The sequence below is a fragment of the Paraburkholderia sp. DHOC27 genome (assembly GCF_003429005.1).
GTDB lineage: Bacteria > Pseudomonadota > Gammaproteobacteria > Burkholderiales > Burkholderiaceae > Paraburkholderia.
In genome coordinates, this window is sequence record NZ_QVQV01000003.1 from 400,424 (window position 1) to 458,094 (window position 57,671).

At 63.2% G+C, this 57,671-nt stretch carries 51 protein-coding genes and 1 pseudogene (2 of these 52 running past the window's edge); 29 read left to right on the forward strand and 23 right to left on the reverse strand.

Annotated elements, in window-relative coordinates:
• Together D0B32_RS13795 and D0B32_RS13800 are read right to left on the reverse strand one after the other, a co-directional pair.
• Positions 1-322, reverse strand: the 5' end (the start) of a protein-coding gene (locus D0B32_RS13795; RefSeq protein ID WP_117334535.1) for a copper homeostasis protein CutC. Its footprint begins 383 nt before the window's first position; the window shows 322 of its 705 coding nt (coding positions 1-322); its start codon is at positions 320-322; the stop codon falls past the left edge of the window.
• A gap of 82 nt (positions 323-404) precedes the next feature.
• Positions 405-1,685, reverse strand: a complete 1,281-nt coding sequence (locus D0B32_RS13800) for an EAL domain-containing protein (RefSeq protein WP_117334536.1) — start codon at positions 1,683-1,685, stop codon at positions 405-407.
• 413 nt (positions 1,686-2,098) lie between these two features.
• Between D0B32_RS13800 and D0B32_RS13805 the strand changes: the two genes are divergently transcribed.
• Positions 2,099-3,763 carry a Na+/H+ antiporter gene (locus tag D0B32_RS13805; protein ID WP_117334537.1) on the forward strand — a complete coding sequence of 555 codons (1,665 nt, stop codon included), beginning with the start codon at positions 2,099-2,101 and terminating at the stop codon, positions 3,761-3,763.
• 58 nt (positions 3,764-3,821) lie between these two features.
• On the opposite strand, the gene D0B32_RS13810 is transcribed toward D0B32_RS13805, so the two are convergent.
• From D0B32_RS13810 to D0B32_RS32910, 5 genes are all read right to left on the reverse strand, one after another.
• Positions 3,822-5,129 carry a solute carrier family 23 protein gene (locus D0B32_RS13810; RefSeq protein ID WP_117334538.1) on the reverse strand — a complete coding sequence of 436 codons (1,308 nt, stop codon included), beginning with the start codon at positions 5,127-5,129 and terminating at the stop codon, positions 3,822-3,824.
• A gap of 470 nt (positions 5,130-5,599) precedes the next feature.
• On the reverse strand, positions 5,600-6,208 hold the full coding sequence (locus D0B32_RS13815) for a DUF2239 family protein (RefSeq protein ID WP_117334539.1): 609 nt from the start codon (positions 6,206-6,208) through the stop codon (positions 5,600-5,602).
• Positions 6,209-6,448: 240 nt separating this feature from the next.
• Positions 6,449-7,960 carry a sensor domain-containing diguanylate cyclase gene (locus D0B32_RS13820; RefSeq protein ID WP_117334540.1) on the reverse strand — a complete coding sequence of 504 codons (1,512 nt, stop codon included), beginning with the start codon at positions 7,958-7,960 and terminating at the stop codon, positions 6,449-6,451.
• A gap of 260 nt (positions 7,961-8,220) precedes the next feature.
• Positions 8,221-9,171 (reverse strand): SDR family oxidoreductase, encoded by a 951-nt coding sequence (locus D0B32_RS13825; protein ID WP_117334541.1) that lies wholly within the window; start codon positions 9,169-9,171, stop codon positions 8,221-8,223.
• A gap of 681 nt (positions 9,172-9,852) precedes the next feature.
• Positions 9,853-10,269 (reverse strand): hypothetical protein, encoded by a 417-nt coding sequence (locus D0B32_RS32910; RefSeq protein ID WP_147329524.1) that lies wholly within the window; start codon positions 10,267-10,269, stop codon positions 9,853-9,855.
• Here D0B32_RS32910 and D0B32_RS13835 point away from each other — a divergent pair.
• The gene (locus tag D0B32_RS13835; RefSeq protein ID WP_117334543.1) at positions 10,229-11,896 is read left to right on the forward strand and encodes a hypothetical protein; all 1,668 of its coding nucleotides are present in this window, start codon (positions 10,229-10,231) and stop codon (positions 11,894-11,896) included. The genes D0B32_RS32910 and D0B32_RS13835 overlap by 41 nt on opposite strands.
• 80 nt (positions 11,897-11,976) lie before the next feature.
• Here the strand turns inward: D0B32_RS13835 and D0B32_RS13840 are convergent, their stop codons facing one another.
• Positions 11,977-12,381, reverse strand: coding sequence for a hypothetical protein (locus D0B32_RS13840; RefSeq protein WP_259294994.1), 405 nt, complete (start codon positions 12,379-12,381; stop codon positions 11,977-11,979).
• A gap of 403 nt (positions 12,382-12,784) precedes the next feature.
• Here D0B32_RS13840 and D0B32_RS13845 point away from each other — a divergent pair, with 403 nt between their 5' ends.
• A complete protein-coding gene (locus D0B32_RS13845) occupies positions 12,785-13,627 on the forward strand; it encodes a mechanosensitive ion channel family protein (RefSeq protein WP_117334544.1) in 843 nt (280 codons plus the stop codon).
• A 73-nt stretch (positions 13,628-13,700) separates the two neighbouring features.
• Here the strand turns inward: D0B32_RS13845 and D0B32_RS13850 are convergent, their stop codons facing one another.
• The 4 genes from D0B32_RS13850 to D0B32_RS13865 all read right to left on the reverse strand — a co-directional run bounded on the left by D0B32_RS13850 (position 13,701) and on the right by D0B32_RS13865 (position 16,247).
• The gene (locus tag D0B32_RS13850; RefSeq protein WP_117334852.1) at positions 13,701-14,003 is read right to left on the reverse strand and encodes a c-type cytochrome; all 303 of its coding nucleotides are present in this window, start codon (positions 14,001-14,003) and stop codon (positions 13,701-13,703) included.
• Between the two features lie 68 nt (positions 14,004-14,071).
• Positions 14,072-14,869, reverse strand: a complete 798-nt coding sequence (locus D0B32_RS13855; protein ID WP_117334545.1) for a BON domain-containing protein — start codon at positions 14,867-14,869, stop codon at positions 14,072-14,074.
• A gap of 21 nt (positions 14,870-14,890) precedes the next feature.
• Entirely contained in the window at positions 14,891-15,490 is a 600-nt protein-coding gene (locus tag D0B32_RS13860; protein WP_117334546.1) for a phosphoheptose isomerase, read from the reverse strand.
• A 271-nt stretch (positions 15,491-15,761) separates the two neighbouring features.
• Entirely contained in the window at positions 15,762-16,247 is a 486-nt protein-coding gene (locus D0B32_RS13865; RefSeq protein ID WP_404935554.1) for a YraN family protein, read from the reverse strand.
• A 37-nt stretch (positions 16,248-16,284) separates the two neighbouring features.
• Between D0B32_RS13865 and rsmI the strand changes: the two genes are divergently transcribed.
• A complete protein-coding gene (gene rsmI, locus D0B32_RS13870) occupies positions 16,285-17,157 on the forward strand; it encodes a 16S rRNA (cytidine(1402)-2'-O)-methyltransferase (protein WP_117334548.1) in 873 nt (290 codons plus the stop codon).
• A 137-nt stretch (positions 17,158-17,294) separates the two neighbouring features.
• Here the strand turns inward: rsmI and D0B32_RS13875 are convergent, their stop codons facing one another.
• A complete protein-coding gene (locus D0B32_RS13875; RefSeq protein WP_117334549.1) occupies positions 17,295-17,909 on the reverse strand; it encodes a septal ring lytic transglycosylase RlpA family protein in 615 nt (204 codons plus the stop codon).
• Positions 17,910-18,538: 629 nt separating this feature from the next.
• On the opposite strand from D0B32_RS13875, the gene D0B32_RS13880 reads away from it, so the two are divergent.
• The 3 genes from D0B32_RS13880 (at position 18,539) to D0B32_RS13890 (ending at position 20,357) form a co-directional block, all read left to right on the forward strand.
• Positions 18,539-19,183 carry an MBL fold metallo-hydrolase gene (locus tag D0B32_RS13880; protein ID WP_117334550.1) on the forward strand — a complete coding sequence of 215 codons (645 nt, stop codon included), beginning with the start codon at positions 18,539-18,541 and terminating at the stop codon, positions 19,181-19,183.
• Positions 19,180-19,809: an exonuclease gene (locus tag D0B32_RS13885; RefSeq protein ID WP_117334551.1), complete on the forward strand. Its 630-nt coding sequence runs from the start codon at positions 19,180-19,182 to the stop codon at positions 19,807-19,809. Before D0B32_RS13880 ends, D0B32_RS13885 begins: the two co-directional genes overlap by 4 nt.
• An 89-nt stretch (positions 19,810-19,898) precedes the next feature.
• A complete protein-coding gene (locus D0B32_RS13890; protein WP_117334853.1) occupies positions 19,899-20,357 on the forward strand; it encodes an Lrp/AsnC family transcriptional regulator in 459 nt (152 codons plus the stop codon).
• 71 nt (positions 20,358-20,428) lie between these two features.
• On the opposite strand, the gene D0B32_RS13895 is transcribed toward D0B32_RS13890, so the two are convergent.
• From D0B32_RS13895 to D0B32_RS13905, 3 genes are all read right to left on the reverse strand, one after another.
• On the reverse strand, positions 20,429-21,640 hold the full coding sequence (locus tag D0B32_RS13895) for a cation diffusion facilitator family transporter (RefSeq protein WP_117334552.1): 1,212 nt from the start codon (positions 21,638-21,640) through the stop codon (positions 20,429-20,431).
• Positions 21,641-21,910: 270 nt separating this feature from the next.
• Positions 21,911-22,210, reverse strand: a complete 300-nt coding sequence (locus tag D0B32_RS13900; protein WP_117334553.1) for an H-NS family nucleoid-associated regulatory protein — start codon at positions 22,208-22,210, stop codon at positions 21,911-21,913.
• A gap of 382 nt (positions 22,211-22,592) precedes the next feature.
• On the reverse strand, positions 22,593-23,267 hold the full coding sequence (locus tag D0B32_RS13905) for a HugZ family protein (protein WP_117334554.1): 675 nt from the start codon (positions 23,265-23,267) through the stop codon (positions 22,593-22,595).
• 239 nt (positions 23,268-23,506) lie between these two features.
• Between D0B32_RS13905 and D0B32_RS13910 the strand changes: the two genes are divergently transcribed.
• Positions 23,507-24,718: an MFS transporter gene (locus tag D0B32_RS13910; protein WP_117334555.1), complete on the forward strand. Its 1,212-nt coding sequence runs from the start codon at positions 23,507-23,509 to the stop codon at positions 24,716-24,718.
• Between the two features lie 896 nt (positions 24,719-25,614).
• Positions 25,615-26,943 (forward strand): annotated as a pseudogene (locus D0B32_RS32915) (collagen-like triple helix repeat-containing protein); the annotation flags it as partial.
• Between the two features lie 178 nt (positions 26,944-27,121).
• Here D0B32_RS32915 and D0B32_RS13930 read toward each other — a convergent pair.
• Positions 27,122-28,126, reverse strand: coding sequence for a cupin-like domain-containing protein (locus D0B32_RS13930; protein WP_259294996.1), 1,005 nt, complete (start codon positions 28,124-28,126; stop codon positions 27,122-27,124).
• Positions 28,127-28,268: 142 nt separating this feature from the next.
• Entirely contained in the window at positions 28,269-29,414 is a 1,146-nt protein-coding gene (locus D0B32_RS13935; RefSeq protein ID WP_117334557.1) for a branched-chain amino acid ABC transporter substrate-binding protein, read from the reverse strand.
• Positions 29,415-30,019: 605 nt separating this feature from the next.
• Between D0B32_RS13935 and D0B32_RS13940 the strand changes: the two genes are divergently transcribed.
• Together D0B32_RS13940 and D0B32_RS13945 are read left to right on the forward strand one after the other, a co-directional pair.
• Positions 30,020-30,718, forward strand: a complete 699-nt coding sequence (locus D0B32_RS13940; protein WP_117334558.1) for a dienelactone hydrolase family protein — start codon at positions 30,020-30,022, stop codon at positions 30,716-30,718.
• A gap of 127 nt (positions 30,719-30,845) precedes the next feature.
• Positions 30,846-32,336, forward strand: coding sequence for an amidase (locus D0B32_RS13945; protein WP_181969803.1), 1,491 nt, complete (start codon positions 30,846-30,848; stop codon positions 32,334-32,336).
• Between the two features lie 327 nt (positions 32,337-32,663).
• Here D0B32_RS13945 and D0B32_RS13950 read toward each other — a convergent pair whose 3' ends face one another.
• The 3 genes from D0B32_RS13950 to D0B32_RS13960 form a co-directional block, all read right to left on the reverse strand.
• Positions 32,664-32,972 carry a high-potential iron-sulfur protein gene (locus D0B32_RS13950; protein ID WP_117334559.1) on the reverse strand — a complete coding sequence of 103 codons (309 nt, stop codon included), beginning with the start codon at positions 32,970-32,972 and terminating at the stop codon, positions 32,664-32,666.
• Between the two features lie 134 nt (positions 32,973-33,106).
• Complete coding sequence (locus D0B32_RS13955) at positions 33,107-34,213, reverse strand: NAD(P)/FAD-dependent oxidoreductase (protein ID WP_117334560.1); 1,107 nt, start codon at positions 34,211-34,213, stop codon at positions 33,107-33,109.
• A 286-nt stretch (positions 34,214-34,499) separates the two neighbouring features.
• Complete coding sequence (locus D0B32_RS13960) at positions 34,500-35,477, reverse strand: AAA family ATPase (RefSeq protein ID WP_117334561.1); 978 nt, start codon at positions 35,475-35,477, stop codon at positions 34,500-34,502.
• Positions 35,478-35,862: 385 nt separating this feature from the next.
• Here D0B32_RS13960 and D0B32_RS13965 point away from each other — a divergent pair, with 385 nt between their 5' ends.
• Both D0B32_RS13965 and D0B32_RS13970 read left to right on the forward strand, forming a co-directional pair.
• On the forward strand, positions 35,863-36,354 hold the full coding sequence (locus D0B32_RS13965) for a hypothetical protein (RefSeq protein WP_117334562.1): 492 nt from the start codon (positions 35,863-35,865) through the stop codon (positions 36,352-36,354).
• A 28-nt stretch (positions 36,355-36,382) separates the two neighbouring features.
• Positions 36,383-37,180 (forward strand): endonuclease/exonuclease/phosphatase family protein, encoded by a 798-nt coding sequence (locus D0B32_RS13970; protein WP_117334563.1) that lies wholly within the window; start codon positions 36,383-36,385, stop codon positions 37,178-37,180.
• A 17-nt stretch (positions 37,181-37,197) separates the two neighbouring features.
• Here D0B32_RS13970 and D0B32_RS13975 read toward each other — a convergent pair whose 3' ends face one another.
• The gene (locus D0B32_RS13975; protein ID WP_117334856.1) at positions 37,198-38,181 is read right to left on the reverse strand and encodes an aldose 1-epimerase; all 984 of its coding nucleotides are present in this window, start codon (positions 38,179-38,181) and stop codon (positions 37,198-37,200) included.
• Between the two features lie 381 nt (positions 38,182-38,562).
• Here D0B32_RS13975 and D0B32_RS13980 point away from each other — a divergent pair, with 381 nt between their 5' ends.
• The 5 genes from D0B32_RS13980 to D0B32_RS14000 all read left to right on the forward strand — a co-directional run bounded on the left by D0B32_RS13980 (position 38,563) and on the right by D0B32_RS14000 (position 44,715).
• Positions 38,563-39,615: a LacI family DNA-binding transcriptional regulator gene (locus D0B32_RS13980; protein ID WP_117334564.1), complete on the forward strand. Its 1,053-nt coding sequence runs from the start codon at positions 38,563-38,565 to the stop codon at positions 39,613-39,615.
• A 116-nt stretch (positions 39,616-39,731) separates the two neighbouring features.
• Entirely contained in the window at positions 39,732-40,757 is a 1,026-nt protein-coding gene (locus D0B32_RS13985) for an ABC transporter substrate-binding protein (protein WP_117334565.1), read from the forward strand.
• A 337-nt stretch (positions 40,758-41,094) separates the two neighbouring features.
• Entirely contained in the window at positions 41,095-42,660 is a 1,566-nt protein-coding gene (locus D0B32_RS13990; RefSeq protein ID WP_117334857.1) for a sugar ABC transporter ATP-binding protein, read from the forward strand.
• Positions 42,650-43,684 carry an ABC transporter permease gene (locus tag D0B32_RS13995; RefSeq protein ID WP_117334566.1) on the forward strand — a complete coding sequence of 345 codons (1,035 nt, stop codon included), beginning with the start codon at positions 42,650-42,652 and terminating at the stop codon, positions 43,682-43,684. Before D0B32_RS13990 ends, D0B32_RS13995 begins: the two co-directional genes overlap by 11 nt.
• A gap of 71 nt (positions 43,685-43,755) precedes the next feature.
• Positions 43,756-44,715, forward strand: a complete 960-nt coding sequence (locus D0B32_RS14000) for an ABC transporter permease (RefSeq protein WP_117334567.1) — start codon at positions 43,756-43,758, stop codon at positions 44,713-44,715.
• Here the strand turns inward: D0B32_RS14000 and D0B32_RS14005 are convergent, their stop codons facing one another.
• Complete coding sequence (locus tag D0B32_RS14005) at positions 44,716-45,180, reverse strand: hypothetical protein (RefSeq protein WP_117334568.1); 465 nt, start codon at positions 45,178-45,180, stop codon at positions 44,716-44,718. It lies immediately after the preceding gene.
• Positions 45,181-45,244: 64 nt separating this feature from the next.
• Here D0B32_RS14005 and D0B32_RS14010 point away from each other — a divergent pair, with 64 nt between their 5' ends.
• The 11 genes from D0B32_RS14010 to D0B32_RS14060 form a co-directional block, all read left to right on the forward strand.
• On the forward strand, positions 45,245-46,015 hold the full coding sequence (locus D0B32_RS14010) for a ferredoxin--NADP reductase (protein WP_117334858.1): 771 nt from the start codon (positions 45,245-45,247) through the stop codon (positions 46,013-46,015).
• Between the two features lie 533 nt (positions 46,016-46,548).
• Positions 46,549-47,514: a sensor histidine kinase gene (locus D0B32_RS14015; RefSeq protein WP_117334569.1), complete on the forward strand. Its 966-nt coding sequence runs from the start codon at positions 46,549-46,551 to the stop codon at positions 47,512-47,514.
• 10 nt (positions 47,515-47,524) lie between these two features.
• The gene (rqpR, locus tag D0B32_RS14020) at positions 47,525-48,181 is read left to right on the forward strand and encodes a response regulator transcription factor RqpR (RefSeq protein ID WP_117334570.1); all 657 of its coding nucleotides are present in this window, start codon (positions 47,525-47,527) and stop codon (positions 48,179-48,181) included.
• Between the two features lie 336 nt (positions 48,182-48,517).
• Positions 48,518-49,918, forward strand: coding sequence for an amino acid permease (locus D0B32_RS14025; RefSeq protein ID WP_117334571.1), 1,401 nt, complete (start codon positions 48,518-48,520; stop codon positions 49,916-49,918).
• Between the two features lie 308 nt (positions 49,919-50,226).
• On the forward strand, positions 50,227-50,733 hold the full coding sequence (locus tag D0B32_RS14030; RefSeq protein ID WP_117334572.1) for a (2Fe-2S)-binding protein: 507 nt from the start codon (positions 50,227-50,229) through the stop codon (positions 50,731-50,733).
• Positions 50,734-50,743: 10 nt separating this feature from the next.
• The gene (locus D0B32_RS14035) at positions 50,744-53,125 is read left to right on the forward strand and encodes a xanthine dehydrogenase family protein molybdopterin-binding subunit (protein WP_117334573.1); all 2,382 of its coding nucleotides are present in this window, start codon (positions 50,744-50,746) and stop codon (positions 53,123-53,125) included.
• 14 nt (positions 53,126-53,139) lie between these two features.
• Entirely contained in the window at positions 53,140-53,937 is a 798-nt protein-coding gene (locus D0B32_RS14040) for a xanthine dehydrogenase family protein subunit M (protein ID WP_117334574.1), read from the forward strand.
• 100 nt (positions 53,938-54,037) lie between these two features.
• Entirely contained in the window at positions 54,038-54,925 is an 888-nt protein-coding gene (locus D0B32_RS14045; RefSeq protein ID WP_117334859.1) for a MoxR family ATPase, read from the forward strand.
• Positions 54,926-54,927: 2 nt separating this feature from the next.
• The gene (locus tag D0B32_RS14050; RefSeq protein ID WP_259294997.1) at positions 54,928-56,208 is read left to right on the forward strand and encodes a VWA domain-containing protein; all 1,281 of its coding nucleotides are present in this window, start codon (positions 54,928-54,930) and stop codon (positions 56,206-56,208) included.
• On the forward strand, positions 56,199-56,804 hold the full coding sequence (locus tag D0B32_RS14055) for a CoxG family protein (RefSeq protein ID WP_117334576.1): 606 nt from the start codon (positions 56,199-56,201) through the stop codon (positions 56,802-56,804). The genes D0B32_RS14050 and D0B32_RS14055 overlap by 10 nt, the downstream gene beginning before the upstream one ends.
• On the forward strand, positions 56,777-57,671 hold the 5' portion of the coding sequence (locus D0B32_RS14060; protein WP_117334577.1) for an XdhC family protein. It continues 143 nt past the right edge of the window; the window shows 895 of its 1,038 coding nt (coding positions 1-895); its start codon is at positions 56,777-56,779; its stop codon lies off the right edge, out of view. The genes D0B32_RS14055 and D0B32_RS14060 overlap by 28 nt, the downstream gene beginning before the upstream one ends.

Genomic DNA, 57,671 nt, shown 5'->3' on the forward strand with positions numbered 1-57,671 from the left:
CAGTGTCAATTTGCGCGTCGGGCGTCAGCATGCCGATCACCACGCCCTGCGCGCCCGCTGCTTTGGCTGTGCGCACGTCACGCAGCATGACGGTGTAGTCGTCGGCGTCGTAGATGAAAGAGCGGCTATGCGGACGCACGATCACGTTGACGGGGCGCTCAACGGCTGCGACCACCGCTTCGATCATCCCAACGCTCGGCGTCAGGCCGCCCTCGCCCATCGCCGTGATCAACTCCAGGCGGTCCGCTCCCGCCTGCACGGCGAGCCGCGCATCGGCGACGGTGGTGGCGATGACTTCCAGCAACACAGATGATCGGGACATGGCGCTCGAACGAAGATGTCGTAACGACCGACATCATCGCTCAAGAAGGCAAGGTAGCGACGGGTGATCGCTCAACGAAAACTCAAACGCGCTCTTCCTCCACCCAGTCGATATCGCCGCACAGCACGCACGTTTGCCCTCCCACCTGCGTCACCACGGAAAGCGTCACGCACGGCAACGCCTCGTTGATCGACAGATACGGCCGCGTCACGTGCACCCGTTCCGGCGCGTTGATCGCCGCGCGGAAATACGGACGACGCAGCCAGTTCGCGCCTTGCGCATCCGCGAGCGGCAAGAAGCGTGTTTCGTGCGACGCGCGATCGGCGCGCAACACGACATTGCGGCCCGCCTGACGACCTTTCGCATCCAGCAGGAAGCAGCGCGCGGCGTGATCGAGCGCGAGGAAATTCCAGCACACTTCGTCGAGCGCTTCGCCGGCGGCGAGCCGTTCCGCGGCGCGTTCGAAGGCGCGGATATACGGCGCGAGGCGGGTGGCGTTGCGGCGCTCGCGCGCCTCGGCCTGATTGCGGTAACGCTCAGTGACTTCGCTGATGCAGGTCACGGCCTGCGCGCTATCCGCCGAGGCGGGACTGGGCCGGCCGAAGAAAAAGCCCTGCACGAAATCGGCGTCGCAGGCGAGCGCCATCTGCGCTTCATGTTCGGTCTCGACACCTTCGATCAACACCAGTTTGCCCGCTTCGTGCAGCAACGAAACGAGACCCGGCAGGATGGTCGCCATATCCGCACGATGCGCGGCATGCGAGAGCATGATGCGATCGAGCTTCACGATGTCAGGATTGAGTTGCCAGATGCGTTCGACGTTGGAATGCCCCGCACCGAAATCATCCAGCGCGATCAGGAAACCGAGTTCGCGGAAGCGGCGCACGGCGTCGGCGAGCCGCTCCAGGTCTTCGGCACGCTGCTCCAGCACTTCGAGCACGATGCGGCGCGGCGACATGTTCAGCCGCCGCAGATTCGCGAGCAACGCGGCGGCGTGATACGGGTCTGTCAATGCACCCGGATGGACGTTCAGAAACAGCCACTCCTTCTCCGCGCCGAGCACCTTGAAGTTCTCAAGATGTAGCGCCTGGGCGAGACGATCCACCTGCAGGACGTCGCCGCCGCGCGCGGCCTGGCCGAACACGTCGAGCGGCGATACCGGCCGGTCGAGCGCATCATGGGCGCGCAGCAATCCCTCGTAGCCGACCGCCCGCATATGTGACAGGCTGAAGATGGGCTGGAACACGCTCGTGAGTTCCAGTTCGCCGTGGCGCACGGAGTAGCGCTCCAGCCCCGAAGTCACGCTGACTTCGAAGCCGTGCGGCGGTGCGGCGGCCGTTCTTTCGTGTTGCGCAATCGTCATGCATCCCTCTCACGCGAGAGCTGGGCCGGTCCAATCGCGAAGGCGAACGATCACGGCGCCATTCTCAAAATGTGCGTCTTACTTACCGGTTAAGCAAGCTCCGTGCGCACGCTGGCGCACGTTCAAACGAAATTTGCATCTCCCATTGCACCGACAAAAGCGTCTTGCGTCGCCTCAGGGCGCACGACGCACCGTGACGGTGCGCGCGCCGATCTCAGCGCGCTGAGGTGGCGAGGCGCGCGCGCCCACTATGTAAGGCTCACGACAGCCTGCCATCCCTCAGGCTAAACTTCCTGGCTGCTGCCCTAAACAGCCCTAAATGGCCTCAAACTTCCCAGGACATGCCGGGACGTCGGCAATCGGGCTAACCATCCCGCACTGCCCCGGCATGCCGCTTTTCAAAGACGAGCCAGATGGAAATAGTCTTCACCGTCCTGATTCTCCTGCTGGCCGTGGCGCTCTCCGGCATCGGCACGCGCGTGCTGCCGTTTGCACTGCCGCTGCCGCTCGTGCAAATCGCTTTGGGCGCCCTGCTCGCGTGGCCAAGGCTCGGTCTGCATGTCACGTTCAATCCGGAAATCTTCATGATGCTCTTTATTCCGCCGCTGCTGTTCGCGGACGGATGGCGCATCCCGAAGCGCGAATTCTTCATGGCGCGCCGCGCGATTCTGCTGCTGGCGCTTGGGCTCGTTTTCATGACGGTGGTGGCGGTGGGCTACTTCATCCACCTGCTGGCGCCCGCCACCTCGTTGCCAGTCGCCTTCGCGCTCGCGGCGGTGCTGTCGCCCACTGACGCGGTCGCGCTGACGGGCATCGCCGGCAAGGGCAAGATTCCACCCAACCTCATGCATATCCTCGAAGGCGAGGCGCTGATGAACGATGCGTCGGGCCTCGTAGCGCTGAAGTTCGCCATCGCCGCCGCGTTGACGGGTGTGTTTTCGCTGCGTGATGCGTCGATCAGCTTCGTGATCATCGCCATTGGCGGACTGGTGACGGGCGCGGCCGTGAGCTGGTTCTTCAGCGTGGTGTCGGCGCGCTTTCTGAACGTCAACGACGAGGGCGATCCGGCGCCCGGCGTCGTGATGACGCTACTGATTCCCTTCGCGGCGTATCTGTTCGCCGAGCACTTCGGCTGGTCCGGCATTCTCGCCGCCGTCTCCGCCGGCATGATGATGAACTACACCAGTATCGCGAGCATGGGCCCGGTGGCCTCGCGCGTGCGGGCGAACAGCACGTGGACGATGATCGAATTCGTCTTCAACGGCATGGTGTTCATCCTGCTCGGGTTGCAGTTTCCGCATATTCTCGGCCGCGCGCTGATCGACGCGCACGAGACGAGCAACGAGCAGATGGCGCGGCTGATCGGCTATATCGCCGCCGTGGCGCTGGCGCTGTATGCGCTGCGTTTCGTGTGGGTCTGGCTGCTGCGCTGGTACGCGAGCCGTGGCGCGGCGAAGCAGGGGCTCACGAGCGCGGTGCCCGGGCTGCGTACCGTGTCGGTCACGACCATCGCGGGCGTGCGCGGCGCGGTGACCATGGCCGGCATTCTGTCGCTGCCGGAAACATTGCCCAACGGTGAACCGTTGCCGGGACGCGACCTCGCGATCTTCATCGCGTCGGGCGTGATTTTGCTGTCGCTAGTGATCGCGGTAGTGGGATTGCCGCTGTTGCTGCGCGGCTGGCGCCGTGGTCGCGATCCGCACGCAGCCGAGGAACGGCTCGCGCGCATGCTCGCCGCTCAGGCAGCGATTCGCGCCATCGACCAGATGCACGAAACGGCCACCGCCGATCTCGACGAATCCGCCTCCGCCTATGCAACGGATGTAACAGCGCGCGTGATGGATATCTATCGACGCCGCCTCGCCATCCTCGACGAGGTGAACGAGCCGCGCGAGCAGGCGCGCCGCGCGGAGGCGCTCGAATTCCAGATGAAGCTGGCGGCGATGCGGGCCGAGCGCGCGGTACTGGTGTCGCTGCGCAATACGCAGAAAATCAACGACGAAACGCTCAGCAAGTTGATGCGGGAAGTGGATCTGTCGGAGACGGCGCTGGTCACGCGCGGCAACGCGCGCGTGTGAGAGTGTGTGATGAAGGCCGCTCCGTTCAGCGCATCTGTCGACACGCTGAACGATGCAATCAGACCGCCGGTTGTTGAGCCGGCTTGCGACGCAGCAACGCGTACAGGATGATCGCGCCGAACGTGGCGGTGCCGATGCCGCCGAGTCCAAAGCCGCCCAGTTTCAGCGAGAAGTCTCCCGCGCCGAGCACCAGTGTGACGGCCGCGACGATCAGATTGCGATTGTCCGAGAAGTCCACTTTGTTGACGACCCAGATGCGCGCGCCCGTCACTGCGATCAAACCGAATACGACGATCGACACACCGCCCAATACCGGACCAGGAATGGTCTGGATGACCGCGCCGAACTTCGGCGAGAAGCCCAGCACCAGCGCGATCAGCGCGGCGATCACGAACACCAGCGTCGAGTAGATCTTGGTCACGGCCATCACGCCGATGTTTTCCGCGTACGTCGTGACACCCGTGCCGCCCGCGAAGCCGGACAGGATCGTGGCGAGGCCGTCACCGAGGAACGCGCGGCCCACGTAGCCGTCCAGATTCTGGCCGGTCATCGCGCTCACGGCCTTGATGTGGCCAAGATTCTCAGCGACGAGAATCACCGCGATTGGCGCGAGCAGAGCCATAGCCTGCGGATTGAAGACCGGCGCCATGAAATGCGGCAACCCAAACCATGCGGCGTTGGCGACGATCGAAAAGTCGATCGGCTTGCCCATGCCCATGCCGTTGGTGACGACGGCGTAGATCACGTACGCGATCAGCAGACCCACCAGAATCAGCAGACGTTGCAGCATGCCGCGCGCAAACACCGCGACGGCGGCGACGCACAGCACGGTGACGAGCGCCATCCACGAATCGAAGTTGCTGCCGCTCACGCCGCGCACTGCGATCGGCGCGAGGTTCAGACCGATCACGCAGACGATCGCGCCGGTGACGACCGGCGGCATCAACGTTTCGATCCACTTCGTGCCAACCGCCGAAACGATCAGCCCGATGACGGCGTAGACCACGCCGCACGCGACGATCCCGCCGAGCGCCACCGGGATATTCAGATTGGGACCGTGGCCGGCATAGCCCGTCACGGCGATCACGAGGCCAATGAACGAGAAGCTCGAGCCGAGGTAGCTCGGCACGCGGCCGCCCACCACCAGGAAGAACAGCAAGGTGCCGATGCCCGACATGAAGATGCACAGGTTCGGATCGAAGCCCATCAGCAGCGGCGCGAGCACGGTCGAGCCGAACATGGCCACCACGTGCTGGATGCCCATTGCGAACATCTGCGGCCATGCAAGCCGTTCATCGGTGTTGACGACGCGGCCCTCGGCAGCGCTCGGCTGGCTGCGCCAGCGGGGGAAGTAGGAATCGGCCATGACGGGGGTTCTCCTCTATCGGCGTGTTTTATCGCGTGCGGAGAGCGCTGTGAGTACCTCGCGGTACGCATTGGCGGCGGTCCCCACGCATCTTGTCGAACGCCTGGTTTAAATTAGGCGCGAGTGTACGGAGAGCGCCTGGCGCTGACAAGCATCGTCGTGGAAGCGCTGCGGCAAATCTGATGCACGCAACGGATGATCAGGATGTTCGATACACCCGGCTCACGGCGACGGGCAAGACAGGTCAGGAGAGACCGCTGATGCGCACAACTCGCTCAGCCGCACGGGGATTGGGACTTGTCCGATTCAAGGGACATAAGGCGCTCGTTACACTTCAAAGGCTGCGTGACCCCATGTATTGCGCATGCGATGTTGTAACTCTCCGACTTTCCGCTCACGCTCCCCGCGTGAGCGGTTTTTTTTTGCCCGCGCGTCTGGGTGCGTGACCACGTTCGGGCTGGTTGCGGCTGTTAGACCGGCGCGTCAAATGCGTTGGCCGCCAGCGTCGCTGCGTGCGCCTCGACGTCTGCGGGCCACTGCGCAATCGACGCTTCGAAGCGCGCCCGATCACCCGCATACAGCGCGCGCGTCGCCTCTTCATAAGCGGGCAGATTGCCGGCGAGCGCGGTCATGAAACGATACGCCGCTTCCTGCGCCTGACGCACGCGGTCCTTGCCGTCGCCCGCGAGGCGAGCTGCCTCCACCAGCTTGCGCAAAGCAACCGATGCACCGCCTGATTGTCCATTCAACCAGTCCCAATGACGCGGAAGCAAGGTCACTTCGCGCGCCACCACGCCGAGTTTCGGACGGCCACGTCCGCGTGGGCTGGCTTCGTCAGCGCCGGCGTATTCTTCCGCTCGGGGCGCGGCTTCATTGTCTAGCCGCGCGGCGACATCCTCTGCCGTGCCGCGCAAGTCGAATTCGATGGGCTGGCTCGTGAGTGCATCGAAGATCAGCACCGGCGCCTGCTCGCCGCGCTCGATGACTTGCTTGACGGCCAATGCCACCTCCTTCGCGTGACCCTGCGCAATGCGGCGGGTACCTTCGAAGGCAATACATGAGTTCGTTTGATGGTGCATTCGCGCCACTCCGTTGGTCTGGTTTGATCGAATTATATCCGGGTAAAATTAGAATGCAATACTATCCGGGTAAAATTTGATTGCACCTCGGCACGCGGCAAGCGCGAACGCGCACAAACGGGCCCGGCCAAAGGCGGCCAGACAAGCGCCGTCCGGCCAGGCCGTCGCGGCGGACGTGGCTCTCAAGCAAGGGGGAAACAAGTGGTGATACGCAGCGGCTCGACCCCGCTGCAATGAGCGCTACCGTGTGGGTTGCGCGACGAGCCCCGGCGTGTCGGCGCGCGCCGGAACCGGGTAGCAGAGAATGCGATTGCGGCCCGCGTCCTTGGCCTCGTAGAGCGCGGTATCCGCGGCGTTGACGAACGCACGGTAGTTGGTGAACCGGTGAATTGCGGTACTCGCAATGCCCACGCTGATGGTCAGCACGTGATGCGCGCTGGCGACATGGCGCATCTGCATGGCCTCCACCGCGGCGCGCATGCGTTCGGCGATCAACGCCGCGCCAATTTCATTGGTGTCGGGCAGCAGCACCGCGAATTCCTCGCCGCCGTAGCGCGCGGAAACGTCACCCGGACGCCGGACGTTGCCTTCGATGCAGCGCGCCACGGCCATCAGCGCGTCATCGCCGGCGGAGTGTCCGTACAGGTCGTTAAAGCCCTTGAAGTTGTCCACGTCGATCAGCAGCATGGACAGCGGCCGTCCCGTGCGCTTCGTGACCAGCCACTCACGCTCGGCGTATTCCTCGAAGGTGCGGCGGTTATTCAGGCCCGTCAGCCCGTCGGTACGGGCGAGCACGCGCAGCGCCTCCTCCACTTCCAGTCGCCGCTTCAGCTGTTCCGAGAACAGCAGCGCGAGCGCGATGATGGCCACATCGAGCGCGGCGATCAGCGAACCAATGATCCACGCGCGATGCCGCCAGTTGGCGTAAATGTCGCGCGTCGAGACGGCAACGTCGACCAGCAGCGGGAAGCCTTCGATGTGCTGGAACGCGTACCAGCGCTCGACGCCGTCAATGGCCGCGGTGCCGAAGAAGTCACCGCTATCCGCCTGGGTAAAGCGCTCGAAGTTGGGCGTACCCGTCAGGTTGATGCCGATAACCTTCGGATCGTACGGGCGCCGCATCAACATGGTGCCGTCGCTCAGCATCAGGGCCATTGAGCCACTGTTGCCGAGATTCATGCCGGCAAACAGACGGCTGAAGTACGTCAGCCGCAATGTGCCCACCACCACGCCGACAAAGCTGCCGTCCGGATTCGAGAGGCGGCGGCTCAAGGCGATGCTCACCCCGCCGCCGCTCGAACGCGGCATGAAAGGACGGCTGATGTACAAACCCACGTTGGGCGAGTTGCGCTGCGCAATGAAGTAATCGCGGTCAGCGCCGTTGATCTTGCGCGGTATCTGCGATTGCGAATCGTAGATGGCGTTGCCCGCAGCATCGAGCACGAGCATCGAGCCCATGTCTTTGGCGCTGGCGGAGCCGTCGAACAAAACCATCTGCCGGATGGCCGGCGGCAACGCCATGACGCCAGGCTGTTGCAGCCCCTGGATCACTGCGCGCAAGGAGAGATCGTAGAGTTCGAGATTGCGCGAGACATCTCGTTCGACCAGCAGCGTGACGTTGAAAACAGAATCCTGCGCGCGTCGCAGGGCATCGTCGCGCATTTGCGCCAGCACCCACACTGCTATCGCCGCGATCGCGCAGGCGAGCATGAAGCTGATCACAATTACGACGTTAGGGCGGCGCGTCACCATCGGCTGGCGGGTTCTAAATGCGCGTTGGCCAACGCGCGTTGTGAAAGAAGCGGAAGTGGCCGAAGCCAGGAAGCGCACCGCGCTGGATCAGCGATCCGGCAAAACCTACGCTTCGAGAAGCGCTAGGGTACCAGACCACGGCGCGAATGGGCCGCCCATACACGTGTGCAGGTGCAATTGCGCGGGTAAATGCTGCGTTGGTTGCTCACTATATGCACTGCCTCAACGGCTGGCGTGAGTACCGCGTGCTTGTGTGCCCCTCACGACAGATGCTCAGGTTCGGTGTGTGGCCAGTTCACGCGCGTCAACGCTTCCGATACGTCCCACAGTCGCTTTGCCACTGCCGCGTCCCGCGCACGCGGCGCGATGGCCGCTTCGCCGACGGCACCTTTCGTTTCGAATAGACCTTTTGGACCGTAATAGCCGCCGGGTTGCGTGTTCGGCGCGGTAGCGGCAAACAACGTAGGTAGCGCACCAGCCGCCGCCGACTGGCTCAACAACGGCTGCACCGTCCAGCGGCCCACGACATTGGCCAACGAATGCTCGCCTGGGCCATTGGCGATCAGATCGGTGCGCGCGAACCCCGGGTGCGCGGCACTGCTGAGGAGTCCCCATCCATCGGCGTCGCTGCGGCGCTGCAGTTCAAGCGCGAACATCAGCATGGCCAGCTTCGATTGTGCGTAGGCGGTCCACGGGTCATAACGGCGCGTCCATTGCAGATCGTCGAAGTGAATCGCGGCCCGCACCTTGTGCGCGATGCTGCTCAAACTGACGACACGCGGAGCGCTGGCGTTGCGAAGCAAAGGCAGCAACCGCGCAGTGAGCGCAAAGTGCCCGAGGTAGTTGGTGCCGAACTGCAATTCGAAACCGTCCACGGTTTCCTTGCGCTGCGGCGGCATCATCACACCGGCGTTGTTGATGAGCAGGTCGAGCGCGCCATGCTCACGCGTAAAGCGCTCAGAGAATTCCTGCACTGAAGCAAGGCTCGACAGATCGAGATGCTGATAACTGAGCAACGCTTGCGGATATCTGGCGCGAATCGCCGCTAGCGCCGCATTGCCTTTGATTTCGTTGCGGCCAGTCAGCACGACGTTGGCGCCCGCGGCAGCCAGCACCAACGCGGTTTCATAGCCGAGGCCACCCGTCGCGCCAGTAATGACGACCAGCCGTCCGTTTTGGGGCGGGATGTCGTTGGTGGTCCAGTTAGCCATAAGTGCGCGTCCTTTGCGTTGATTGGAGGCTGCGGCGCTCGCGCCCCTTAAAAACCATCGCGCCCCATGAAAGCCGGCTGAAATATGATGAATCCCGACCTGAATTATTTAGGCATGCATTTTAATTTTTGCAGGGCCTACGAGCCACGGGCGTGGAACCCAATCTAGCGCGAAAGAAGCCCTTTTCATACGACAAAACGTATGCTCGCAAACCCTTAGTTTTGTTTGTTCATACGTTACACGTGGTTACGTCTTTTCTGCAGACCTAATAAATCAGATTCGGTAGGATTCACCCGGCCTTAGCGAAACGACCGTTCGAAGATCGGAAAAAGTGATCTCCTGCGAGCCGCGCGCAATCACCGCGTGATTGCCACACGAAGGTCAATTCTGCGCTCATCGCACTCCGCGCCATGCGGGTGCACTCGCGCTGCCGCCGCAACGCGCCGCAAACGTTTCACCGTCACATGGACGGGTGCGCAAGCAGGCTGATTGCCCGGCAACCTTCGTCCCGCTGACGGCCACGCTCTGGATACGCACCGCGCGAAGTTCCAAGCCGCGCACCGCTATCTGAAAGTCAAACCCCACATTCGGTCTGTGCAGCGATGCCTGATGTCACGACGGCAACAACGTCATGGCGAGGTCGGACGAATGTTCATACTTTTTCGCCTTACCGATGAAATATCAACCGTTACTGCTTTCCTCCCTGTTATTGATTCTGGCCGGCTGCGGCGGTGGTGGTAGTGGAGGAACGAGCGGCAATGCGTCCACGACCGGCAATGCAAGCGCCGCCAGCAGCGCCAGCGGCGCGTCTGCCGCGAGCGCCGGCAATGGCAACAGCAGCAGCAATGGCACCGGCGGCAGCAGTGGCAGCGGTGGTTCGACCGCGAGCGGCACCAGCACCGCCAACATCAGCGGCAATGGCGGCGGCTCCACAGCCAGCGGCGCGACCACCGCGCACGCCACGGGCACGATGAGCTGCACGTCGCCGAACGCGTCGAGCGCGGCCTCGGGTGGTCCGCTCATTTCCGCCGATACGCCCAGCGCCGACGCCACCCGCATGTTCGCTTCGGGCAGCACGTTCCAGCTGGTCTTCACCACCAACGCACCCTCCGCCGACAAACTCAACTGGGCCGTGAGCGACCAGCTCGGCAACGTGGCGGCGAGCGGCACCTTCCCGGTGGCGAACGGCGCAGTGGCCACGACGCTCAACTGTACGTCGACGCTGGCAGGCTATTTCGCCGCGACCGGCACGCTGGCGGCAAACGGCGGCACGCTGCCTGAAGACGGTACACGCCCGGCCGGCATCGACACGTTTGGCGTGCTGCCGAATCTGTCCGGCGTCGTGCCGGCGGTCACATACGCGCATCAGGACCAGCACCGCTTCGGCATGCAAGGCGAAAACGACAACGGTCCGCTGCTCGCGGACCTGGGCATTTCGTCGACCATCGACAACCGGCAACTGTCCTCGATGGAGCCCAACGGCCCCAACACGTTCAACCCCACCGCCAACAATCTCGATCCGTTCTATACGTCGGGCAAGGTGATGCGTCTGATTCGTCTGGATGGCATTCCCGCGTGGGCGAGCCCGACTGGCGCGTTCCAGGACGACACCAATCTGCCCACCAGCCTCTCGTACTATCAGAGCTACATGAGCCGCGTGGGTACGGAATCGAATACGATTCGGACAACGTACTTTCCGACTCAATCGAATAACTACTATCAGGTCACGTGGGAGCCGAACGAGTTCTGGGCCGATTCGGACGCTAACTTCGTGTCGTTGTATCAAGCCGTGTATCAGGGCATTCACGCCACCGATCCGCACGCTGTCGTGATGGGTCCGACCGATGCATTCCCTTCGCTCACCACGACCCGTCTGCAACGCATCGCGTCGCTGGGCTTTGGCAACTACGTCGACGGTATTTCGACGCACGGCTACTACGATGCGGGCACGTCGCCGTCGCATCCGCCTGAGCGCCTCGCTACCGATCCCGATCCGGCCAACGCCGCCAACGCGCTGATGAACGAACTGCGCCTGCTGCGTACGGAGATGGTGAAGGACTATCGTCCGGGTATGAAGCTGTTCCAGACCGAAGTGGGCATCAGCTACGACCTCGGTACGTCGTATAGCGCGAACTATCCCACCGGCAACGTGCTGTTCGCACAGGCCGCCGTGGTCGCGCGCACGCACATCATCATGCTGGGTGAAGGCGTGGATCAAACCTACGTGTTCTACGGCGCGGATTATCCGGGTGACGTGGGCTACGGCACGTTCTTCGATCTCTCCGACGCGCTCGGTGCGTTCGGCGCCACTAACATCAGCCCGAAACCGGCGGCGATGGCGGTCAGCGCGCTCACGCATGTCCTGGATGGCACCAACACGCTGGGTCCTGTGAACGGCACACCGTCTGGCGTGTATGCGTACGCGTTCCAGCAGCTCAACAACGGCGCCGTGATCACTGCGCTCTGGACGCACAACAACAATGTGTGGAACGCCAGTGCGGGCTTCAGCTCGAGCTACAGCGTGCCGTACAGCCTCGCCGTGGATGCGCCCGGCACGAGCGGCACCGTTCAGGTGGTCGACATGATGGGCAATGCTTCCACTGTGAACTACAGCAACGGCACGCTCACGCTGAACCTGACGGAAGCGCCGGTGTACGTGGTGTCGAATAACGCGTCGGTGGCGAAGGCCAACGTGACGACGCCGACGGGGTACGTCGCGAACTGAGCGGCATGAAGGCAGGTGGCGCGGCGCGGGCGTAGGCGGAATTCACACCGTGCGTCTCGCGCCCGCGCCGCGCCTGTCGTTCAAAGCCGGTTGCGTGAACCGCCACCGCTTGCTGGTAGTGGCCGCGCAGCCGCAACCGGCATCATGTTTTGCCGCGCATATTCGATCGACGCGATCAGCACGCCAACAATCTCCGCAATGCGGTCGCGCGTGATGCGAATCTCAACCCACTCGCGCATCGGCGCCCTGCCGTACGGTTGAAACGCGAACGCGCGGCCCATCGCGACGAGCGCCGCCGCTCGCTCGGCCGGCAGCTTGATGCCAAGGCCGCTGCCGTAGACGCAAAACGCCATATGCGTGCCGACGAACGCGGCGGGACAGCCGAACATGGCCCCTTCGTGGACGGATGGATCGAGATCACGGACGTGCGCGAACGCGACATCGAACAAGCCCCGATCATGCAACAGTCTGGGGATAGTCTCCATGATTGTTCTCCTGATGCTGCCTGCAGGGGCCGCAGGACTCATGCGCCGTGCTCGGCGCCGCCCACGCGTTTCGCCTCATGCAGGATCCATTCGCTGCCGGGTACTGCTCATAAGGATAGGAAATCGCTTCTGCTTCGGGGCAAATCTCGTTGCTGTGCTGCGTCATTTTTATGGACTGCGGTCTGCTGCATGAGAGCGCACAGCTTCGCGTATGCGGTCAGGTTGACGCGCAAGGCTTACCGTCCGGTACGTTTTAGCCCTGCTTTCAGGGCATTTTGTCGTGCAGCATGATTCGAGGTGCAGACACCTGTCCCTTGTTTACATACGGTTGCGATTACGCGGGAACATATTGGTCTGCGGTACGTCCGTACAGACATCCAGGATTAGAAAGCGAGAACCGACAATGGACGACCTGCTGACACGACTGATGCATTTTCAACCGGCATTGCTCGCGACTATTGCATACGACGTGCTGCACATCATCGTGGCTGCTGCCATCCTCGTAGTGGGCTGGTGGCTCTCCAACCGGATTGGCGCAGTCTTTGCCAAGGCGTTTGCGCAGACGCACGCCGACCCCACGCTTGCGCCGATGCTCAAGGCAATGGGCACGTGGGCGGTCCGTGTCGTGGTGTTCGTGGCGGCGCTGAGCGAAGTGGGCATCGCGACAGCCAGTGTGCTCGCCGCACTGGGTGCCGCTGGCCTCGCTATTGGGCTGGCGTTGCAAGGCACGCTGCAAAACATTGCTGCCGGCATCATGCTGTTGATGCTGCGGCCGTTTCGCGCGGGTGACGTGATCGAAGGTAGCGGCGCGGCTGCGGGTATCGTGCGCGAGGTTGGCCTGTTCACCACGCGTATCGAACGTAGCGACGGCAATGCGGTGTTCGTGCCGAACAGCCAGATCTGGAGCAACCCGGTCATCAACTACAGCAGCGGTGGCACCGAGCGCATCGAGGTCGATGTGGACATCGCGCAGCGCAAGGATGTGGATGCCGCGATTGGTGAGCTTAAAAAGCTGGTCGCGGACGAGCCGCGGGTGTTGACGGGGACGACGCTGGCGCCGGTGGTATCGGTGACGAGCTATCCGAAGTCAGGCGGCGTAAAGCTGCGGATTGCGGCGTGGGTGCGGGCCCCGGATGCGCCGCTTGCGCAGGACGATTTGAAGAATCACGCGCGCGAGGCGTTGCAGCAGGCGGGGTGTGGGGTGGGCGCTGTGACTGAAGAGCTAGCGGTCGAGAGTGAGGCGTAACCGGAGGAATCTGAATTTTCTGTTATGGATCGCGGTGTTGCGAGCGTATGGAAAGTGACTGTGTACCAATACGTCACTTCGAAGGCGCGCCGGCCAACACCCAATCCACCACCGCCTTGATGTCCGCGTCGCTCATGTTCGGATGCGCGGGCATCGGAATCGCGCCCCACACGCCCGAGCCGCCGTCCTTCACCTTGCGCGCGAGTTTCGCCGGCGCCTGCACATCGCCCTTGTACCTGGCGGCGATTTGCTGAAACGCTGGCCCGACCAGTTTCCGGTCCACGGCATGGCATCCCATGCACGCATTCGCCTGGGCGACAGCTTGACCGCGCGGCGCGGTATCCGCCCGCGCGGTTGACACAAGACCACCCACCATCAGCGCGACGCCGGTCACGCACAGCGCGACCCGCTTCGCTCCGCGATCTCCTGCAAGCACAAACCCCTTCATTGCGGCGCGGCCGGATTACCCGGATGCACCGGGCTCGAGTTCGTCACCGGCGCGGGCGACTGCTGGTCCAACGGACGCGACGTCACCGATGAATCCGGCACCGCGCCCACCGTGGCGTCGGTGGTCGGCGGCGGTGCCGCCGCCGGCGTGCTCGCTGCGTTCGCTGCGTTTGCGTTCGCCGCCGCGACGTCTTGCGGCAGGATGTACTGGAACACTTTCACCACGCGCGTGACGCCCGGCACTTCGCTCGCCACCTGGGCGCCCGTTGCGCCTTCGTCGCGCGTGACGAGGCCCATCAGATACACCGAGCCGTTTTCACACACCACCTTGAAGTTGTTCGCCGAAATATTCTTCTCAGCGATCAGCGCGGTTTTCACGCGGGTCTCGAGATACGAATCGTTGGTGCGCGACGAGAGGTCGCTCGCTGGCGAGACGGTGAGTTCGTTGACGATCGAATTCACGTTGTTCAATTGACGCACGATCTGCTCGGCCTTCTGCTTCGACGCCTCGTCCGGCACTTCGCCGGTCAGCAGCACGCGACGATTGAACACGGTCACATTGACGTGCGACGTGTCCGGCACGTTCTGGTTGATCTGCGCGATCGACTTGACCTGGATCTCGCGATCCTCGGTCTGCGCACCCAGCGTACGCCGGTCGGTTGCCACCAGCGCGCCGCCACCCGCAGCGCCGGCCACCAGCAGAAAGCAACCCTGCAATGTCGCGGACAGCCCGGCCGCCAGCCCCACCACCAGGGTGGTCCTCACCAACGTCGTCTTGATGCGAAATACGCTCATCAACTCGCTCCCCCTTCGTAATCAGTCTTCGCCGAGCAACATGGCATCAATGCCGTCACACAGACAATGGATGGTCAGCAAATGCACTTCCTGAATTCGCGCGGTGCGACTGGAAGGCACGCATATATGGATATCGGTCTCGCTCAGCACTTCTTCTACCTTGCCGCCGGGTTTGCTCTCGCCGCTGCCCGTGAGCGCCACGACGATCATCTCGCGCTCGTGCGCGGCTTCGATCGCCGCCAGCACGTTCGCAGCGTCGTCCGATGTCGTAATGGCCAGCAACACGTCACCGGGCTGGCCCAGCGCCCACACCTGCTTCGAGAAAATCTGCTCGAATGCGTAGTCGCTCGCGAGGCCGGTCAGGACCGAACTGTCGGCGCTCAACGCAATTGCCGGCAGCCCCGGCCGTTCACGTTCGTAGCGGCCAATCAGCCCCGCTGCGAAATGCTGCGCGCCGGCAGCCGAGCCGCCATTGCCGCACGCAAGAATGCGACTGCCGTTGGCGAGGGCCATAAACATGGTGTCGATCGCAGCGGCAATCGGCATCGACAGGTTTTCAAGGGCTTCCAGTTTGACTGCCGCGCTGTCGCGGAAGTGCTGTTGAATACGTTCGACTGACATCGACTCTCTATCTTTTACCGCGTGTGGGCCGCTGCGCGGCCGCGTTGTGATGACAATATTTTTTGCTGCTACTGCGGATGACGCTCGTGCTCGATGTGCTCGAAACGCTCCTGGACCTGCGCGCTCGTGCACTGAGACATGCACGTGAGCGCCGCGAGTGTGATCGCGAATCACGCTAAGCACGCCTCGTATGCCACGCACGGGACACTGCCCCGCCATCCGCGTGCGAGCGCAAGTTTATCGCAATCAAGCGCCATCTCCGCGCGTTGCCTCAGACTTCGTCGACGCGAAAGGCATCGCGTATCCACACGAGGCGTCCGCACTCGAACGCAATCACATCGAACCGGCACGCCGGCACCACGTCGGTTCGCGTCAACAGAAAGTGCTGCGCGGCACGCACCAGCCGTTGGCGCTTTTGCCAACCAATACTCGCCGCCGCGCCGCCAAACTGTCGCCGGGCCCGCGCCCGCACTTCGACGAACACCAGCGCGCCATCCCGATCGCGCATCACGAGGTCGATCTCGCCGCCTCTGCACACCACGTTGCGCGCCACGAACCGCAGCCGCTGACGTTGCAGGAACACCAGCGCGCGTGCTTCGAATGCGGCTCCGACGTCTTTGGACCCGCCCTGTCCTGAAAAGTTGTGGATGCCGGCCCACGGGTCCGCGCTGCGTTGCGCGCCCGCTCTCGTTTTGACTACATGCCCTGCGTCATCAACGGCCGGCGTCGGCAAAGGCCGCGTCCCTGCGTGGCACAATGTCGGCCTTGTCCTGTCTGTCTGCGTCTTCTGCCTCATGACTCCTCTCTCCGAACTCGCGCAAGGACAGCAATACCCCGCTGCCGCGCTCTATGTGGTGGCGACGCCGATCGGCAACGTCGCGGACATCACGCTGCGCGCGCTGCACGTACTCGGACTGGTGGATCGCATCGCCGCCGAGGACACGCGCAACACCGGCCAGCTCCTCGCCCGCTACGGCATTTCGAAGCCGCTGATCGCCGTGCACCAGCACAACGAACGCACGGCCGCGCTGCGCCTCATCGAACATCTGCAAGCCGGCGAACGCGTGGCTTACGTCTCCGACGCCGGCACGCCAGGCATCTCCGATCCCGGCGCCAAACTCGTGGATGCGGTGCGCGATGCCGGCTACCCCGTCATTCCGCTGCCTGGTGCAAGCGCTTTGGCAACGGCATTGAGTGCCGCAGGCGACTGGGTCGCCACCTTCTCGTTCCTCGGCTTCCTGCCGCCCAAGCCCAAGCAACGCGCCGCCACACTTCAGACGCTTGCCGCGCACGCGCCTGCGATGGTGTTCTACGAAGCGCCGCATCGAATCGTGGAAACCGTCGAGGCGCTGGCCGAAGCCTTTGGCGGCGCACGCAAGTTGCTGATCGCACGTGAGCTGACGAAGTTACATGAGGCGCTGCATCAATGCACCCTGGCCGAAGGGCCAACGTGGCTCGCGGAAGATCCAAACCGGCAACGCGGCGAGTTTGTGCTCGTCGTGGAAGGCGCGCCGCTGCAAGCCGCGGGCGAGCACGATCACGACGCGCTGCTGGGCATCCTGCTGCAGGAATTGACGGTGAGTAGCGCGGCCAAGGTTGCGGCCGCGATCACGGGTGCGTCGCGCAACGCGTTGTACACGCGTGCACTTGCACTGAAGGACGACTAGGAAAACAGAAGTGGGAAAACAAAAGGGCCGCGCGAAGCGGCCCTTTTGGCATAGGCAGCGGCTGTACACCGAGCCGGCCCAGGAACAACTTGATGCAGACGCGCAGCGAAATTCCGCGCGCTGCCGTCGCAATCACATTACTTGTTGTCGTCCGAATTTGACGCGGACGCCAGCATTTCAGCGCGCTCTGCCTTGGCCTGTTGTTCCGTCAGACCTTCGATCTTCACGCTTGCCGTACCGGCACGCTGCATGCCGAGCGCGTGCGCGGCTGCCATGGAAAGATCAATGATCCGGCCGCGTGCGAACGGGCCGCGGTCGTTGATTCGTACGATCACGGACCGATCCGTAGACGGATTCGTCACACGAACGTAGGAGCCCAACGGCAACGTGCGGTGCGCAGCGGTCAGCGCGTGCATGTTGTAGCGCTCACCGTTCGCCGTTTTGCGACCGTGGAAGAAGCGGCCGTACCACGAGGCGCGACCCGTCTGGCGGAAGCCCGTTGCGTCGGGCGAACCGTCGGACAGGGGCTGCGCGTCGGCGAGCGACTTGCCATCAGAGGCATCAGGCGCGGACGCCGCAGCGTTGCCGAATGCCATAGGTGCGGCGTTTGCCAAAGTACCTGGTTGCGCGTTCGTGGTGCTGAGCGGCGCGGAGTTGTTTGCCTGAGGTCCTGCGGCTGGGGGCACTGCGCACCCTGCGAGGATAAAAAAGGCAAAAAGACTCCCCAGACTCCGGGATGACCGAGTTTTCATAAGACGTAAAATCACATTTGTCGAGCCGCATCACGCGATAGCTGCGTGTTGCTGCGACTCCGGCGGAAAACGAACGACCGCGCGCCGCGCAAAAAAGCGCAGTACGCCGAAGCCCGCACGCGGCACACTCTGCCGCTACCGCACGGTTAATTTTCACGTCTGGCGCAACCTGTCCCCGGCAGCCTGACCAGACCCCACAAGCCGCCATCGAACGTGGCAATCACGTTCTTGCGCGCCAGAAATACGGCACACAGGAACAGCGGCGTAGGCCCCACCCAGCGTCACGGCAGAAAAGCCGTTGCAGGCGCGTAGCACCTGGCTGGGCAAGACGTGCGCACCGGCCGCAGCCGATGCTAGGTTTGCCGTCAAACAACTTACGACGGCACATACTTGACGATGAACCACGCCCCGCTTTTGATGGGGACGCATCACCCTTTGGCAGTGCGGTTTCCCGCACACATGAGCCTATTATACCCAAAAGTTAAATACGAGATGACAAGTCCCTGATAACTTTGATGAATTTTCACTATTGATGCAAAAATGGGAATTGCCGCTAGCCAATCGGCATATCGGCGAGGGCCCCTCCCGGCCGGTACAATCAGTGCTTTTGCAGCGGCGCGACCCACTCCATGAAAGCCACTTTGATCCCTGTTACGCCGTTCCGGCAAAACTGTTCGCTGCTCGTTTGCGAGGCAACGGGGCGCGCCGCGATCGTCGATCCGGGCGGCGATCTCGCACTCATCCAGCAGGAAGTGGCGCGGCAGAATGTGTCGGTGGAGAAGGTGTTTTTGACGCACGGCCATATTGATCACTGCGCGGGCGCCAAAACGCTCGCTGATCACTATGGCGTGCCGATCGAAGGTCCGCATCCCGATGAGCGCTTCTGGATCGACATGCTGCCCGACCAGAGCGCGCGCTTCGGTTTTCCAGCCGCCGAGGCGTTCGAGCCTGACCGTTGGCTGCAAGACGCCGACGCGGTCCAGTTTGGTGACGAGACGCTCGATGTCTATCACTGTCCCGGTCATACGCCGGGTCACGTGGTCTTCGTCAGCCGGGCGCATCGGCTCGCGCTGGTGGGTGACGTGCTGTTCGCCGGCTCGATTGGGCGCACCGATTTCCCGCGCGGCAATCACGCTGACCTGATCCGCTCTATCCGCGAAAAACTCTGGCCACTCGGCGACGACATCACCTTTGTCCCCGGTCACGGTCCCACTTCGACCTTCGGCGCTGAACGCCGCACCAACCCGTATGTTGCGGACGGAGTCAGCGCATGAGCGCCGAAATCTATGTGAGTACCGATGTCGAAGCCGACGGTCCGATTCCCGGTCCGCACTCCATGCTGAGCTTCGCGTCCGCGGCCTACACCGAAGACAAGCAGTTGATTGGCACCTTCTCCGCCAACCTCGAACTGCTGGATGGCGCTCGCGCGCATCCGGTGCAGGAGGCATGGTGGAAAACCCAGCCGGAGGCATGGGCCGCGTGCCGCAAAGATTTGCAGCAGCCCGCCAAGGCTTTGGTTGCGTATGTGGAGTGGGTCGAAGCGCTGCCGGGCAAGCCGGTTTTCGTAGCCATGCCGGCTGGCTTCGATTTCACCTTCATGTTCTGGTACATGATGCGCTTCGCGGAACGCTGCCCCTTCTCATGGTCCGCGCTCGATATCAAGACGCTCGCGTTCGCCATGACCGGCCTGCCGTACCGCAAGAACATCAAGCCACGCCTGCCGCAGCGCTGGTTCGACGACCACCCGCACACCCATGTGGCGCTGGACGACGCCATCGAACAAGGCGCCCTGTTCTGCAACATGCTGGCCGAATTGCGCACTACGCAAGCCGCGACGGCAGCGCTAAAAGAAGATGGGGACGGCACAGGACAAAAAGCCGCTGCCAAACCAGCAAATTAGGTAATCTCCCTCGTCAGACCCGTTTTACATTGCGTTTCGTTTTCCCGGCCTCTACCATAAGGAACATGGCGACGCCAACGGAGGCGCAGTTGACACTCGATACGTTCTCTCAGAAGATCCTGCGCCTTTTGCAACTGGACGCGCGCCGTTCCGTGCAAGAGATTTCCGACCAGGTCGGCCTGTCCAGCACGCCCTGTTGGCGGCGCATCAAGGACATGGAGCAGTCTGGCGTGATCCAGCGCTATACGGCGTTGCTCGATCGCGAAAAGCTCGGTCTGCACGTGTGCGCGCTCGCGCACATCCTGCTCACGCGGCACACCGAAGGCGGCGTCGAACAGTTCGAGCGGGAAATTGCCACCTGCCCGGAAGTGACCGAGTGCTACAGCACGACCGGCGAGTCCGACTACATTCTCAAGATCGTCGCGCCGGACATCAAGGCATATGACGCCTTCCTGCACGAGCGCATCTTCAAGATTCCAGCCGTGTCACAAGTGCGCACCAGCGTGGTCTTGCGTGAGATCAAGTTCGATACACAGTTGCCGCTGTGACGTGATGACTGCGTAAAGGCGCGATTGCGGAAAGACGTGAAGGCGTTTGAAGCGGATGCAGCCAGGGGTTTCTATACGAGACCGTGACGCTCGGTGGCCGCAGCGTTTGCGGACTCGCTGATGCTGCCGCCCGCCATCACGCGTGACACATTCAGGTTGCGCAGCCCCAGCGTGCTCTTCAGATTCGCAAGATCGAGCCGCGCAATGCGCTCCGCGTCGCTCGTGCGACCGTCGAGCGCGCGCGCTGCCAACGTCACGTCCACATCGAGGCCGCCGCTCAGGTAGTGAATGTTGACGACGGCCGCGCGCTCGTCATGTGCCTTCAACGCGGCCTCGATGGCAGCCACCACCCTCTCGCGCGGCGGCAAATTCACCGGCGGCCGCGCCAACGCATCGTTTTCCGGATCGACGTGAATCAGCGCATCCAGCACACGCGTGTCGCCGAGCACGCGCAGACGCGCCGTCTCGGCAATATAGTGTCCTTCGGAAACCGAGATCAGCGGATCGACCAGGATATGCGCGTCGACGAGCGCAAAGTCGCCCATCTTGCGCGTGCGCAGTTCGTGGACATCGCGCACGCCAGGCGTCGAGGTCAAAAGTTTGCGGACGTCGTCTGTGGCGGCATCGTCGAGCGCCCGGTCTGAAAGATCCTGCAGTGCGTCCCAGCCGAACGTCCAGCCCATGCGCGCGACCATGAAGCCGACAATCGCCGCCGCAATTGGATCGAGCAGCCTCACGCCGGCGAGACTGCCGACAATGCCAATCGCCACCACCAATGACGACGCCGCATCCGAGCGCGCGTGCCAGGCATTGGCAATCAGCATGGCCGAGCGCACGCGTTGCGCCTCGCGCAGCATGTAGCGAAACAGCGCCTCTTTGGAAATCAACACCAGGACGGCGACGACCAGCGCGCTGATATGAACCGCCGGAATATCCTGCAAATTGGCTAAGCGCGTACCCGCCCGCCATAGCATTCCAACGCCAACCGCAATTAACAATGCGCCAAGAAACAGCGAAGCCACAGTCTCATAACGGCTATGGCCGTAATTGTGATCGGCATCCGGTTTGGCGCCGCTATGCCGATTGGCGATCAGTACGACAAAATCCGAAAGCAGATCGGCAAGCGAATGGACGCCGTCAGCGACGAGTGCCTGCGAATGCGCCACGAACCCGACGACGATTTGCAGCGTCGTCAGCACCATATTGAGCGCAATACTGACAAGAGTCGTATTACGCGCAACCTGATGTTTTTCTTTGGATTCGGCGGCGAGAGTGGGTGACATGACAGCAGGCGGCATTTTCAATGCTTCAAATTCTAACCGGCGGTCCGTCGAAAATCGCATATTTCCCTAAAATTCTGTTTTAAATCAGATGCTTATCTAAACGGGAAGCATTCGTGTTCCGTTTACGCGATGCGAGACTCGTACACGTCGCGCGACAGACGAACGGCGACAAAGCAGAAATATGGACGAAAAAAACCGCGCACCTCGAAGTTGCGCGATTCTTTCGGTCAACAGACGCTGCCGGGCTGGGCACCTGTCGAAATGCAGCGATTAACGCTCGATCAGAAACTTCTCGCGGTCTTGCCCCGCAATCCAGCGCGGCGGCTTGCCACGGCCAGACCACGTGCTGCCGCTATCCGGGTCGCGGTATTTGGGAGCGACGCCAGCGCGCGGACGCCCCACTTTCACACTCTTGCCACGGCCGCCACCGAGTTCAGCGAGCGTAATGCCGTAGTCAGCCATCTTCTGCTTGATCTCATTTAACACTTCCGCGTATTCACGCGACTTTGCTTCTTCGATCTGCTTTTCCAGCTTCTCTCGCTGTGCGAGTAGTTCCTTGTACGAAGACATGGGTTCCCTTGTGGTTTAGATAAATGACCACCGGTCTCAGCCGGCTTGCCCTTTAAGCGGTTGATGCCTCGGAATTTGCAGGCGAGATTAACACAGAATAGAAAGCCTGGAAAAGACAGCGGCTTAAATTAATTAACTTTCATTTCAGAAAATTTCAGCCGCCGGTGTCAGTACGACGCCTTTCATTTACATCTTTTTTCGCAGACTGCGGAAGAATTCGCAACGCTTGCAATAAGCTCCGGAATTAATTCCCGAAACATGGAAATTAATATGAAACGTGGATCAAAACATTTCATGGAATGACAACTTCGCACGTATGCAAACCTTCAATATGGGATAAAACGATCATCTGGAAGCCAGGCTCGGTGTTTTCCCGCAATAGCTAGGCACCGGGAGCGGCCATGTGCCGCGTCATGCAATCTTCGAGTGCTGCACGCATGGATAGATTGTCAATTAGCCGCTCGTCGAATGCGAGCCGCATACGCGAATCGTGCGCTTTCAGGTCCGCGCCATAATGATCGACGCCGAGCAATTCGAGATGTGAGGGTCGCTGTGGATGCGCGGCGAAGAACCCCAGCAGCGCTTGTTCGTCCGCGAATGCGAGCGGTTCTTGCGGATCGAGTTCGTTACCGTCGAGCCATCCCATTGCGCCGAACCCGCCGATATATCGCATCCGCTCCAGCGACATCACCCAGAAAGCAAAATCGCCCAGCGCGAGATAACGCTCGGCGTCAGGGTGATAACGCAAATAGCGCTGTGAGATCTCCGGCGTGGGATCGACTTGTTCGAACGCGCCGAGCAAGGTGACGCGCTGCCCGTTCAGCACATCGCCATCCGGCGCGTGCGCAACCAGAAAACCCGCGCGCGGATCGGCGAGCAGATTGCGGGTGTGTTCGGCCAGACTGCTCACGAGGATCATCGGGCGATGCCGTGCGTCGGGCGCGAACGGCAGGATCGACGGGTACGGGAAGCCCTCCGGCTGGCGCGAGTGCGTGGCCAGCGTGCCGAAGGCCGCCTGATGCAGCAGATGCAACGGAGCGTGAGCGGGAATATGCAAGGGATGTCCTCCGAGGGCAAGACCTCGATCAATGTGCGTCGCGGCGGCGGGTTGCCGGTTGTGGCCAACTGTCTCGCGCATGCAAAACGGCGCGCCGATACAGCGATATTAATGGAGTGCGCCAGCAGGACTGCGTCTGCTTCGCTAGAATCGGAGCTTCGCTTTCAGACGGCTTTCCAGTCAGCCAGAGCCGCGCTGCTGCGCCGTCCGTTGTCCTCTTCCCCGTCACCGAGATTCCTGTGTCAGACCGCCCGTCCGAATTCTCCGCGCTTCCCGCCGCTCACCGCAATCTGCCTGGCGCCTCGTTGCGCCGCGCGCGCCTTGCGACGATGGCGTTGTTTTTCATGGCCGGGATGATGTATGCGTCCTGGGGGGTGCATGTGCCCACGGTGCGCGACCGCTTTCACCTGAATCCGGCCATGCTGTCCGTGGCGTTGCTGGCCGTGGCGGGCGGTTCGATCGCCGCGATGGCCACCAATGCCTCGTGGATTGCGCGCGTCGGCACGCGCCGCGCGTGCCTCGCCGGCGGTCTCACGATGGCCGTGTGTGCGGCGCTGATTCTCGTCGTGCCAGCGTACTGGATGCTGGTCGTGGTGCTGGCCTTCTTCGGCGCCGGCATGGCCACGCTGGATGTGGCCATGAACGCTGAAGCGAGCGCGGTCGAGGAGGCCATTGGCCGGCCGATCATGTCGTCGTTGCACGGCATGTTCAGCCTGGGCGGGATGGCTGGCGCGGCGGTCGGGGGTGCGCTGCTGTCGCGCGGCATGCCGCCTGCCGTTCACCTTACGCTCGCAGGTGCGCTGGCCGCCGTGGTCCTGTTCATCGCCTGTCCGGCCGTCTTGCCGCATGTGCCGCATCACGAGCATCCCAATGCCGATACGCCGAAGGCGAACCGCTGGCGCTCGCCCGCCTTGTGGGCGCTCGGGGTGATGGCCCTCGTCGCGTTGATCGCTGAAGGCGCCATGTATGACTGGGCCACCGTCTACATGCGCGACGTGGTGCTCGCCACGCCTGCACTGGCGAGCGCCGCCTACGCTGCGTTTTCCGGCGGGATGGCCGTGGCGCGTTTTGCGGGCGACGCCGTGCGCGCCCGTTTCGGCGCCCCGCAACTGGTGATGGCGAGCGCGTCGCTCGCCTGCGCCGGGATGGTCGGCGCGCTATTGCTGCCGTATCCGCTCGCGGCCATGACCGGCTTCACGTTGATGGGGCTCGGGCTCGCCAACATGATGCCCGTGCTATTCGCCGCGGCCGCGCGGGTGGAAGGCATCCACGCCGCCGAAGGGCTTGCCCATGTCGCGGGCCTCGCCTACTTCGGCCTGTTGCTCGGGCCGGTGATCATCGGTGGGGTGGCGCAGGTGACCAACTTGCCGATTGGTCTGTCGGTGGTGGCCGTGTGCGCAGCGTTGATCGCGTTCGCCGGTCCGAAGGTGTTGCGTCGGTTCAAGATCTGAGTTGTTTTGGCCGCGTGTGACAGACGGCCGCGCCGCGGTCCGTTACGTTACACGCGTTCGGCACACGCGGCCGTTCTTCGGAACATCGCCCTTTAAACCGCTTGCCAGGTCCTCGGCGAACGCATCAAGCCATTGATTTTGCTGATTTTTTCTCGCCTCGACCCATCTGGATAAAAATGGCATAGGCCTTGCAGTTAGCTCCCCTACAGATTTCATAACCGGGGGAGCGAACCATGAACACTCATTTCAAACTGACGGCGATCGCCATGTGCGTGTCGTCGTTGATGGTACTGACAGGCTGCGGGTCCACCGTACACAAGACACCGACCGTGGGAAGCGGCAGTTCGGGCGGCGGCACCCTGACGACGGGAGGAGGCTCGGGCGGATCGGGTTCAGGCGGTGGCGCGGGCTCAGGTTCGGGCTCCGGGAGCGGCACGCACACACCGACGCCTACGCCGACGCCCACTCCGGCGCCGACTCCGACTCCGACTCCGACTCCGACTCCGACTCCGACTCCGACTCCGACTCCGACGCCAACGCCGACTCCGACCCCGACGCCAACACCGACGCCGACACCAACTCCGACGCCGACACCGACACCGACGCCGACGCCGACACCAACGCCGACGCCGACGCCAACTCCGACACCGACGCCGACACCGACACCGACGCCGACGCCGACGCCTACGCCGACACCAACGCCGACGCCGACACCGACGCCGACGCCGACGCCAACTCCGACGCCAACGCCAACGCCGACACCAACACCGACACCAACACCGACACCAACACCGACACCGACACCGACACCGACGCCTACGCCTACGCCTACGCCTACGCCGACGCCGACGCCGACGCCAACACCAACACCGACACCGACGCCTACGCCTACGCCAACGCCAACGCCTACGCCTACGCCTACGCCTACGCCTACGCCTACGCCGACGCCAACCCCGACGCCGACGCCAACGCCAACGCCCACGCCAACCCCGAGCGCCAACGCATTCGGCATCATCATCCAGAACGCGAGCAACGTCGTCACGTCGACCGGCAAGACCGTGTCGTCGATCGGCAGCCAGATCGGCCTTACGCCGATCCCCGGCGGCAATCCGGCCACCTCGGCTGCGCTCGGCGGCATCCTGTCGAATCTCGGCGCCGGCGTCAGCGCGCTCGGTGCCGGTGCATTCAACGGCCTCGGCCAGTTGGGCGACTCGACCAACCCGCTCGGCGTCACCTTGTCGAGCAGCGGCAACCTGGTCTACGACGCCGGCCAGGCCGTCAACAGCGCGGGCAAGCTCGTCACCAGTCTGGGTAGCGGTCCTGCCGCTGCGCTCAGTCCGCTGACCACGCCACTCGGGAGCACGGTCTCCACGGTCGGCAATGCGGTCAGCGGACTCGGCACCCAGCTCGGCACCACCCTTTCGACGGGTCCGATCCAGCAGGTCACGACTTCGGTCAGCACGGTCATCACGCCGATCACGAGCACGCTCGCCCAGACCACGCAGACCATCGGTGAGACGACTGGTCTCGGCGCGCCGCTCAATGGCCTGTTATCGACGCTCGGTCACGGCGTGGATGCCGCGGGTGTGAAGCTCAGCAGCGCCACCGAGAATCCGGTTGGCGAAAATCTCGGCAACGTCGTCAGCAGGCTGGGCGACACCGTCACCTCGGCTGGTGGGCTGCTGGTCGGCGGCACCGCAGGAAACAATCCGCTCGCACCCCTCACCAGCATCCTGACGGCGCTCCCGGGCACCCTGAGTGGCGGTCTCACCGGCGGCGCGGGTCTCAGCGGCGCACTCACGACAGTCACGTCGACCATCACCAGCGGCTTGGGCAGCCTGAGCGGCGGTGGTGGCGGCGGCGGCGGTGGAGGCTCCAGCAATCCGCTTGCTCCATTGACCGGCGTTCTGTCATCCGTCACGGGAGCCTTGGGCGGCGCGGCCGGTGGGTCGGGCAATCCGCTCGCGCCAGTCACGAGCGCGGTCTCGTCGCTGACAGGTGTGCTCGGCTCGGTGGCAGGCAGCGTGTCGGTGTCCGGCGCAGTGAGCGGTTCGGCATCTGCAAGTGGCACCGCCAGCCTGCTCGCACCGGTGACGGGCCTCGTCGGCTCACTCACCTCGGGCCTGACCGGCGCGGTATCCAGCAGCGCCTCGGGTAGCAGCAGTTCCAGCAGCAGCTCGGGCGGCTTGCTGAGCGGCATCACTGGACTGGCAACGAAAAAATAACGACGGCAACTGAAGCGTCAGGGAGGCGGCGGACCGGGCAACCGGTCCGCCGTGTTTTTTGCGCGAGGTGGTTTTGTGTGACGTGGCTTTGTGTGACGTGATTCTGCGCGAGGTTAAGCGTATAGGAAACCCGAGCGATTGAACGGCCGTCGCATCGCTCGAGTCTCGAACCGTGTCGCTACACTTCGTGGTACGTATCGTAGCTGTCGCAGAAATCGTTGCGCACGACGAAGTTCGTATAGGTCATCGTCACCGACGCTTCGAGTCCTTCCACGTAATGCCACCAGCCAATTGGCAGAAACAGCAGTTCACCGGGCTCTAGCGTGCATTCGATCAGATTGGCCCGCTGCATGGCCGGGAAACGTTCGAGGTCGACCGCATTGCCATCCACCTGGGAATAACAGTGCAGGTAGTTATAGACATGCGGCGTATCCGACATCGGAATCAGCTTCACGCGTTTGCGTCCTATCACCTGGGCCATGAAGTTATTGGTCAGGTCATGATGAAACGGCGTGCGCGTGCCGGCCGGTCCAAACCAGAAGAAACCCGTTTCGGGCGATTCCGGATCGAGATATTCACGAATGATGGGCGTGTCGTTCCACAGTGCCGCCAGCGACGCGCGATTCTGTGACGTGTTGTTGGCGGTCATATAAAAGTCATTCGTGACGCCACTGCGTTCAACCAGATCGACGTAATCGCGAAAGCGCATGGTGCGCTTCAGTTTCGGTTGATTGATCTCGTAGTTCGGATCGGACTCGCGGCCGAATTGCACTTCCACTTCGCAATCGCCACAACGCTCGCGAAAGTAATCGAAACTCCATAACGAACGTGCGGGCCACGCATCGAATGCGCCGGTGATAATCACCGGACGGTTTTGAAAGTAGTACTGCTCAAGGAATTCATCGCGCGAAAGACGTTCGCGTCGCTCGACCATATTGCCGTTACTGCGCATACGGCTTAGCGTGCCATACACCGACAAGGCCCAGTCACGCTTGCGCAAACGATTGCGCATCCGCGCGCCGCCCTGAATGTAGGGGCTAGCGAGTGCGTTGTCGATTTCGAGCGCGGCTTCGTCGGCATTGAAGCCGTGGCTCACCAGCGCTGCGTGCAAGGTGGGCGGCGGCGCGCCCAGCAAAATGTTTTCGGCTATCCAGCGACGCCAGTCGTCAATTGATCGGCTCACCCTCTCTCTCCTTTTTATTGGTCTGATCGTTAGCGTCTCATGCACGCGCGCAAAAGAAAAGGCGCGCGTTCCGGTTAGAACGCGCGCCCTAATCAACCAGCAGACAGCAGGCCAAAGCCTGCCGTCACGCGGCACATGCTTATTACATCTTGACCACGTCGAGCAGCGTCTTCTTGCCTGCCTTGTAGTCATACAGCGAGATCACGCCGTGCTGCAGGTCGCCGTGCGAATCGAACGTCGTTTCGCCAATCACGCCCTTGTAGTCGGTTGCCGGCATTGCTGCCAGGATCTTCGCCGGATCCACCGAGTTAGCACGCTTCATGGCGTCGACGATGATGTACACAGCGTCATACGTGAACGGAGCGTAAATCTGGATCGGTTGACCGAAACGCTTTTCGTACTTGCCTTCGAACGCCTTGCCGCCAGCCATCTTCTCGAGCGCCATACCGGCTTCCGAGCAGACGATGTTGTCGGTTGCGTCACCGGCCAGGTCCGACAGCTTGTCGGTACAGACGCCGTCACCCGCCAGAACCTTGGCGCGCAGGCCAAGCTGCTTGGCTTGCTTGGCGAACGGGCCGCCGGTTGCGTCCATGCCGCCGTACATGATCGCGTCAGGGTTTTCGCCCTTGATCTTCGTCAGAATGGCGCGGAAGTCGACAGCCTTGTCGTTGGTCGCGTCATGCGACACCACGTTCATGCCGAGCGACTTGGCGGTCTTCTCGAATTCGTTTGCAAGGCCTTGGCCGTAAGCGGTCGAGTCGTCGACGATAGCGACGCTCTTCACTTTCAGATCCTTGGCTGCATAGTTAGCCAGTGCCGGGCCTTGTTGCGCATCAGTCGCAACGACGCGGTACGTCGTCTTGAAGCCCTGTTGCGTGTAAGCCGGGTTCGTTGCCGACGGCGAGATCTGCACGATGCCTGCATCGCTGTAGATCTTCGAAGCCGGGATCGACGTACCCGAGTTCAAGTGACCGACCACGGCGACGACCTTGTCGTCAACCAGCTTCTGTGCGACCTGCGTCGCCGTACGCGGGTCAGCCGCGTCGTCTTGTGCGTCGAGTTCCAGCGTGACTTTCTGGCCGCCAATCGTCAGACCCTTGGCGTTGATTTCTTCCACTGCCAGACGAGCGCCGTTTTCGTTGTCTTTACCCAGGTGAGCAATACCGCCAGTAAGCGGTGCGACGTGGCCGATCTTGACGACCTCGTCCGCCACCGCGCCCGTTGCCAACGACGCAAACAACATGGCCGCAGCGCTGATCGGCAACAGCTTTTGAATCTTGATGTTCATGTAAGTCTCCAGTTTCGGTCCCAAAAACAACGTAATCGCCCTGTGCCACCGCTTCCTTCTCGTGTCGCTCAATCCCGTGGACGACCACGCCGGTTGCATCGTATATGCACTTGGCCAGCACGCTAAGCAGCCTGTTTGTGGCAGACGGCCATGCGTACTTGCGCGCAAGTGTAGGCTATCAAATTAATTTGTGGGATTTTTTTGAGTAAGTGGGATCAACACTAATAGCGTTTATGCGACAACATCGAATCCCGAACAGCAGGACGTCCCGCAAATCAAGGCGCCGTGCGGGTTTCCGCCAGGCGCGCATTTTCTCGCCGAGTGCCGCTTAAGCGTTTGACGGTCAATCTGGATAATGGTCTGAATACCTCTGGGACACTGCGATGCACCCGTCTCGTACAGCGCACGACGAGCCGATTTGCAGCGGACGCTGCGTTGTCTTTTGATGATCGGCAAGTTGCCTCGAGCGTCACGCCAGGTACATACACAGCCGCACCGCGCACCAGCACCGCGAACCGCGCTGCAACGCCATTCTTTTAGTGGCAAACTGAGCCCCCGCTGCGGGCATTGCCCGCAGGCACCCCCGCAATTTGAAGGAGAGCGACGTGAGCGTGACTTCCCGATGGATCGACATTCCGGCCGGCAATGAGAGTTTCGAGGGCTACCTGGCGCTGCCCAAAGGCGGCAAGGGTCCGGCCGTCATCATCATTCAGGAAATCTTCGGCGTGAACAGCCACATTCGCGCGGTGGCCGACCAGTATGCGCAGGATGGCTACATTGCCCTCGCACCGGACATCTTCTGGCGCACCCAGCCACGCGTCGAACTGACGTATGCCGGCGCCGACCGCGACAAGGGCATCGAAATCCTGCAGAAGACGGACGTGGGTCTTGCCGTTAGCGATATCGGCGCTACAGCAGCGGTCCTGCGCGCCATGCCGGAAGTCACCGGCAAGGTGGCGGCGATCGGCTACTGCTTCGGCGGGCGGCTGTCGTATCTGGCTGCCGCACAAGGTTCGATCGACCTGGGCGTGAGCTACTACGGCGGCGGCATCCAGAATCTGCTCGGCGAGGCCGACAAGATCAAGGTGCCCATGCTGTTCCACTATGGCGAACTGGATCACGGCATTCCGCTGGAAGCGGTGGGCCAGGTGCAGGAACGTTTCGCCGGTCGTGGCGACGCCGAATTCCACATCTACCCGAACGCCGATCACGGCTTCAACTGCACCGACCGTGCATCGTATAACCAGCATGCTGCTGCGTTGGCACACGGCCGTACGCTCGTGTTCATGGGCGAGCGTCTGTAAACGATTTCGCGGTTGATGCGGGGTAGCGCGCGGCTCGTTCGAGATGCGCGCCTTCTGCAAGATGCCCACCGCGGCCAGCGGCACCACTTCAGACTCACTAACAACAACTCGAGCGGGGTCATCCGGCGTGCTATCCGACTACCTTGCGCATGATGCAATCGGCCTCGCCCAACTGGTCCGCACGCGCGAAGCCAGCGCACGCGAACTGCTGGACACCGCCATTGCGCGCGCCGAAGCCACCAACCCCGCCATCAACGCCATCGTCCTCAAGGACTATGACGCTGCGCGCCGGCGCGCGTCGCGTGACGACGCGTCCGAACTGGGCGACGGTCCGTTCGCCGGCGTGCCGTATCTGATCAAGGATCTCGGTGCGCAAGTGGCCGGTTTGCGGATGTCGATGGGCAGCCGTCACTATCGCCACTTCATCCCTGCGGAAGATGCACCCGTCGTCACACTGGCGCGCGCCGCCGGTCTCAACATCTTCGGCAAGACCAGCACGCCCGAACTCGGGCAGATGCCCTATACCGAGCCTGAGCTGTTCGGGCCGTGCCGCAATCCGTGGAGCCTCGATCACACGCCAGGCGGTTCGAGCGGCGGCGCGGCAGCGGCCGTCGCCGCAGGCATCATCCCGCTCGCGCATGCATCGGATGGCGGCGGCTCGATCCGCATTCCCGCTTCGTGCTGCGGCCTGTTCGGATTAAAGCCGTCACGCGGACGCATGGCCGGCACGCGCACACCCAGCGTGGGCGAACTCAGCGTCGATCATGCCGTGTCTCGCAGCGTGCGCGACAGCGCGCTCTTGCTCGACTGCATGACCGGACAAACGCAACAGATGCCCTACGGTGCGCCCGGTTCGTTTCTCGGCGCGCTCGACCAACCCCTCAAGCCGCTGCAGATTGCCTACGTGAGCGAGCCTATGCTGGCCGACACGTTATCGCCCGAGGTCCGGGCCGCACTCGACGATGCCGCGCAACTCGCGCAATCGCTGGGGCATCATGTGGAACCGGTCTCGCTGGGGATCGATTTCGCAGCGCTGCGGCACGCGTTCCTGATGCTCGCCTCGGTGACGACGCGCGACATGGTGTTGAACGCCGAAGCCATCACGGGACGCAAACCCGTGCGCGATGAATTCGAAATCGCCACCTGGGCGATGGCGCAGATCGGTCGCAAAATCGGTGAACGTGCGTTGCCGGCCGCGCTCGAAGAACAACGCCGTATTACGGTGAAACTCGACGACCTCCTGAGCCGCTACGACGTGATTCTGTGCGCGACGCTGGCGGGGCCGCCCATCAAGATTGGCGAGATGCAACCGAGTTCGAATGAACGTCTGCAGATGCGCGTCGTCAGCGCCATGCCGATCGAACCGCTGCTGCAAAAGATGCTCGCCGAAGCAGCCGACAAGGCCTTCGCATGGGCGGGATGCACGGAGTTGTTCAACCTCACCGGGCAACCCGCGATGTCCGTACCGCTCTACTGGAATGCGCGTGGTCTGCCGATCGGCGTGCAATTCGCCGCGCGCGAAGGCGACGAAGTCACGCTGCTGCAACTCGCCGCGCAACTGGAAAAAGCGCGTCCGTGGTTCGACAAACGACCACCGTTGATGCCCGCTCGCGCTTGAAAACGCCTGAGCAGACGTGATAGCGATTTGATCGTCTCGCGCAGGAAAACGTTAGCCACATGGCAAGCGCGCCGCAGCAGGACGCAATAGTGAGAAGTACAGAGGAATCATCGCTGCTAGATGAAAGCAGGCGCAAAGGCGATTAGCACGGCCACGAATGCAGCCGGTTAAGGTGAAGGCTCGCCCCTTGAGCGAGTCGCCGGGGCGAAACTGGACACCCGCCGCGCGCTGCGTCAGGTGTCCAGAAGAAGAACTGCCTTGCAAACCGCACCGGCATGCCGCGCGGCGCTTCACGCGGGCCTGCCGGGGTACGGCGTGGGTCGAGTCTCAGGCCTTCTTGTTGTAGGCGCTGCACCAACCCTTTGCGGAGACCTGCTTGCCGCCGAACATCGGGCAGCCGCCCCACGGGTCGGATTTACCCTGATAGAAGCTGCAATTGCCGCATTCCTGACCCGCGGCGTATTTGGCGTACTTGGCCTTGTCGACCTGAGTCGCGTCCTGTTTGTAGCCGAGGGCCTGGGCGGTCGGATCGCTTTCAGTGACTTTCGGTGCGTCGGCAAACGCCTGGCGGGACAAGGCGAGCGTCGACGCAACGCCAATGCTCGTAATGAGGAAACTACGACGGGATGACTTCATGGGGACTCACTCCATTTTGTATTGAACTGATCGCCGTTCTAACGACAGCGGTCCCCAAGGATAGCAACGAAGCCCTCGTACGTGACAACTCAAATGATAGAGATAAGAGAATCGCGACTTAAGGATAAACCCGGCTAGACTCGGCCAAGCTGCTCGCAGACCCGCTGCGCGATCGCCAGACAGGCGGTCAACCCGGGTGATTCAATTCCGAACAGATTGACGAGGCCTCGTACACCGTGGGCGGCCGGCCCCTGAATCACGAAGTCCGCGGCAGGTTCGCCCGGCCCCGAGAGTTTCGGTCGAATGCCGGCGTAGGCCGGTTGCAAGGCGCCGTCGGGCAGCGCCGGCCAATAAGCGCGGATCGCCGCGTAAAACGACTCGGCGCGATGCGGATCGACGTCGTAGTTGATGGCGTCGACCCATTCCACGTCGGGACCGAAGCGCGCCTGTCCACCCAGATCGATGGTCAGATGCACGCCAAGCCCCGCTTCGTTTGGCATTGGATAGATCAGTCTGCTAAACGGCGCACGTCCGGAAATGCTGAAGTAGTTGCCGCGCGCCAGATAAAGCGGCGGCACGTGGCGCGCATCGAGCCCGCGAATCCTGCGGGCGAGCGCATTGGCTTGCAGTCCTGCACTGTTGATGACGCATGCCGCGCTGATCGTCGTAGGTGCCGCGCCGCCCACTTTCACGATGAATTTGCCGTTACTCGCTTCGATGGATTCGACGGGCGCATGAAACGCGCACACCGCGCCGTCGCGTTCGGCGTCGCCCTGAATGGCGAGCATCAGTTGATGACTGTCGACGATTCCCGTGCGGGGCGAGAACACCGCCTCCACGCATTCGAGCGCGGGTTCCAGCGCCTGCGCTTCCGTGCCGGGAATTCGCATCAGATCGAGCACGCCGTTTTCCTTGCCGCGCGCCATGATGCTTTCGAGCTGCGGAATCTGGTTGCGCGAGGTCGCAACGAGCAGCTTGCCGCAACGCGAGTGCGGCACGCCATGCGCTTCGCAGTACTCGTACAGCATCTCGCGGCCGCGCACACACAACGCCGCCTTGAGCGAGCCGCGCGGATAGTAGAGTCCCGCGTGAATGACTTCGCTGTTGCGTGAACTGGTGCCGACGCCAATCGCTTCGGCCGCTTCCAGCACGATCACTTCATGCCCACGAACGGCGAGCGCGCGCGCGATTGCAAGGCCCACCACGCCGGCGCCGATCACTACACATTCGATCTGATCCATGTCCCTTGACGCGGTTGACCACACCGCGCGCTGCCTCATCCATCCGGTGAAGTTATAGCCTGCATGCGGCGCCTGGCTGCCGCGCACGGCTCGTTGTCGAACGCATTGCGCGTACCTGGCAAATTGTACGACGTAGTACAGAAACAAATGCCCGCAGTCGAATGATTGCGGGCATGTGCTGCTGCGCCTGAGCCGATTGCCGTTGATGCGTGGGTGCGCTCGTGGGTGCGTTGCAATTCGTGTTGTGTTCAGTGTACGCCGTCAGTCATGCGTACGCTCGCTTTCCTCAAAAGCCGATCGATTTGCGCCGGCTGCCGTAGTCGAGCCGGATGTCGTCCGCGCCGATCCAGTCGCGCCCGTTAATGCGCGCCGCGCCGAAGCCGTTGAGAATCGCACGACGCATTTCACGCGGCGACGCGGGCTTCAACGCATCCAGCGCCGACTCGCCCAGCTCGACGGGAAAACGCAGCCCCCACGCATGCGCCGAGCGGATTTCGTCGTAGATGGCTTGCGCGATCCGGCGCGAGCCCGCGTGATCCGGCGGCGGAATCTCGTAGACATTCATGCGGTTCAGAATCGGCTCGGGAATCGAGCGCTCGTCGTTGGCGGTCGCAATCCAGATGACGTGCCCCGCGTTGATCGGAATCTCGGCGAACTCGTCGATGAAGGTTTGCGCCGTGTCGTGCTCCAGCAACGCGTACAACGCGCCGAGCGGATCGTACTGCGAGTCGCCGGTGGCCTTGTCGATCTCGTCGACGGCGATCACCGGGTTGGCGTAACTGCCGTGCACCAGCGCGTCGAATACCTTGCCGGGCTTGGCGTTTTTCCATTGCGACGACGCCCCCGAAAGAATCCAGCCCGCTGTGAGCGAACTCATCGCGACGTAGTGGTAGGCGGTCCCGAGCAAGCGCGCCAGCTGCTTCGCGAAGTGCGTCTTGCCGATACCGGGATCGCCGAGCAGCAAAATGGGCATCAACTCCAGGCGGTCGTCGGTTTCCAGACACAGCGCGACCTGCTTGCGCACGTCCTCGAGCGGCTCGCTGAAGTTGGGCAGCGCATCCACCAGATCGTCGATGGACGGCATCCGGTTCGGCTTCACGCAAAAGCGCAGATTGCCGACCTTCAGCATCTTTTCGTAGGTGATGCGCAGGGCGTCGTTCGCGCCCTCGCTCAGATCGTTTAGCGCAGTTTCGACCCGGTCCATGTCGTACACCTTGCTGAACGACGCGACCGCGATTTCCTGTTTGACCATTGCTGTTGTCATGACTCACCCCGTCGAGCTGGTCTTGTGGCGACGGCACCGCTCAGGCGCCGTTTCAGTTTCAGTGTATCGACGCCATATTCCGACGCAAGCGAGCAGCCGGACGCGTCTGCTGCTAACACCCGCTGCTCACACCGTTTTGCGCGGCCAAGGTTGAAGCAGGGCGGACCGCCACCATCTGCAATGGATTGTTGCTGAACCTGACCCTCGACGCGGTGTCAGAAAGAGGCTGTGGCCATCCGGCGTAAGATGAGTGGCCAGCATGGCTGGCCAGCACGGCAGCGCCGCGGGCAGGCGCGGCGCGCAATGTGCTACTGAGCACTGGCAGGCACCCAGCAGCGCCGGTCAGCAATAACAACGGGATACAAGCCCCGGAGAGCCTTCGAATATGTGGAAAACCAGTCTAGTCGCGGTACTTTTGAGCACATCCTTGTGTGCGCACGCACAGCAACCCGCCGCCCAGCAAGTCGTCACCTGGCAATTGCAGGTGGTGCGCGACGGCCAGCAAATCGACGCGTTTGACGGCAGCACGACCGTCGGCCAGGCGCATACGGACACGCATCACAAGGTGGTGCAGCACAACGTGGGCTGCAAGGACGCGCCCGGTGGCAGTATCGACCTGTCGCGCACATTGACGGTCTCGCCCCTGCAGGCCGACGCAAACTCGGTCACACTCGCCATCGACGCGCAGGAAACCCTCGAGGACGATAGCGCGCAGCAAACCGATACCGGTTGCAAGCTGCCGCCGCAGCCCCGTCAGGTCGCGGCGAATCACCCAGGGCTGAAAGTACCGGCCGGCCAATGGGCGACATGGCAGATCATCGACAAGAATCCGAGCCTGGTGTATCGGGTTCACGCCAGCCTCGCCGGCAATTCCTGACATCAACGAAAACCGTGGACCACGCGGCATGCGAAATCCCGAAGAACTGATCCGCGAAAGCACGCAGCCGAAAGACTTCATCGCCGTCAGCTGGAACCTGCATAAAGGGCGTACGCCGCTAGGCTTCCAGGCCTGGCAGGCCATGCAGCGCTGGGTGCAATCCACCCACGCCGACGCCTATTTTCTGCAGGAAGCGATGGCGCGACGCATGCCGTCGCCCATGCTGTCAGGCGGTTTTGGCGCGCCGCTGCGCGATTCGCTGGACGACGTCTGGCATTGCCAGGCCACTGAAATAGCCCGCTCGCTGGAATTGCAGATTGCGCTCGGGCCGAACGTGTTCAAACCGTCATGGCGGCACGGCAATGCGATCCTGTCGCCGCACCCGCTGGATCTCAGCGGCCGCTGGGACATCTCCGCGCACCGCTTCGAAAAGCGTGGCTTGCTGGTGGCGCGCGCCACCTTTGCGGGCCATTCGGTGACGCTGCTGTGCGCGCACCTCGCGTTGACGCGCGCCGCGCGTCTGCGGCAAATGCACTGGATTGCTCACTGGATTTCGAAGGAAGCGCCGCAAGGCCCGCTCGTGCTGGCCGGCGACTTCAACGACTGGCGTAACGACTCGGTGCCGCTCTTTGGCGAGCACGGTTTGTACGAAGTGGCGACGTTGCTCGGCGAATCCGGCCGGACGTTCCCGGCGTTCTCACCAGCGCTCGCGCTCGACAAGATGTTCGTGCGCGGCATGAGGCCCATCGAATGGATCCAGCCTACGCAGGAAACCGCGTGGCTGTCCGATCACTTGCCGTATATGGCGCGCCTGCGGGTCGAATAGCCGGCGCGCCCCACGCGTCAGACGCGCTGCGGCGTCCAGTTCACCGTCGCCGAAAGCGTCTCACCCGGCATCAAGACACAGCCGCCCACGTGCGCCTGCGTGTCGGTGGCGTTGAAGCAGTCTGTCGTGTTGCTCACCGGCTCGACGCACAACTGCTGCCGCTCGCTGGTCGGCGCGAACACCACCAGATGATCGAAAGGCGCCTGCGCGGTCATCGTGACCTGCCGCCCTTCGTCCGGCCACGCAACCGTCGCGTGACGCGACCAGCCGGCAAAATTATTGTCGAGGTCGAACGCATCCGCCGACATGCCCGTATGCAGTTCGTCGACAGCGGGGTGCGGGCCGAGATGCGTGGGCAGCACTTCGCTGTCGGCGTGCCACATGCCTTGCACGTGGGCGTACACACGGGTTTGCTCGGTACGCGGATAGTACGGGTGATGGCCCATGCCGAACGGCATCGGTTCATCGGCGAGGTTGTGCGCCGACATCGTCACGCGTAACGCGTCCCCGGCCAGTTGAATGCGCTGCTTCGCGCGATAGCGAAACGGCCAGTCGCCGCGCGCCTGCGGATCCGGCACGTGTTCGAACAGCAACTCCACCGAATTCGCCGTGCGCGCGCCCACTTGCCACGGCCGTCGCCAGGCGTGGCCGTGCAGCGCGTGCGCGAAGCGGTTGCCGTCGTCGGCGAGATCGATCGTCCGGCCTCCGAAGACGAAGCGCGCGTCGCGAATGCGATTGCAGTACGGCAGGAGTGGGAAGCTCGCCATCCTCAGTGGATCGCGCTCGGCCAGTGCCGCGTCAGTGGCCGGGCGCAGCCAGTGCACCGTACCCGTGGGGCTCGCCTCGTAGTACGCGGCGATCGCACCGCCCACCTGCGGCGCGACCAGCACACGCATGTTGCCGCTCGCGAGCGCGATCAAATCGGGATCGTCGAGCGCGAAGGCATCTGCGGCGACATTTGCTGCGGCCGGCCGGATCGGATTCAAGGAAACATCGCGCATGGTGAGAATGTAGAAAGCCGCCAACGGGTTAGGCGTGGAACGCGCGACACCCGCACGTGCAGGGCCGGCCGCGCATTCCGCGCACAGGCGCCACGTCGATGTGCCTCGGCACACGCGCAACGCCACCTACGAACCAACAGGGGTCCGCGCGTCCGAGAATCGCACGGCAGCGCGCTCAGGTCAATATTATTAGTAATAATTTTGCCAAAATGGTGCGTAAGGGAATTTGGCGGCAAGTCCCAGATGGCGGGTTTTCGCGCGTTGCCGTGGAGATATTATTAGTGGTACCGTCAGAGCGATCTTGCTAACGGCAACTTATGCCTCTGCCGCCGCTCATGCGCGGCCTGAATAATGAAAAAATCGACCCAACGTCGCCCTACGATGACCGATATCGCCAAGCTCACTGGCGTATCGCAATCGACGGTCTCGCTTGTGCTGAACAACGCGACCGGCGCGAAATTTTCCGAGTCCACCCGCAACAAGGTCCTCAAGGCGGCCCACGACCTTGGCTACCGGCTATCGCCGCGCGAGCCGGTGCTCGCCTCGACGGACGAACGCAACCTGATCGTCTATCTCGCCGACGAAATCTCGACGAGTCCGCACCCGGTCGTCAACGTGGACGGCGCCCGCGACGCGGCCTACGCGAGCGGCAAGATGCTCGCGGTGTATTCGACCCACGGCAACGCCGACATCGAACAGCAGGTGCTCGACAACACGCTGTCGAATCCGCATCTGTTCGGCGTGATCTACGCCACGGTCTACACCCGCAAGGTGACGCTGCCCGCCGCGCTGTCGCGCGTGCCGACCGTGCTGCTCAACTGCTACACGAGCGAAGGCGGCCAGTCGTCGGTGGTGCCGGCGGAAGTCGCCGGCGGGCACATCGCCACTGAGTATCTGCTGAATGCCGGCCACCGGCGCATTGGCTACATTAACGGCGAACCGTGGCAGGACGCCTCGAAAGACCGCATGAAGGGTTATCGCACCGCGCTCGCTACCGCTGATCTGCCGTTCGCTCCCGAACTCGTCCGCGAAGGCGACTGGAGCTCCGGCCTCGGCTTCGAACAGACGCTCTCGCTGATGCGCGAGCCCAACCCGCCCACCGCGATCTTTTGCGCCAACGACCTGACCGCGCTCGGTGCAATCGAAGCGATCAAGCAACTCGGTTTGCGGGTGCCCGAAGACGTGTCTGTGCTCGGCTACGACGACCAGGAAATCGCCCGTCATACGCACCCGGCGCTTTCGACCGTCGTGCTGCCCAACTACGAACTCGGCCGCTGGGCCGTCGAAACCCTGCTGCAGGAACAGCAGAACCGAGCGGCCGGTGCGCCGGTGCGTCATCGCATGGTGAAGCTGGATGGACCGCTGGTCGAACGCGCGTCAGTGAGGGTAATTACCGAGGCGAAATCGCCCATAATTAATATTATTAGTGATTGACCGATAATAATTTTGGATGGAATAATCGGCACGTCCGGTCACGGGGCGCGCAAGTGCCGATCGGCAGGAGAAGCACAAAAAGCAAATACACACCTCACCAGGTACTGGAGGAAGACATGGCATCGCTCAAACGGCAATTGCGCGGACAACGGACGGGTCGCCTGACCGCAGCTCCGCTGGCTGCATCCCTTGTGGCACTGGCACTCGGTTTTGGCGTCGCGACGGCTCACGCCGACGACGATGCGCTGCCCAAGATCCCCAACAAGACACCGCTGAAGGTCGGCTTCGCGCAGACCGAAAGCAACAATCCGTGGCGTCTCGCGGAAACCAAGAGCATGAAGGACACCGCCGCCAAGTGCGGCTGGCAACTGGTCGTCACGGATGCCAATGGCTCGAACTCCAAGCAGGTCTCGGACATCCAGAACATGATCGCGCAGCACGTCGATCTGCTGGTGTTCCCGCCGCGTGAAGAAAAGCCGCTCTCGCCGGTCGTGTTGCAGGCGAAGAAGGCCGGCATTCCGGTGATTCTGGTGGACCGTGACGTCGATCACTCGGTCGCCAAGCCGGGCCAGGACTACATCACCTTCATCGGCTCCGACTTTATCAACCAGGGTCAGCGTGCTGCCGACTGGCTGGTGAAAGCCACCAACGGCAAGGCCAAGATCATCGAACTCGAAGGCACGACGGGCGCGTCCGCTGCGAACGATCGCAAGAAGGGCTTCGACGACGTAATCGCCAAGCACCCGGACATGCAGATCATCGCTTCGCAGGACGGCGATTTCTCGCGCGACAAGGGTCGTCAGGTGATGGAAACGTTGCTGCAGGCCCATCCGGACGTGACCGCGGTCTACGCGCATAACGACGAAATGGCATTGGGCGCGATCGCCGCGATCAAGGCCGCCGGCAAGCAGCCGGGCAAGGACATCCAGATCGTGACGATTGACGGCACCAAGGGCGGCATGGATGCCATCGCGGCCGGCGAACTCGGCGCAAGCGTGCAGTCGAGCCCGTTCTTCGGCCCGCTCGCCTGTGACGTGGCGCAGAAGTACGCGAAGGGCGAGAAGATCCCGACCTGGGTGAAGGTCTCGGACCGCTTCTACGACAAGGGCAACGTCGCGCAAAACACGCAGTACGGCTATTGACGCGTATTGATTGCGAGCAGGCTTGAGAGGTGGCGCACCTGAAGGGCGTCCGTGCGGTAGGCGGAGGTCTGCCAGTCAGGCTTAGACAGCACCTTGGGGTGCCCACCTCGCAGGAAGTCCTCCGCTCCGAAGCTGGTCCCTTTTGGGGACGGGGGGACGAGAAGGGTTCGAAGCGGCGCGTTCGTTTGACGACGGACCGTCGCTTCGCTTTGTCTTGGGACTACCATGGAGTGATGTCGCCTCCAGCAGGAGAACAGACGTGATTCAATCCGGCAGCCAAACGCCGCCCTCTTCCAGCACCAGCCCCACGCGCAGCGAGCGCCCCGTGCTGCTGGACATGCAGGACATCCAGATCAGCTTCGGCGGCGTGCCTGCCTTGCGCAACGCGAAACTCACCGTCGCCGCAGGCGAAGTGCATGCGCTGATCGGCCAGAACGGCGCCGGCAAATCCACCATGATCAAGATCCTCACCGGCGCATACCGGCGAGGCAGTGGCAGCGTGCGTTTCGAAGGCCGCGAGGTCGATTTCCGTACGCCGAAAGAAGCCCGCGAAGCCGGCATCAGCACGATCTATCAGGAGATCAATCTGGTGCCGTTCCGCTCCGTCGCGGAGAACATCTATCTGGGCCGCGAGCCGCGCCGCTTTGGTCTGATCGACTGGCGCACCGTGCAGCAGCGCGCTGCCGCGTTGCTCGAATCGTTCGGTTTGCAGATCGATGTGAAGAAACCCGTGCACACCTATTCCACCGCCATCCAGCAGATGGTGGCGCTGGCGCGCGCGGTGTCGTCCGACGCCAAGATGGTGATCATGGACGAATCCACTTCCTCGCTCGACGAGCGCGAAGTGGAACTGCTGTTCAACGTGGTCCGCAAGCTGCGCGACGACGGCCGCGCGGTGATCTTCGTCTCGCACCGGCTCGATGAGCTGTACGCCTTGTGCGACCGTGTCACGGTGATGCGCGACGGCCAGACCGTCGCCCAGAGCACGATGGCCGAGATGGACAAGCTGCAACTGGTCACGACCATGCTGGGCCGCACGCTCGCCGCCGTCGTGCAGGACGACGCCGACGCGCGCGAAGCCAATCTGGCGCGTCGTGGCGCGCAGGTCATCGCGGCGCAAGGCCTGAGCGCGCACCCGAAGGTGAACGACGTGTCCTTGCAGGTGCATGCCGGTGAAGCGGTGGGTCTCGCGGGCCTGCTCGGCTCGGGCCGCACGGAAACCATGCGCCTGATGTTCGGCGCGGATCCGCTCGAACACGGCACGCTGTCCATCGGCAGCGAAACGGTGGCGCTGAAGACGCCGCAGGATGCGATCGCGCGCGGCCTTGCGTATCTCACGGAAGACCGCAAGGGCGACGGCATCGTCCCCGAACTGTCGGTGCGCGACAACCTCACGCTCGTGTGTCTGCGCACGCTGTCGAAGCACGGCATCGTGGACGTGAAGAAGCAGCAGGCCATCGTCGATCGCTTCATTGCGTCGCTCGGCATCAAGCTGCGCTCGCCGGACCAACCCATCCGCGAACTCTCGGGCGGCAATCAGCAGAAGGTGCTGCTCGCGCGCTGGCTGGCGGCCGAACCGTCGCTGCTGCTGCTCGACGAACCCACGCGCGGCATCGACGTGGGCGCCAAAGCCGACGTCGCCAAGATCGTGCGTGAACTACGTGACAACGGACTGGCCGTGCTGCTGTCCGCGTCGGAACTGGAAGAACTGACCGCGGTGGCGGATCGCGCCGTGGTGATTCGCGACGGCCGCACGGTCGCCGAACTGAACGGTGCTGAAATGAGCGAGACCGCCATCATGGATGCCATTGCCTATGGCAGCGACGGCGCTTCGCAGATTGCGGAAGCAGCCCATACGGCCCACATCGAAGACGCGCTGGAGGGCGACCGTCATGACGCTTAAGTCGTTGCGCAACGAGCCCGCGCCGCCGGTTGCGGCTTCCGCTGTGTCCTCCGCCGCTTCGGCGTCGGCATCTTCATCGGAGGCGGTAGCGAAGAAGCGCCATCGCATCACGATCCAGCGCGAAGTCATCGTCTTGCTGGCGATGCTGATCTTCAACCTGCTCTTCACGCCGCACTTCTGGTCGCTGCAAACCTTCAACGTCAACATGACGCAGGTGGTGACGATCGTGATCGTCGGCATTGGCATGACGCTGGTGGTGGCGACGGGCGGCATCGACTTGTCCGTGGGTGCATCCATGGCGATCTCGGGCGCGCTCGCGCCGATGCTGTTCATGAACATCCCAGGGCCGGGCGGGATTGCACTGGCCTTCGTGCTGCCAGTGATCGCCGCCGCCGCATGCGGCGTGTTCAACGGCCTGCTCGTGACGAGGCTCTCCGTGCAGCCCATTGTGGCGACGCTGGTGCTGTTCATCGCCGGCCGCGGCATTGCCCAGGTCGTCACGGACGGCAGCCTGCAGGCCTTCGACAACCCCACGTTCCAGTGGATCGCGCTCGGCAAGGTCGCCGGCGTGCCGTTCCAGGTGCTGCTGATGCTGGCGCTGGTGGGTCTGTTCGTATGGGTCGTGCGCAAGACGCTGTTCGGCCAGTACCTGCTGATCACCGGCGGCAACGAGAAGGCTGCATATCTGTGCGGCGTCCCCACGCACCGCGTGAAGCTGATCGCCTACACGATCTGTGCGGCGCTGGCGGGTCTTGCGGGGCTGATTTCGATTTCGGTGAATTCGTCGTCGGATGCGAACGTGGTCGGGCTCGGCATCGAACTCGATGCAATCGCGGCGGTGGCGGTGGGCGGTACAGCGTTGACGGGCGGCAAGGCGTATATCGGCGGCACGCTGATCGGTGCGCTGATCATCCAGTTGCTGCGCTACACGCTGCTCGCGCACGGCATTCCCGACGCAGCCGCGCTGGTCGTCAAGGCGGGGATCATCGTGGCCGCCGTGTACGTGCAACGGCGCCAGCGTTGAAACGGCCCGGCTCACTGCCTGCGCTTCATACCCGGTAACCACGCGCCCTCAAAGACTTCGGACTCGACGCGATGAAAAAGAATCTCCCCATCCTGCTCGCGCTCGCCGCACTCGTCGTGCTCGGGATCGTGCGCTACGACCACTTCGCCTCGGCGTACAACATCAACGCGTTCTGGCGCTACAACTCGATGTTCGCGCTGATCTCCATTGGCATGGCCTTCGTCATCATCACGGGCGGCATCGACCTCTCGGTGGGCACGGTCGCGGCCATGTCGAGTGTGGTGGCGGCGCTCGCCAGCAACTACGGCGGCTGGGTAGCAGTGCTCGCCGGCACGGTTGCCGGTCTGCTGGTCGGGGTGCTCAACGGCATCATCATCACGCGGCTGAAAATCCTGCCCTTCATCGTGACGCTGGCGACCAGCCTCGGCGCGCATGGTCTCGCGCTGTTGTTGGGCAAGAACGACGCCGTGTCGATTGCGGCCAATTCGAACTTTGGCAACTTCGGCCAGGGCGATCTGCTCGGCATGCCGATTCCCGGCATCGTCGCCACGGTGGCCGCCATCGCGGCCTGGCTCGCGCTGCGCAGCACGCGCTTTGGACGGCATTCGCTGGCCATTGGCGGCAGCGAAGAAGCGGCCCGTCTGATGGGGCTGAACGTCGACCGCACGCTGGTCGCGGCTTACGCGGTGAGCGGCCTGCTGGCCGGCATGGCAGGCGTGATTCTGGCGGCGCAGTTCGGCGCCGGCCAGCCGAACGAAGGGGTGGGCTGGGAGTTGTTTGCGATTTCCGCCGTGGTGCTGGGCGGCACATTGTTGACCGGCGGCGAAGGCTCCATCGCCATGACGATTGCCGGTGTGCTGCTGCTGGGCCTCGTCTTCAACCTGCTCAACTTCGAAAACGGGCTCGGCTTCATCAGCCTGTCGGCCTACTGGCAATCGGTGATTCGTGGCGTGTTCCTGCTGCTGGTCATCGTGATGCAGGCGCGCCTGCTCAAACAGCGCGGCCGCAAGCGGGCCGTGGTCACCGCCTGATCACAGCCAGATAACCGCTTCTTGCGATCCTTGTGATGGCGGCGCAACAACGCCGCTTTCACCGTCAATGCAGCGTTCCGCGCGCTTTGGCGGCCGTTTTGCGCACATTCCCGCGTTGTTTTGCCGCTTTTTGCCAGTTTTAGCAGCAGGGTCAATGCTGCGCTGCGCGATAGGTTTCGGTATCATCCCAAAATAGTCGTCAGGGCACGCGCGTACCCGCGCACCGCCCAGGCCAAAGATGGCGGTCGCCCGCTCGACATCAGCCGTCGCCGCCGTACCACGGCTGAACCCGGCCGTACCCCGCCGACAAGCCTCGCTGCGTGCCTTCCGACGCCGAAGCCGCAAGTCCGGCACCCGCTTGAGCACGATCAACGCTGTGCCGCCGACCCTCCGGGGGCAGGCGCGGTAAAATAGCGGATTACGCATTACTTTTCCGAGTAGCGGGTGAGCGAGGTAGCGCAGCATCGCCCTTGCCGTGCCGGCCGGTTATTCGTCTGGCCGTCTTCGTTTCCGCACCATCCAAGAAGCCATGAGCAACCTGAATCAACAAACCGTCCTGAGCGTCCATCACTGGACCGATACGCTTTTCAGCTTCACTTGCACGCGCGACCCGGGGTTCCGCTTCGAGAACGGCCAGTTCACGATGGTGGGCCTGGAAGTCGAAGGTAAGCCGCTGATCCGCGCTTACAGCCTCGCCAGCGCGAACTACGAAGAGCACCTCGAATTCCTGAGCATCAAGGTTCAGGACGGTCCGCTCACCTCGCGTCTGCAGCATTTGAAGGTCGGCGATCCGGTTCTGATCGGCAAGAAGCCGGTCGGCACACTGGTGGCCGACAACCTGCTGCCGGGCAAGACGCTGTGGCTGCTCTCCACGGGTACGGGTCTCGCGCCGTTCATGTCCATCATCAAAGATCCGGACATTTACGACCGCTACGAGCGCGTGGTGCTCACGCACACCTGCCGCTTCGTCGACGAACTGGCGTACAAGGAATACATCACGGACCACCTGCCCGCGCACGAGCACCTGGGCGAGCTGGTTCAGGAAAAGCTGCTGTACTACCCCACCGTCACGCGCGAAGCGTTCCAGAACCGCGGCCGGATTACCGAGCTGATCGAAACGGAAAAGCTCTTCGCCGACCTCGGCGTGCCGGGCTTCTCGCTGGAAAACGACCGCATCATGCTGTGCGGCAGCCCCCACATGCTGCGCGACACGCGCAAGCTGCTCGACGACGCGGGCTTCCAGGAAGGCAGCAATAACGCGCCGGGCCACTACGTCGTGGAAAAGGCGTTCGTGGGCTAAGCGCAACGCGCCAACCTCACCGGCGTGCGCCGCTGACATGGCGGTATGAGCACCATCTAAAAACCGGAGCCTTCGCGCTCCGGTTTTTGTTTTTGCGCCGCTATTCGACCAAGCCAGAAACGATCGCGATTCGAACGCCACTTTCCCACTATGCGAGACGCATGGCTTTGGATCCGTGGTTACAAATCACGCGCGGAAGGCATCCGCTGCGTGTCAGCATTTTTCCTACATGCAAGCCGAATATGACTTGTCAACCATTGCATCAATAAAGCGCGCTAAGTCCTGCTGGGCGTGCAATTTTTCATTTTTTTAAGCTATTATCCGGGTCACAAACAGACGGTTTTGACCCCCACCAGGGTTACATCCGATTTGTTACCGAATGTAAATTTCGTTACGCTGCCACGTAGCGATTGTCCGTCGCAGGAATTCGCGTCGGACAGGTCCGGGGGCTTTAGACTCATGCGTTCCATCCTCATCGCGCCGCCGAAGCGCGCCCGGTTTGCCGTGAAGCTGGCTTTCTGAGCGGGATAGTCATGGAAACGTCCGTCGTCGTACCGATCAATACGCATCTGACCGTTACCAGCGTCAACACCACGCCTGACCTGCGTGGTCTGGGCGAACTAAGCGACGGGTCACCCAGCGCCGACGCAGCACGTAACGCGTTCACCCTGGGTGTGACGCTGGAACACCCCGTCACCGCCCAGCCTGCTATCCATCCTCAACGTGGCAAAGCCAGCGCCGCCAGTGCGGCCGAGCTGGAAAACGCGCGTTTGCGGGCGCGCGTGCGGGAACTGTCTGCTGCGCTCGTTGAGGCACAGGAGGCGGCCGCCCAGCACCTCGCCCGCGAACTGCATGACAGCGTGGGCGCTGAATTGACCGCCACGCACTTCGCCCTGGCGAATGTCGAAACCTGGCTACCCGCCGACGCGCCGCCGCAATGCAAGGCCGCGCTCGAGGTGGCGAGCCGCTCGCTCAAGCTGGTGGCCGAAGCCACGCGTCAGACTGTGGCGGAGTTGCATGCGCCGTCGCTGGAAGGCGGAATTGTTGGCGCGCTCTCTCAATGGACCGGCGACTTCGCCGCCCGCACGCAACTGCGCACGAGCTTCGTCTGCGCCGCCGATCTGCGGCTCACGCGCCTGCCGTCCAATGCCGCACTGGCCGTGTTCCGGGTCGCCCAGGAAGCTTTGAACAACGTCGCCAAGCACGCGCGGGCGAGTGCTGCGGACGTCCGGATCGAAACCAGTCGTCGCCACCTGACGCTCATCATCAGCGACGACGGCGCAGGGCTCGCACCCCGCACGCGCGCCAAACAAGGTCATTTCGGTCTCGCCGGGATGCGCGCGCGCTGCGCGGCCTTCCACGGCAGCGTGCAGATTGGCGCGCGCGGCCGGGAACACGACGGCGCCGAGACCCGCGGCACCACGGTCCGCGCCCGCTTCGCATGGGACGCGATGCTCGCCGACGCCGCGGGCGCCGAGCGCCGTTTCCTGTTCTCGTGAGCGCGCCGTCATGAGTCTGCGCATCCTGCTCGCCGACGATCACGCCGTGGTCCGCCAGGGCGTGCGCCAATTGCTGCTCGACCGTGGCGTGGCGAGCGACGTCGCCGAGGCCGAGACCGGCGCGGAAGCGCTCGCCGCCATCACAAAACACGCGTACGACGTGGTCCTGCTCGACATCTCGCTGCCCGACATGAACGGCGTCGAAGTGCTGAAACGCCTCAAGCGCAAGGCCCCGCGCGCCGCCGTGCTGATGTTTTCGATGTATCGCGAAGACCAGTACGCAGTGCGCGCGCTGAAGGCAGGCGCGGCGGGCTATCTGTCAAAAACCGTTGATGCCGCGCAGATGATTGCCGCCATCCAGCAAGTCGCGGCGGGCCGTAAATACGTCAGCCCGGCGATGGCCGAGGCGCTGGCCGACTATGTCTCGTTCGACGGCGAGCAGTTGCCGCACGAAAAGCTCTCGGATCGCGAATATCAAACGCTGTGCATGCTGGCCTCGGGCAAGCGGCTGACCGACATCGCCCATACGCTGTCGCTCTCGGTCAAGACAGTCAGCGTGTACCGAACCCGGCTGCTCGAGAAGATGAAGCTGCGTAACAACGCAGAACTCACTTTCTACGTGATGAGCAACCGGCTGGTCGACCTCAACCCGGCGATGACGGGCTGACGCTTCCGCGTGCATCGGGATGCCTGGAAAACACTGGCGCCCGATGCGGATTGCTTGATGCAAATTGACTAATGTCAGGCATCCAGCCTGGCAGCGGGCTCGCCCGCGTTGAGCGGTTCCCGCCCATACCCCATCCTGTCGAGAAAAAGCCTTGCCGCGCTATCCGCGCACGGGCAACGCACGCGCTGAAATCCTCAGGTTTCGGCCATAATCTGCTCCCCCTTCCACGCCCCGCCTTGACCGTCCAGCAAAGGATTCGCGCGGCCGTCCGCTAAAATAGAGGGTTTTCTCGACATTCGGCGCGCAAGACGCGTGCACTACTGGAGATCCTCGCCAATGTCCCTGTTCCGCAAAAAAAGCGTCGAGCATATGCTCGCGGCCAGTGCCAGTGGCGCCGGTCTGAAGAAAGCCCTCGGCGCGCTCGACCTGACCTTCCTCGGCGTTGGTGCCATCATCGGCACCGGCATTTTCGTGCTGACCGGCACGGGCGCCGTGCAGGCCGGCCCCGCGCTGATGCTGTCGTTCATCATCGCCGCCATTGCGTGCGGTTTCGCCGCGCTGGCGTACGCCGAGTTCGCCTCGACCATTCCCGTGGCCGGCTCCATCTACACCTACTCGTACGCCACGCTCGGTGAGCTTGCGGCCTGGATCATCGGCTGGGATCTGATGCTGGAATACGGGCTGGCAACGTCAGCGGTGTCGGTGGGCTGGTCGGGCTATCTGCAGTCGCTGCTGTCGGGCTTCGGCATTTCACTGCCAGTGGCGCTGACCGCTGCGCCAGGCGCGCTGCCCGGTCACGAAACCCTCTTCAACCTGCCCGCCTTCCTCGTGATGATGGCGATTACGGCGGTGCTGTCGGTGGGCATCCGCGAATCTGCGCGCATCAATAACGTCATGGTGGCGATCAAGGTCATCGTGGTGCTGCTGGTGATCGCCGTGGGCGTATTTCACGTCACGCCGGCCAACTGGCACCCGTTCATGCCGAACGGCTGGAACGGCGTGTTCGGTGCGGCTGCGGTGATGTTCTTCGCCTTCATCGGCTTCGATTCCGTGTCGTCCGCGGCCGAAGAGGTGAAAAACCCCAAGCGCGATTTGCCCATTGGCATCATCGCGTCGCTGGGCGTGTGCGCGGTGCTGTACGTGGCGGTCGCGGCCGTGGTGACGGGCATCGTGCCGTCCGCGCAGTTCGCCAATATTTCGCACCCCGTGTCATATGCGCTGCAGGTGGCCGGCGAAAAATGGGTGGCCGGTTTCATCGACCTGGGCGCCGTGCTCGGCATGCTGACCGTGATCCTCGTGATGGCCTATGGCCAGACGCGCGTGATCTTCGCGATGTCGCGCGACGGTCTGCTGCCGGCCAGGCTCTCGCATGTACACCCGCGTTTCTCCACGCCGTTTCTCACCACATGGCTGGTGGGTCTGTTCTTTGGGCTGATCGGCGCGCTGGTGCCGCTCAACGTGCTCGCGGAACTGATCAACATCGGGACGCTGGCGGCGTTCTCGATGGTGTCGATCGCGGTGCTGGTGCTGCGCAAGACCCATCCGGAGTTGCCGCGTGCCTTCCGTTGCCCGGGCGTGCCGGTCGTGCCGATTCTCGCCGTAGCGTCGTGCCTGTTCCTGATGCTGAACCTGCAACGGGTCACGTGGATCGCCTTCATCGTCTGGCTGCTGATCGGCATGGTGATCTACTTTGGTTACTCGCGCCGGCATTCGAAGCTCGCGCATGGCGCCCACTAGCCTCTGGAACGCTGGTTTGAACGTCATACGGTGAGGTTCATCCCTCCAATGAAAAACGGCACGCCTGCTCACGCAGCGTGCCGTTTTTCATTGCCCAGCCACCGCCAGCCACTTTCACCACCCACCGCATTCCCAGCGCGTCTGACCGCCACCCGGCCAATTTCCCCGAATAGCACCCCTGACCGATTTGTGCTTTACTTTTCGCTGGAACCATAAAAACACAAACCGAAGCGAGCCCTCACAGCAGGCAGGCGGAAGGTAGTGGCAGTGGGCCCGTGCCGGTCTCGATCCCCCAAAGGAGACAGTTCATGGCGATCAGCATCAGTCTGACGGTCAACGGCGCGCCCGTTACCGCGGAAATCGAACCCCACACGCTGCTAGTCCAGTTCCTGCGCGAGCAGATGCGCCTCACGGGGACGCACATTGGCTGCGACACAGCACAATGCGGCGCGTGCACGGTGCATCTGAATGGCCGCGCGGTCAAATCGTGCAACATCCTCGCCGTCCAGGCGGAAGGCGCGAATATCACCACCATTGAGGGTCTCGCCAAAGACGGCGAGCTGCATCCCATGCAGGCGGCCTTTCGCCAATGTCACGGCTTGCAGTGCGGGTTCTGTACGCCCGGCATGGTGATGAGTGCGACCTCGCTCGTCCAGCGCCAGCCCGAGCTCACCGAAGCGGACGTCCGGGCTCAACTGGATGGCAATCTGTGCCGCTGTACGGGGTATCACAACATCGTCAAGGCGGTGCTCGAGGGGGCTGCCGGCATGAAAGCGGGCGCGACTACGCAAGCCGGCGCTCCGGTTACTGCCTGAGGAGCCGACGATGAACGCACCCGACCCGCATCCGCTGATTGGCGCCTCCGTCCAGCGCAAGGAAGACTATCGCTTCCTGACCGGAAATGGTCAGTACACCGATGATGTCGTCCTGCCCCAGCAAACCTACGCCGTCTTTCTGCGCTCGCCGCACGCGCATGCACTGATCAAAAGCATCGACACCGCTGCCGCGAAGCAGTCGCCCGGCGTGGTGGCCGTGTTCACCGGCGCGGATATGGCCGCGGACAGCGTGGGCGGCCTGCCGTGTGGCTGGCTGATCCACAGCGTCGACGGCAAGCCCATGAACGAGCCGCCGCATCCGGTGATTGCGCACACCAAGGCGCGTCACGTCGGCGATCAGGTGGCACTGGTGATCGCGCATTCGCTCAAGGCGGCCAAAGACGCCGTCGAACTGATCGAGGTGGACTACGACGTGTTGCCGGCCGTGGTGGATACGGCGCATGCGGCTGATCCCGGTCAGCCCGCCGTCCACGACGAAGTGCCGGACAACACCTGCTACACCTGGGGCCACGGCGACAAGGCGGCCACCGACGCCGCCTTCGCCAAAGCCGCGCACGTCACGACGCTCGATATCGTCAACAACCGCCTGATCCCCAACGCAATCGAGCCGCGCGCGGTCAACGCGAGCTGGTCGCCGCAGGACGATAGCTACACGGTGTATGTGGCGAACCAGAATCCGCACGTCGAGCGTCTGCTGATGGCGGCATTCGTGCTGTCCTTGCCGGAATCGAAAGTGCGGGTCATCGCGCCGGACGTGGGCGGCGGTTTCGGCTCGAAGATCTTTCTCTACGCGGAAGACGTCGCGCTCACGTGGGCCTCGAAGAAAATCCGCCGTCCGGTGAAATGGACGGCCGAGCGTTCCGAGGCCTTCATCTCCGACGCACACGGCCGCGACCACGTGACGAAAGCCGAACTGGCGATGGACGCCAACGGCACCTTCCTCGCCATGCGCGTGCACACCATCGCCAACATGGGGGCGTATCTTTCGACGTTCGCCTCGAGCGTGCCGACCATCCTCTATGCGACGCTGCTCGCGGGCCAGTACGCCACCCCGGCCATCTACGCCGAGGTGAAAGCGGTGTTCACCAACACGGTCCCGGTGGATGCCTATCGCGGCGCGGGGCGTCCAGAAGCGACCTACGTGGTCGAGCGACTGGTGGAAACCGCCGCACGCGAGATGAATCTGGAGCCCGCGGAAATTCGCCGGCGCAACTTCATTCGCAGCTTTCCGTATGCGACGCCAGTCGGCCTCACCTACGACACCGGCGACTACGAAACCTGCCTCGCGCGCGCCGAGGAACTGGCCGACGTCAAAGGCTTCGCCGCCCGCAAGCAGGCCTCGGAACAGAACGGCAAGCGCCGCGGACTCGGCTACTCGTGCTACATCGAAGCGTGCGGCCTCGCGCCGTCCAATATTGCCGGCGCGCTCGGCGCACGGGCGGGCCTGTTTGAGGCTGGCGAAGTGCGCGTGCATCCCACCGGTTCAGTGACCGTGTTCACGGGCTCGCACAGCCACGGGCAAGGCCACGAGACTACCTTCGCGCAGGTCGTCGCGGATCGCCTGGGCATTCCGCTCGCCAACGTCGAGATCGTGCACGGCGACACGGGCCGCATTCCGTTCGGCATGGGCACCTACGGCTCGCGCTCCATCGCGGTGGGCGGCTCGGCCATCATGAAAGCGCTCGACAAGATCGAAGCGAAGGCCAAGAAGATCGCCGCGCATCTGCTCGAAGCCTCGGCAGACGACATCGAGTTCAAGAACGGCGTGTTCCGCGTGGCGGGCACCGATCGCACCAAGGCGTTCACGGACATTTCGCTCGCCGCCTATGTACCGCACAACTACCCGCTCGAAACGCTCGAACCGGGCCTCGATGAAAGCGCGTTCTACGATCCCACCAACTTCACTTATCCGGCCGGCGCCTACATCTGCGAGGTGGAGGTGGATCCGGATACCGGCGAGTGCCGCATCCAGCAGTTCACCGCCGTCGACGATTTCGGCAACGTGATCAACCCGATGATCGTCGAAGGGCAGGTACACGGCGGGCTCGGTCAGGGCATCGGTCAGGCGATGCTCGAACGCTGCGTGTACGACAACGACAGCGGTCAGTTGCTGTCCGGCTCGTACATGGACTACGCGATGCCGCGCGCGTCCGACCTGCCGAGCTTCACCGTGGAAACCGCCAAGGGCACGCCGTGCACGCACAACCCGCTCGGCGTGAAAGGCTGCGGCGAAGCCGGGGCGATCGGCTCGCCACCGGCGGTCATCAACGCGATTCTCGATGCGCTCGCGCCGCTCGGCGTGAAGGATCTCCAGATGCCTGCTACGCCGCATCGCGTGTGGTCCGCCATTCGCACCGCCCAACAACCCTGAACGGAGCAGCCGTCATGTACGCATTCGACTATCACCGCGCGGCCGACCCGAAAGCGGCGGTCGCGGCGCTCGCTGGCGACAGCGACGCCAAGTATCTCGCAGGCGGGCAGAGCCTGTTGCCAACCATGCGCCTGCGTCTCGCGCAGCCTTCGAAACTGATCGACGTGACGCGGATCGCCGCACTCAAGGAGATTCGCGTCGACGCCAACGCCGTGACGATCGGCGCGGCCGTCTGTCATGCGGACGTCGCGGAGCACGCGGATATCCAGCGCGTGCTGCCGGGTCTCGCCAGCCTCGCGGCGCATATCGGCGACCGCCAGGTGCGCGCGCTCGGCACGATTGGCGGCTCGCTCGCCAACAACGATCCTGCAGCCTGCTATCCGGCCGCGGTATTGGCCCTCGGCGCGACGATCGTGACGGACCGCCGCCGCATTACCGCCGACGATTTCTTTGTGGGCATGTACGAAACCGCGCTGGAGCCCGACGAGCTAATCACGGCGGTAGAGTTTCCCGTCGCCGAACACAGCGCCTACGAGAAATTCCGCAACCCGGCTTCGCACTTCGCGCTAGTGGGCGTGTTCGTGGCCAAACATGCGAGCGGCGTGCGGGTGGCGGTGACGGGCGCAGCAGCTTCGGTGTTTCGGGCAACGGCGCTGGAAACCGCGCTTTCAGCGGATTTCACGCCAGCGGCCGCACGGAAAGTCACGGTCTCCGCCGATGAACTGAACACGGACATGCACGCGAGTGCCGAGTATCGCGCACACCTGATTCCGGTTCTGACGGCGCGGGCGGTGACGACGGCAAACGGATAGCGCGCCGCGCGGCGAGCGATGACGCCACGCTTTGCACGCCGCTGCATTGCGTGGCTCGCGACTTCCGCCCCCCATCCGCGCCCAGCTTCACAGGACCATGATGCAACCCGCTTCAATCGACGACACCCTCGCCCAGCTCGCTGCTCAGGACTACTTTGCCAATCGCGAGCTGGCGACCGCGCTGTTCCTTGCCTTGCGCATGGAACGGCCGCTGTTCGTCGAAGGCGAGCCGGGCGTGGGGAAAACCGAACTGGCGAAGGCGGCCGCGGGATTGCTCGGCACCTCGCTGTTACGCCTGCAATGCTACGAAGGTCTCGACACTGCGAGCGCGCTCTACGAATGGGACTACCCGCGCCAGATCATGGCGCTGCGGCTCGCCGAAGCAGCCGGCGAACGGCCCGCCAACGACACGCTGTATCGCAGCGAATTCCTGCTCAAGCGTCCGCTCCTGCAAGCGCTCATGCCCGACGAACAACATCCGGGCGCGCGCCGTGTGCTGTTGATCGACGAGATCGACCGCGCCGACGAGCCCTTCGAAGCGTTCCTGCTCGAACTGCTGTCCGACTTCCAGGTGTCGATTCCCGAATACGGCACGGTACGCGCCGAACAGCCGCCGCTTGTCGTGATGACGTCCAATCGCACGCGCGAAGTGCACGATGCGCTCAAGCGCCGATGCCTCTACCAATGGATCGGCTATCCCGAGCGCGAGCGGGAACTGGCCATCGTCGCAGCGCGCGCACCGCAAACCAGCGCGGCGCTACAGCGGCGCGCGGTAGATTTCGTGCATCAGCTCCGCAGCATGGACCTGTTCAAGGCGCCGGGCATCGCCGAGACGATCGACTGGTGCCGCGCGCTCGCCGCTCTCAGTGTCACCGAACTCGATCCGCAATCGGTGCGTGACACACTCGGCGTGTTGCTCAAGTATCAGGACGATCTTGCGCGCATCGACGCCGCGCAGATTGCCCAGTGTCTGGCAGTGCCGGAGTGATGATGACGAGCACAATGCAAAGCGCGCCCGCGGGCCACGCGCTGCCATCCACGCTGGCGTACAACGTCGTGCATTTCGTGCGCGTCTTGCGCGGCGCGGGCTTGCCGATGTCGCCTGCGCAAGCCGTGGACGCGATCACCGCCTTGCAGTGGATCGACCTCGGGCGCCGCGACGACGTGCGCTCGGCGCTTGCCGCGTTGCTGGTCTCCGCGCCCGACGAACGCGAAATCTTCAACGCCGCCTTCAACCTGTTCTGGCGCGACCCCGACTGGGAAGGCAAGCTACGCGCGCTGTTGTTGCCCAAAGCGCGCAATGGCCTGCCGCCGCCCAAACGCAACAACCGGCTTGCCGATGCGCTTGCTGCCCGCTCGCTGCGTCCCGATGCGCACACCACCCGCGACGACGAGCCGCGCGAGTTGCATGCCCATGTCACCTTCAGCGCGGAAGAGCGTCTGCGTCATCGCGACTTCGACACGCTCACCGCAGACGAATGGCGTACCCTGCGCCACGTGATCCGCGGTCATCGTCTGCCGCTCGCCACGGAACCCACGCGCCGTCTCAAGGCGGCCTCACGTGGGACCCACGCCGATCTGCGCGCCAGCGCCCGCCACGCCGTCCGCTCGGGCGGCGACTGGACGCGCTGGAAGTACCGCGCCGTGACCGAACGCAAGCCACCGCTCGTTCTGCTGCTGGACATTTCCGGCTCGATGAGCGCGTATTCGCGCGCTGTGCTCTACTTCTGCCATGCGCTGCTGCAATCGCGCGAGCGTCTGCAGGTGTTCCTGTTCGGCACACGCCTCACCAATGCGACCCGCGCCCTGCGCGAGCGCGACCCGGATGTGGCGATTGCCGCGCTCGCCGATCAGGTGGTGGACTGGTCAGGCGGCACGCGCATTGGCGCGACTCTGGCCGAATTCAACCGCCGCTGGGCGCGCAGGGTGCTGGGCGGCCGCGCAACCGTGCTGCTCGTGACGGACGGCCTCGACCACGAGGCAATTCCGCTGCTCGGCACGGAAATGACGCGGCTGCGCCGTTTCGCGCATCGCATCATCTGGCTCAACCCGCTGCTGCGCTACAGCGAGTTCTCGCCCAGGGCGCGCGGGGTGCAGGCGATCCTGCCCCATGTGGACGCGCACCGTCCGGTACATAATCTCGACAGCCTGGCGGCATTCGGCCGCGATCTCGCGCAGTTGACCCGGGCGCCACGCGTTGGCGAAACCACTCGCCGCGCTGAGATCGCCGGAGCAGCCACGATAGCAAGAGGAGCAACGCAATGGAATTGACCGAAAGTTATACGCTGCCCGTTTCGCAGCAACGCGCGTGGGAAGCGTTGAACGACACGGCGGTTTTGCGCGCGTCGATTCCCGGTTGCGAGAGTATCGAAGCGGACGGCGAGAACGCCTTTGCGCTGTCGATGAGTGCGTCGGTCGGGCCCGTCAAGGCGCGCTTCAAGGGGCGTATGGTGCTGACCAACGTCAATGCGCCGCACAGCTATACCATCGTGTTCGAAGGCCAGGGCGGCGTGGCAGGCTTCGGCAAGGGCGAGACGCAGGTGACGCTCGAACCGGAAGGCGACGACGCCACCCGGCTCACTTACACAGCGAGCGCGCAGGTTGGCGGCAAACTCGCGCAGATCGGCTCGCGGCTCGTCGACGGCGCGGCGCGCAAAATCGCCAGCGAATTTTTTAAACGCTTCACCGCGCAAGTCACCGGTGAAGATGCCATTACCAGCGAGACCGGCTCCGACACGTCTGCGGAAACGGCCTCGTCAGGCGCAGCGGATTCCGAATCCAGCAGCGCCCAGACCGATCAAACTGCTGACCCGGCAGATCAAGGAAAGAGGAAGAAATCATGGACAGCGTGGATCTCGAAGTCCTGAAGTCCAGCGCGCGCTGGCTCGAACAGGGACATCGCGCGCTACTGGTAACGGTGGTCAAGACGTGGGGCTCGTCGCCGCGTCCGGAAGGCGCCATGCTCGCCGTGCGCGACGATGGCCTCGTGGTGGGGTCGGTGTCCGGCGGCTGCATTGAAGACGATCTGATCGAACGGGTCCGGCAGCGCGGCATCGAGCAAACCGTGCCCGAAGCGGTGAAGTACGGCATCACGGCGGAAGAGGCACACCGCTTTGGCCTGCCTTGCGGCGGCACGATTCAGTTGGTACTCGAACCGTTGAGTCTGGAGAGCGGCGTTGCCACGTTATGCGCTGCCGTGGAGGACGGACATCTGATCGCGCGGCGCGTCGATATGGCGTCCGGCGCCGTGCAGCTCGTGCCCGCTGAAGCAACCGACGGCGTCGACTTCGACGGCCAACGCCTGTTGACCATCCACGGTCCGCGCTATCGCATGCTGGTGATCGGCGCAGGGCAGCTGTCGCGCTATCTCTGCAATATCGCGGTGGGCCTCGATTATCAGGTCACCGTCTGCGATCCGCGTGAGGAATACACCGACGAATGGGACGTGCCCGGCACGAAGATCGTGCGCACCATGCCCGACGATACGGTGCTCGAGATGAAACTCGACGAACGCTGCGCCGTGATCGCGCTGACGCACGATCCGAAGCTCGACGACCTCGCACTGATGGAGGCGCTCAAGACGCCGGCGTTCTATGTCGGCGCGCTTGGTTCGCGCCGTAATAACGCGGCGCGGCGCGAGCGTCTGAAGGAGTTCGATCTGAACGATACCGAACTGGCGCGTCTGCATGGGCCAGTGGGTATTTACATTGGTAGCAGAACGCCACCGGAGATTG

Coding starts and splice junctions, on each gene's coding strand:
- D0B32_RS13800 (WP_117334536.1), bottom strand. CDS start 1,685: ATGACGATTGCGCAACACGAAAGAACGGCCGCCGCACCGCCGCACGGC.
- D0B32_RS13805 (WP_117334537.1), top strand. CDS start 2,099: ATGGAAATAGTCTTCACCGTCCTGATTCTCCTGCTGGCCGTGGCGCTC.
- D0B32_RS13810 (WP_117334538.1), bottom strand. CDS start 5,129: ATGGCCGATTCCTACTTCCCCCGCTGGCGCAGCCAGCCGAGCGCTGCC.
- D0B32_RS13815 (WP_117334539.1), bottom strand. CDS start 6,208: ATGCACCATCAAACGAACTCATGTATTGCCTTCGAAGGTACCCGCCGC.
- D0B32_RS13820 (WP_117334540.1), bottom strand. CDS start 7,960: ATGGTGACGCGCCGCCCTAACGTCGTAATTGTGATCAGCTTCATGCTC.
- D0B32_RS13825 (WP_117334541.1), bottom strand. CDS start 9,171: ATGGCTAACTGGACCACCAACGACATCCCGCCCCAAAACGGACGGCTG.
- D0B32_RS13835 (WP_117334543.1), top strand. CDS start 10,229: ATGTTCGCTTCGGGCAGCACGTTCCAGCTGGTCTTCACCACCAACGCA.
- D0B32_RS13840 (WP_259294994.1), bottom strand. CDS start 12,381: ATGGAGACTATCCCCAGACTGTTGCATGATCGGGGCTTGTTCGATGTC.
- D0B32_RS13845 (WP_117334544.1), top strand. CDS start 12,785: ATGGACGACCTGCTGACACGACTGATGCATTTTCAACCGGCATTGCTC.
- D0B32_RS13850 (WP_117334852.1), bottom strand. CDS start 14,003: ATGGTGGGTGGTCTTGTGTCAACCGCGCGGGCGGATACCGCGCCGCGC.
- D0B32_RS13855 (WP_117334545.1), bottom strand. CDS start 14,869: ATGAGCGTATTTCGCATCAAGACGACGTTGGTGAGGACCACCCTGGTG.
- D0B32_RS13860 (WP_117334546.1), bottom strand. CDS start 15,490: ATGTCAGTCGAACGTATTCAACAGCACTTCCGCGACAGCGCGGCAGTC.
- rsmI (WP_117334548.1), top strand. CDS start 16,285: ATGACTCCTCTCTCCGAACTCGCGCAAGGACAGCAATACCCCGCTGCC.
- D0B32_RS13875 (WP_117334549.1), bottom strand. CDS start 17,909: ATGAAAACTCGGTCATCCCGGAGTCTGGGGAGTCTTTTTGCCTTTTTT.
- D0B32_RS13880 (WP_117334550.1), top strand. CDS start 18,539: ATGAAAGCCACTTTGATCCCTGTTACGCCGTTCCGGCAAAACTGTTCG.
- D0B32_RS13885 (WP_117334551.1), top strand. CDS start 19,180: ATGAGCGCCGAAATCTATGTGAGTACCGATGTCGAAGCCGACGGTCCG.
- D0B32_RS13895 (WP_117334552.1), bottom strand. CDS start 21,640: ATGTCACCCACTCTCGCCGCCGAATCCAAAGAAAAACATCAGGTTGCG.
- D0B32_RS13900 (WP_117334553.1), bottom strand. CDS start 22,210: ATGTCTTCGTACAAGGAACTACTCGCACAGCGAGAGAAGCTGGAAAAG.
- D0B32_RS13935 (WP_117334557.1), bottom strand. CDS start 29,414: ATGAACATCAAGATTCAAAAGCTGTTGCCGATCAGCGCTGCGGCCATG.
- D0B32_RS13950 (WP_117334559.1), bottom strand. CDS start 32,972: ATGAAGTCATCCCGTCGTAGTTTCCTCATTACGAGCATTGGCGTTGCG.
- D0B32_RS13955 (WP_117334560.1), bottom strand. CDS start 34,213: ATGGATCAGATCGAATGTGTAGTGATCGGCGCCGGCGTGGTGGGCCTT.
- D0B32_RS13960 (WP_117334561.1), bottom strand. CDS start 35,477: ATGACAACAGCAATGGTCAAACAGGAAATCGCGGTCGCGTCGTTCAGC.
- D0B32_RS13965 (WP_117334562.1), top strand. CDS start 35,863: ATGTGGAAAACCAGTCTAGTCGCGGTACTTTTGAGCACATCCTTGTGT.
- D0B32_RS13970 (WP_117334563.1), top strand. CDS start 36,383: ATGCGAAATCCCGAAGAACTGATCCGCGAAAGCACGCAGCCGAAAGAC.
- D0B32_RS13975 (WP_117334856.1), bottom strand. CDS start 38,181: ATGCGCGATGTTTCCTTGAATCCGATCCGGCCGGCCGCAGCAAATGTC.
- D0B32_RS13980 (WP_117334564.1), top strand. CDS start 38,563: ATGACCGATATCGCCAAGCTCACTGGCGTATCGCAATCGACGGTCTCG.
- D0B32_RS13985 (WP_117334565.1), top strand. CDS start 39,732: ATGGCATCGCTCAAACGGCAATTGCGCGGACAACGGACGGGTCGCCTG.
- D0B32_RS13990 (WP_117334857.1), top strand. CDS start 41,095: ATGCAGGACATCCAGATCAGCTTCGGCGGCGTGCCTGCCTTGCGCAAC.
- D0B32_RS13995 (WP_117334566.1), top strand. CDS start 42,650: ATGACGCTTAAGTCGTTGCGCAACGAGCCCGCGCCGCCGGTTGCGGCT.
- D0B32_RS14000 (WP_117334567.1), top strand. CDS start 43,756: ATGAAAAAGAATCTCCCCATCCTGCTCGCGCTCGCCGCACTCGTCGTG.
- D0B32_RS14005 (WP_117334568.1), bottom strand. CDS start 45,180: ATGCTGCGCTACCTCGCTCACCCGCTACTCGGAAAAGTAATGCGTAAT.
- D0B32_RS14010 (WP_117334858.1), top strand. CDS start 45,245: ATGAGCAACCTGAATCAACAAACCGTCCTGAGCGTCCATCACTGGACC.
- D0B32_RS14015 (WP_117334569.1), top strand. CDS start 46,549: ATGGAAACGTCCGTCGTCGTACCGATCAATACGCATCTGACCGTTACC.
- rqpR (WP_117334570.1), top strand. CDS start 47,525: ATGAGTCTGCGCATCCTGCTCGCCGACGATCACGCCGTGGTCCGCCAG.
- D0B32_RS14025 (WP_117334571.1), top strand. CDS start 48,518: ATGTCCCTGTTCCGCAAAAAAAGCGTCGAGCATATGCTCGCGGCCAGT.
- D0B32_RS14030 (WP_117334572.1), top strand. CDS start 50,227: ATGGCGATCAGCATCAGTCTGACGGTCAACGGCGCGCCCGTTACCGCG.
- D0B32_RS14035 (WP_117334573.1), top strand. CDS start 50,744: ATGAACGCACCCGACCCGCATCCGCTGATTGGCGCCTCCGTCCAGCGC.
- D0B32_RS14040 (WP_117334574.1), top strand. CDS start 53,140: ATGTACGCATTCGACTATCACCGCGCGGCCGACCCGAAAGCGGCGGTC.
- D0B32_RS14045 (WP_117334859.1), top strand. CDS start 54,038: ATGCAACCCGCTTCAATCGACGACACCCTCGCCCAGCTCGCTGCTCAG.
- D0B32_RS14050 (WP_259294997.1), top strand. CDS start 54,928: ATGACGAGCACAATGCAAAGCGCGCCCGCGGGCCACGCGCTGCCATCC.
- D0B32_RS14055 (WP_117334576.1), top strand. CDS start 56,199: ATGGAATTGACCGAAAGTTATACGCTGCCCGTTTCGCAGCAACGCGCG.